Genomic DNA, 56,197 nt, shown 5'->3' with positions numbered 1-56,197 from the left:
TCGGGCCCCCGCACCCACTCCACGGTCAGCTCGCCCGGCAACTGCGCCGGAGGCACCAGCACATACGACCCCCGGCAGTGCCACCGCAGTCCCGGGTGCTCGTCCATCGTCTCGGGGTGGCAGTCCAGTTCGCACGGCCACCACTCGTCCTCGTCCTCGGGCGTGCCGCGGGTCAGCGTGAAGAACAGCGTGCGGCCGTCCCCGGTCGCGGCGACCGGACCCACCTCGACGCCGGAGGCGAGCAGCCGGCCCAGGGCCTCCTCGCCGGCCTCGCGCGGGACGTCGAGCACGTCGTGCACCATACCGGTGGCGGTGATGAAGTTGGCCTGCGGCTGGTGCCGGGCCCATCGCTCGATCTGTGCGCGGTCCGTGGTGGACTGCGTCTGCCAGGCGAAGGAGACCGGGTGCCGGGCGGGCGTGGGACAGCCGACGCGGTCGCAGGAACAGCGGTAGCCGGCGGGGTGGGCGGCGGGCGCGAGCGGCAGCCCCGCGGCGGCGGCAGCCAGCAGCATCGCCTCACGGCCGCCGTCGCCGGCGTCCTCCTTGAGACGGGCGGGACGTCGTCCGCGCAGCCACTGGGAGATCCTGCCCTGCACGCTCGTGCGGCGGCCGAAGTCCGCGCTCATCTATCCCCTCGCCTCGCTGCTGTGTCTTGACAGCATGCCCTATGGTCCCACCATCCTGCGCGCCGGGTGACCGGAGTTGCCTACCGGGACGGACAGGGCGATGGGCAGGGCGATGCCAACTGCAGTGCGCACTCAGGGGACATCGCGGCATTTCATCCGGTCTGTCCGTGTGCATCGTCGCGGGACACGGGCCAGGCGTCGCCCCAATCCGCGTCGCGGGCGGCCCTGTAGAGGGGGCCGTGGCGCTTGGTGACCGTGTCGCGGTGCAGGGACTCGTCCGGGCCGCACAGGTCGAGGAGCACCTGGCCCTTGCGGATCTGGGGACGCCGGACCACTCGGGAGGCGGCGGGGCGCACCGGGAAACGGGCCGCGGCGACATAGCTGAACTTCTCGTCCTCGTACGCCAGCGAGCCGCCCTTGACCTGGCGGTGCAGTGAGGAACGGCTGACCCGGGTCGAGAAGTGGCACCAGTCCTCGCCGGGGACGATGGGGCAGGCGGCGCTGTGCGGGCAGGGGGCGGCAACGTGGAAGCCGGCGCGGATCAGGCGGTCGCGCGCCTCGATCACGCGGGCGTAGCCGTCGGGGGTGCCGGGTTCGACGATCACGACGGCCTGGGCGGCGGTGGCCGCGGCGTCGACGACGGCGGCGCGGTCGGCTTCGGTCAGCTCCCCGAGGACGTACGAGACCGTGACGAGATCAGTGCTCTCTATGCTGAGCGCCGATCCGATGCGAGAGCGGCGCCACTCGGCGGCCTTGAGCGCGGGATGGGCGGCGGCGATCTCCCGGCCGAGCGCCAGCGCGGGCTCGGCCCAGTCGAGCACGGTGACCGGACGCTCCCCGCCCCAGGTGGCGCTCACGGCCCAGGTCGCGGCACCGGTCCCGCCGCCGACGTCCACGTGGCTCGCGGGCACCCAGCCGGGGGCGGCGTCCGCGAAGGCGCCGAGCGCCGCGGACACCGCCTCGAAGGTCGCGGGCATGCGGTAGGCGGCGTAGGCGACGACGTCGGAGCGGTCCCGCAGCACGGGCGCGTCGGTCGGGGTCCGCCCCCGGTAGTTCGCGATCAGCCGGTCCACGGCCTGCGCGGCCTGCCGGGACGGAAGCCCGTCGAGCAGCCGGGAGAGGGCGGCACGGAGGGCATCGGCTGGGGAGTCGGGGGCGTTCACGTGCCGATTCTAGGGCGGTGAGCGGTGCTCACTTCTGAGAGCGCTGATCCCGACGCCGGGCCGTGTGCCGGCACGGACGAGGCGAGGCCCGGCTCGATGGAAGGGGCGGATCAGAATATCCTGGCTTGCAGGAGAGCGATGGTGATCAAGATGGCCCACCAACGCAAAGCCCCCGGCTCACGCCTTCGTGACGCCACCCGGCTCGCACTGGCCGGTGTCCTGGCGACCATCCTGTCGCTGGGCGCAGGTCCCGCCCGCGCCTCCGCGGACCACGTTTCGACGCTCGACGCGGCGACCCATCGGATGACCGTCACGGATCACGGCCGGACGGTGATGACCTTCACCGTGAGCTTCGGAAAGCCCGGCTTCCGTACGCCGTCCGGGACCTACCATGTGCTGGGCAAGGACGCGGTCACCAAGATGACCTCGTGCAGCGCGAAGATCACGTGCGATCCGCGCAGTCCCAACTACTACGCCCTCACGGTCCACTGGGCGGTGCGCCTGACCAGCGGCGGTGTGTTCGTCCATGCGGCACCCTGGAACCATGCCATCGGCCGGGCCGACATCTCCCACGGCTGCATCCACCTGAGCACGGCGGACGCCCACCGCTTCTACGACTTCAGCCGGATCGGCGACACGGTGATCGTCAAGAACACCGGCGGCCACGCGGGCAGCCCGAGCGGCCCGTAGATCAACACAGAGCTGCCACAGGAGACGGAGCCGGCCGACACCGGCGCTCACCTGCGAGAGCACCCCTCTCTCCCGAGAGCGCCGCTCACCCCCGCACCGCCCGAGCCAGCCGATCCCCCGCCCGCGCCCGGGGCCCGTTGTCCGGCCCCCGGCGGCGCGGATGCACGGTGTTCGCCAGCAGGACCAGGAACGTGTCCGTCGCCGGGTCCAGCACCAGTGACGTGCCCGTGAAGCCGGTGTGGCCCGCCGCACCCTGGCCCGCCAGCTCCCCCATGAACCACGGCTGGTCCACCGCGAAGCCCAGCCCCGGCGGGGTCAGCATCAGTTCGACGAAGTCGGGACCCAGGATGCGCGCCGTCCCGTACGAGCCGCCGGCCAGCAGTGTGCGGCAGAAGACCGCCAGGTCCCGCCCCGTCGAGAAGAGGCCCGCGTGCCCGGCCACCCCGCCGAGCGCCCACGCGTTCTCGTCGTGGACACGGCCCCGCACCATCCCCCGGTCCGCCTTGGCCCACGGCCGCCGCTGGTCCTCCGTCGCCGCCGCGTGAGGGCACGGGCCGAAGCCCGTCGCGGCCATGCCCAGCGGCCGGGTGATCCCGTCGCGGAAGAGCACGTCGAGGCTCCTGCCGGTGACGCGCTCCAGGACGTACTGCAGGAGCAGCGGGTTCAGGTCCGAGTAGCAGTACGACGTGCCGGGCTCGCCCACCGGCGCCTCCGCCCGCAGCAGCGCGAGCCGCTCCGCGCGTGACGCGCAGTCGTACAGCGGGAGTTCGGGCCGCAGCCCGGAGGTGTGGGTGAGCAACTGCCGTACGGTGATCCCCGCGTGCGCCACCGCCCGGAACTCCGGAAGACAAGCCCCGACGCGCGCGTCGATGCCGAGCGTGCCCCGCTCCAGCTGCTGCACCGCGGCGACCGCCGTGAACAGCTTGGTCAGCGAGGCCAGGTCGAAGGGCGTGTCCACGGTCATCGGCACCCGCTCCTGCGGCGGCAGCTCCACACCCCGGTCGGCCTGCGCGTCGTAGGCGGCGTAGCGGACCGCCCAGCCCACCGCCGCCTCCACGGCGATCACCGGTCCGCGCCCGGCGACCACCACGGCACCGGCCGCCCAGGGGCGCTCCCCCTCGACGGCGGCGTGGACCTCGCGTACGAGAAGACGCAGTCGCTCCGCGTCGAGTCCGGCCCTCTCCGGGGTGTCGACGCGCAGTCTCGGTGCGCTCAGCTCTCCTCCCCCAAGCTCTCGGCTGCGCTCGAGCGGGGGGTACCCCCGCCCTCCGCGCCCGCGCGTGCGGTCCAGGGACGGCACAGTGCCACGAAGCAGGCGACCGCCACCAGTGCGGCCGCCAGTTGGACGACGGCCATCGGGACGGCGGTGTCCTCGCCGGCGACCCCGACGAGCGGCGAGGCGACCGCGCCGATGAGGAACGAGGTGGTGCCGAGGAGCGCGGACGCGGAACCGGCGTGGTGGCGGGTGCGCATCAGGGCGAGCGCCTGCGTGTTGGGCAGGGTGATGCCCATCGCGGACATCAGCACGAAAAGGGCGGCGGCGACCGGTGCGAGGCCGACCTCGCCGAGGGCGCCCGTCGCCATCAGCAGCAGCGCGGTCGCGGCGAGGGTGACGACCGTGAGGCCGACCGCCAGGACCTTGTCGAGGCTGACCCGGCCGACCAGGATCTTGCCGTTGACCTGCCCGGCGACGACCAGGCCGACCGAGTTGAGGCCGAACAGCAGGCTGAAGGTCTGGGGGGAGGCGCCGTAGATCTCCTGGATCACGAACGGGGACGCGGAGACGTACGCGAACAGCGCCGCGAAGGCGAAACCGCCCGCGAGGGTATAGCCGGTGAAGACGCGGTCGGCGAGCAGGGCCCGCATGGAGCGCAGGGCGGCGCCCACTCCCCCGCCGTGCCTCCCCCAAGCTCTCGGCTCCGCTCGAGCAGGGGGGACCCCCATGGCCGGCTCGAGCGTCTCGGGCAGCCGCACCCACACGAGCGCGGTGAGCGCGATCCCGACGAGCGTGAGGACCACGAACACGCCCCGCCAGTCCGTGACGCGCAGGATCTGGCCGCCGATCAGCGGCGCGACGATCGGCGCCACCCCGGAGATCAGCATGAGCGTGGAGAAGAACCGGGCCATGGCGACGCCGTCGTACAGGTCGCGGACGACGGCCCGGGCGATCACGATCCCGGCCGCGCCCGCGAGCCCCTGCACCAGGCGGAACGCGACCAGGGCCTCCACCGAGGGGGCGAGGGCGCACAGCGCGGTGGCGAGGACGTAGACGACGAGGCCCGTGAGCAGCGGGCGACGGCGTCCCCACTTGTCGCTCATCGGGCCGACCAGCAGTTGGCCGAGCGCCATGCCGGCGAGACAGCCGGTGAGGGTGAGCTGCACGGTCGCGGCGGGCGCGTGCAGGGACCTGGTGACCTCCGGCAGGGACGGGAGGTACATGTCGATGGCGAGCGGGGGCGTGGCGGTGAGGGCGCCGAGGAGAAAGGTGACCAGCAGGCCGGTACGGCGCTGGACGGCACCCCGGATGTGCGGTGTGGCGCTGGAAGGCGCCGTCTCCGGCTGGGTTATGTGGCTTTCCGGCTGCTTCCCGTCGTGCGTGGTACGGCCACGCTCGAGCATGTGCTCCTCCTCGTCATACGGTCCGCCCCTCATGTTCTCAGCTCCCACCGGTGGGACGGGATGGTGTACCGAGGGGCGGACACCCCTACGCTGCGGGCCCATGACGAACAGGGAGACGAGGATCGCCGTGGTGACCGGCGCCGGGTCGGGGATCGGGCGCGCGGTCGCCGTGGAGTTGCTGGGCGCGGGCTGGTCGGTGGCGCTCGCGGGGCGGCGCGTGGAGACGCTCGAGGAGACGGCCGCGCTCGTGCCCGGGGGCGACACGCTCCCCGTAGGGACCGACGTGTCGCGGCCGGAGGAGGTCGAGGCCCTGTTCGCTGCCGTGCGTGACCGGTTCGGGCGGCTCGACCTGCTGTTCAACAACGCGGGCACGTTCGGCCCCGGTGGTGTCCCGGTCGAGGAGCTGTCGTACGACGCCTGGCGGCATGTCGTGGACACCAATCTCAACGGGGCGTTCCTGTGCGCACAGGCGGCGTACCGGCAGATGAAGGAGCAGGATCCGCAGGGCGGCCGGATCATCAACAACGGCTCCGTCTCCGCGCACACGCCCCGCCCGCACTCGGTGGCCTACACGGCGACCAAGCACGCCCTGACCGGACTGACCAAGTCGCTGTCCCTGGACGGGCGTCCGTACCGGATCGCGGTGGGACAGATCGACATCGGCAACGCGGCGACCGACATGACCGCCCGCATGCGGCGCGGAGTCCTCCAGGCGAACGGGGAGGTGGCCGTCGAGCCCGTGATGGACGTGGCGGATGTGGCGCGCACCGTGCGGCACATGGCGGAGCTGCCGTTGGAGGCGAACGTGCAGTTCGCGACGGTGCTGGCGACGACGATGCCGTACGTGGGCCGCGGCTGACGGGTCCGGCGTCCGGGAGGGCATTTTGTCGACAACTCAACTTCCACAAGCGGAATTGAAGACTCCGCACTATCTGGGCCTGTGACTGGCCTACGCTGGGCACATCTACACCAGAGCTTCACACTTGGAGCACTGGGATTCCATAGGCCACACCGAGGGGGGTGGCAGCCGTTCCGTGGTCCGGCAGGGGGACCTCGCGCGGGACCGCGAGGTACGCGCCGGACCGCGGAACGGCTGCCCAGGCTCCGCCCCGGATCAACGCCGGTGGCGGCCGTCCTCCGCGGCTCTGCGCCGTCCGCGCCCGCGCAGCGCGTAGACGCCGCCGGCCAGCAGCGCCGCCACTCCCCCGGCCCCGCCGATCAGCCCCCACGAAGAGCCACCGTGCCCCGCGGCGCCCGCCCCGTGAGCCGACGCCTGCCGCCCCGGCGCGGGCGTCCCCCTCGCCCCGCCCTCGCTGAGCGGCTCCGCCAGGGCGCCCACGGGCTCGACCTTCCCGGCGTGCGCGAAGCCCCAGTCGAGCAGGGAGGCGGTTTCCTGGTAGACCCCGTTGCCACCGGACTCCGGGTGCATGACGGTCACGATGAGGGTGCGCCCGCCGCGCGTGGCGGCGCCGGTGAAGGTGTTGCCCGCGTTGCTGGTGTACCCGTTCTTGACGCCGATGAGGCCCTTGTAGGTGCCAAGACCCCAGGCACCGGTCAGCAGGCGGTCGGTGTTCTGGATCTGGAAGGTCTTCTTCCCGCCCGCCGGGAAGTTCGCGACGCGGGTCGAGCAGTAACCGCGGAAGTCGCCGTTCCTCAGGCCGTGGCGGGCGAACAGGGTCAGGTCGTACGCGGAGGAGAGCTGGCCGGGGTGGTCGAAGCCGTCGGGACTCACCACATGGGTGTCGAGGGCCTGCATGTCCTCGGCCTGGGCCTGCATCTCGGCGACGGTCTTCGCGATCCCGCCGTTCATATGACTGAGGACATGGACCGCGTCGTTGCCGGAGCGCAGGAAGACACCGAGCCACAACTGCTCGACGGTGTACGTGATTCCGGGCTTGATGCCGACGAGGCTGGACCCGGCGGGGATGTCCGCGAGGTCGGCGTCGGTCACCGTGTGGGCCTGGTTCCGCTCGAACTTCCTCAGCACGGTGTCCGCGAACAGCATCTTCAGCGTGGAGGCGGGGGCGAGCCGCCGGTGCGCGTCGCACGCGGCGAGCACCTCACCGCTGTCGTGGTCGGCGACGAGCCAGGCACGGGCGGTGAGCTTCTCCGGCAGCGGCGTGTCCCCCTGCACCTGGACGCCGGCCAGGCCCAGCCGTTCGCCACCGATGGCCGGGGCCCCGGACGCGGAGGCGGGCGCGGGCGCGGCCAGGGCCAGTGGTGCGGCGGCGGCGAGCCCGAGCACGGCGCGCCGGGACAGCCGCGCGTCACACGGGGAAAGCGAAGAGGAAAAACGCACCCCGGGACCGTACAAAGCGAATCCCCGGCGACACGCACCGGGGCGTTAAAGGCACGGCAAAGTCCGGGTCATGACCGGGGAACACCCGTGGTGCAGAACACACCACTCACCAGGAGTTTCCCGGCAGCACACCGTCAACGGCCGAAGAATTCGCTGTCTTGCGACATCCGGTCCCGGGCGTCTTTCCAAGCCCTCACGCATTTCTTACTCAGGACCGGTCCCTCGGCCTGACGGCGGCGAGCCTGGCGGTCACGGGACCGGGCCGGCTCTCCCTGGACGCACTGTCCGGTCACGCCTTCAACCGCGACTGGATGCTCCCGGCGGCGTTCGCGGCGACGGCGGCGGGGACGGCGCTGGTGGTCGGGATACGGGCCAAGCGGCTGCGGCAGAAGTCGGAGGGGGAGCAGGAGGCGCTCTTCGAGGAGTGACCGTTTCCATGGCAGTCTGCGGGGATGACCGAACAGGTGACGTCCGCGGACCTCTTGGAGTCGGACTTGAAATCGGACCTCTGGGAGTCGATCGACCGGCTGCACGCGTGGCTCGACGCGAACCGTGCGCACGACGGCGCCGACGAACTGCTGCTGCGCGTGCTGAAGCTGTCGGAGGAGGTCGGCGAGGTCGCGCAGGCGGTGATCGGCGCGACGGGCCAGAACCCGCGCAAGGGCACGTCGCACAACTGGGAGGACGTGCAGGCGGAACTGTGCGACGTGGTGATCACCGCGCTGGTGGCGCTGCGCACCCTGACGCCTGAGGCGCGCGAGGTGTTCACGGCGCACCTGGAGGGGGTCGGGGCACGCTCGCCGGGCTCCTCGTCCTGAGTTGCTCAACGAGCACCCGAACACCCAAAGGACTGAAGGTGTGTCAGGAATGACACGGCCTCGTACTGTATCCGCGTGACCACCCCGGCCCTGCGCCCCCAGTCCCTGCTGCTCAGCTTCCTCGGTGACGAGGTGCTGGGCCGGGGGGTGTGCGTGTACACGGGGAGCGTCATCGAGGTGTTCCGGCGCGCCGGGGTCGGCGAACAGGCCACCCGGTCCACCCTCACCCGCATGGTCTCCCGCGGCCTGCTGTCCCGCCGCCGCGAGGGCCGCCGCACGTACGTCGGCCTCACCGACCGCTCGGAGGCGATCCTGCGCGACGGGGAGCGGCGCATCTGGAAGACGGGCGCCGTCAACCGGGACTGGGACGGCACCTGGACCCTCCTCGGCTTCTCGCTCCCGGAGTCCTGGCAGCGCCAGCGGCACGATCTGCGGTCGCAGCTGACCTGGGCGGGCTTCGGGGCGCTGTTCAGCGGGCTGTGGATCGCGCCGGGCGAGGTCGATGTCTCCGGGATCGTGGCCGAGCTCGGGCTCGCGGCGCATGTGAAGGTCTTCCGGGCCCGGGCGGACACCGGCACGGACATCGCCGGAATGATCGACGAGACCTGGGACCTGGAGGAACTGGTCGCCCGCTACCGGGAGTTCGAGGCGGACTGGCGGCCGTTCGCGTCAGGCGGCGCGGACATCACCGCGGAGGACGCCCTCGCGCTGCGGCTGCGGCTCACCTCCGAGTGGCTGCAGGTGATCCGCAGCGACCCCCGGCTGCCCGTACGGCACCTGCCGGCCGACTGGCCCGCGGTCGGCGCGGAGGAGACGTTCCGGGCGGTCCACGGCCTGCTGGACGCGCCGGCCAGGGACGCGGCGCGGCGGCTGATCGAGACGATTCCGGCGGAGTAGCGGCCCTTCGGGCTCGTGACCCCGGCCGCGGCGTCACGAAATGATGTTGTGCACTCCATTGACGCCCGCAAGAAATCGGCCCTACATTCCCTGACGTTCAGTGCACTGAGCAATCGAGCAATCGAGCAATCGAAGACTCGAGCAATCGCACGGTCCCTGCCCCCGAGCCGCCAGACAGGAGCCGACGCATGCGCGCCGCCCGCACTCGTCCCCGTACCCGACTCCGCATCGCCCTCGTCGCCCTGGCCACGGTGGCGTCCGCGGCCCTGACCACGCTCCCCGCACCGGCCGCCCAGGCGGACTCGGGGGCCGCCCACCTCACCGGCACCCTCACCGACGGCGCCACCTGGATCGCGGACGTCCCCGCCCGCTGGAACGGCACCCTGCTCCTGTTCAGCCACGGCTTCGGCCCCACCGTCGCCCAGGACGCCCCCTCCGACGCCGTACGCACCGAGCTGCTCGCCGGGGGCTATGCGATGGCCGGGTCGTCGTACGACCCCCATGGCTCGATGTGGGCCCTGGACAGCGCCGAACACGACCAGTTCGCCACGCTCGACGCCGTCACCACGAAGATCGGCACACCACGGCGCACCCTGTCCGTCGGCCAGTCCATGGGCGGGCTCGTCAACGCGCAGATCGCCCGTGACGGCGCCGACCGCATCGACGGCGCGCTCGGACTGTGCGGCCTGGTCGCGGGCGGTACCGACCTGGACAACTACCAGCTCGACGCCGAGTACACGATCGCCCGGCTGCTCCTGCCCCGGCAGGACGTCGGCCTGGTCCGCTTCGGGTCAGCCGCCGACGCGGCCACCACCGCCAAGAAGCTCACCGACGCCGTCACCGCCGCCCAGGTCACCCCACAGGGCCGCGCCCGGATCGCACTGGCCGCGGCCTTCCTGAACCTGCCCGCGTGGGCGCCCGGCGAGACGGCCCCCGCGCCGACCGACTGGGCGGGGCAGGAGAAGCAGCAGTACGCGTGGTTCGCGCAAGGCATCCTCTCCTTCGTCGAGGGCGGCCGGTACGCGATCGAGCAGTCCGCCGGCGGCAACAACTCCTGGAACAAGGGCGTCGACTACTCCCGCCTGCTCGCCGGCTCCGTGCACGCCCCGCAGGTCCGGGCGCTGTACCAGGCGGCGGGCCTGGACCTGCGCGCCGACCTGACGTCCCTGACTGCCGGCGCCGCGATCACCGCCGACCCCGCCGCCGTACGCACCGCGCAGCACACCTCCTCTGCCGGTCAGGGCCTCGGCGTGCCGCTGCTGGACGTGCACACCGTCGCCGACAACCTGGTCCCGGTCGAACAGGAGCGGCAGTTCGGCGACCGGGTGCGCGCAGCCGGTGACGGGGCACTGCTGCGGCAGGCCTACGTCGAGCGGCAAGGCCACTGCGCGTTCACCACCGCCGAGACGGTGGCCGCCCTGCGCGCACTGGAACACCGCGTCACCACCGGCCACTGGGACGACGCGGCGACGCCGGGCGCGCTCCAGCGGTCGGCGACCGGGCTGGGGCTGGACGGGGCGGCGTACGTCCCGTACCGGCCGGCACGCCTGACGGTCGGCCGGGACCGCCCCTCAAACCCCACGCAGCCCTGACGTACGGCACCCGCCGCTCAGCCCTCGCGCCCCCGCACCACACCCACCACTGACGTTGGGACCCGCTCATGTCCGACACCTCCGCTCCTCCGACCTCCGCATCGGCTCCCCCGCGTGCGTCGCTCCCGATCGGCACGCTCGTCGCCGGCTGTCTCGCCGTCTGCCTGGCCCAGATCGGCCTCGCCATGCCGGCCACGCTCAACGGCCTGTTCCAGGAACACCTCCACCCCGTCGGCTCCCAGCTGACCTGGATCTCGGACGCGTTCCTGCTGCCCGTCGCCGTCCTCGAACTGTCCTTCGGCGTCCTCGGCGACCTCTTCGGCCGCAAACGGCTGCTGGTCGGCGGCGCCGCGCTGCTGTGCTCGGGCGAGATCGTCGCCGCGAGCGCCTCCGGCATCCACCAGCTGTGGGTGGGACAGGCACTGGCCGGTCTGGGCGCCGCCGCGCTCTTCCCGACCTCGCTCGCCATGATCGCGGCCGGCACACACACCGGCCCCCAGCGGGCCCGCGCCATCGCCGTATGGGCCTCCAGCCTGTCCGCGGGCGGCTTCCTCGCCCCGCTGCTCGGCGGCATCACGGGGACGTACGGCTCGTGGCGCTCGGCGTTCGTGGTGGTCGCGGCACTGGCCGCGATCAGCGCGCTGGTGAGCCTGTGGCTGGCCACGGACTCCCGCGCACCGGAGGGCCGTTCACTCGACGTCGGCGGCCAGATCACCATCGGCGTCGGCCTGTTCGCGCTGCTGTACGCGGTCATCCAGGGGCCGACGGACGGCTGGGGTTCGACCCCGGTGGTCGTGGCGTTCGTGATCGCGGCGGTGTTCATCGGCCTGTTCGTCTACGCCGAGAGCCGCGCCCGGTCGCCTTTGCTGCGCCTGGACCTGTTCCGCAACCGCTCCTTCGCGATCGCCTCGGTCGTCGCGGTCGTGGGCATGTTCAGCTTCCTGGGCACGGCGTACGCGGCGAGCATCCGGCTCGGCCCGATCCAGCACCAGAGCCCGATGCGAACGGCCTTCGCGTTCCTGCTGCTCAACGCCATCACGCCGGTCCTCACCCCGCTGACCTCGCGGCTGCTGCACCGGCTGCCTGCCCGGGCGCTGCTCACCGCCGGCCTGGCGCTGATCGCGGCGGGCGACTTCCTGGCGGCGGGGCTGGACGTCGCCGACGAGAACCTGACCTCCCTGATCCTGCCGCTGGGGCTGGTCGGCATCGGCTTCGCCTTCACGGTGTCGTCGATCACCGCGACCGCCGTCAACACCGTCCCGGTGCCGCTCGCGGGCATGGCGAGCGCGGCCACCAACCTGCTGCGCGACTTCGGCTTCACGCTGGGCCCGGCCGTCATCGGCGCGGTGGCGCTGAGCCAGGCCGCGACCCGGGTGACCTCCTCGCTGGCGACCTCGTCCTCGCTGAACGCGGAGTCGAAGGCGGCGGCGCACGAGGTACTGAAGGAGGGCGGCCCGCTCGCCCTCAACTCGGTACCCCCGGCCTCCCCGCCGGGCGCGGCCCGCTCCTACGCCTTGGACGCGCTCGGCCACGGCTACTCGATCGGATTCGTGGTGTGCGGTGCGGCCGCCCTGTTCTCGGCACTGCTGGTGGTGACGGCACTGCGGGTGCGTACGGCGGAGGAGAGCGCGGCGGAGCCGGAGGGGGACGGGAAGGAGCGTGCGGTGCTCGCCACGGGGTGAGGTGGACGACGACGCACCTTGCCGCGGGCCCCGGGGCTGCTTGGCGCCGCGGGGCTCGCGCTGTCGGCGGAGCGACGCGGCGAAAGCCGATTGACTGCGTCCCAAGCGGGCACATGATGGACATGGTCGGCGACACGGACGACGACAGGTCGATGCGTCGGCAGGGTTCGAGCGGCCACCGGACGGTGCCGCACACCGCCGATGTACGGATCGAGGCGTGGGGAGTGAGCCGGGAGAGCTGCCTGGCGGAGGCGGCGACCGGCCTCGTGGACTGCTTCGCGGACCTGTCCACGGCACGTCCCACCGCCGTGGAGCGCGTAAGACTCGCCGAGAACGACGACGACGATCTGCTGGCCGCGCTCTTGGAGGAGGTCGTCTACCGGCTGGAGGTCCACGGCCAGGTGCCGGTGGACGTGGAGGCCGAGTCCGACGACGAGGGGCTCGAGGTGCGGCTGACGGTCACCGGACTGTCGGACGTGGAGATCACCGGCGCCGTACCGAAGGGCGTTTCGTGGCACGGCCTGCACATGGGCCCGGACCCGTACGGCTGGTCGTGCACGGCGATCGTGGACGTGTGAGCAGCCGTCGACCTGTGGGTTCACGGGCTGGGATCAGCCCTTGACCACACCGAGCGGCACCAGGCGGGCGACGACGCGGCACAGCCCGGCACTCTCGCTCGCCGCCACGACCTCACCGACGTCCTTGTACGCCTCCGGGGCTTCCTCGGTCAGGCCGCGCCAGGAGAGCGGACGCGCGGCGATGCCGTCCCGCTCCAGCCTTGCCCGCAGCTCCCTGCCTGTGATCGAGTGGGCGGCCTGGTGACGGCTCATCCGGCGCCCCGCACCGTGGCAGGTGGAGAAGAAGGCACCTCCCCCGGCCACCCCTGCCAGGACGTACGAGGCCGTGCCCATGGTCCCGGGAATCAACACGGGCTGCCCCTGCTCCCGCAGGTTCTCGGGAAGCTCGGGATGCCCGGGCGGAAACGCCCGAGTGGCGCCCTTGCGGTGCACGCACAGCCGACGCAGCCGCCCGGCCACGTCATGGGTCTCGAGCTTGGCGAGGTTGTGCGACACGTCGTACACCAGGGACAGCCGGACGTTCGCGGCGCGACGGAAGACCCGACGGGCGGCTTCGGTGAGCAGCTGGCGGTTGGCGCGTCCGTAGTTCGCGGCGGCGGCCATCGCCCCGAGGTACGCCTGCCCCTCCGGTGAGGTGACCGGGGTGCAGGCCAGCTGCCGATCGGGCACGGCGATGCCGTACCGGGCCATGGCCCGATCCATTGCCCGCACATGGTCGGTACAGATCTGGTGACCCAGCCCGCGCGACCCGCAGTGGATCATCACGGTCACCTGACCACACGCGATCCCGAAGGCGTCGGCGGCCGCCTGGTCGTACACCTCGGCGACCTGCTGCACCTCAAGGAAGTGGTTGGCCGACCCCAGGCTGCCCACCTGCCCGAGCCCACGCTCCCGGGCCCGCCCGCCCACCTGCCGGACATCGGCGTCACCCACCGCTCCACGGTCCTCACACCGGGCAAGATCCCGTTCCTCGCCATGCCCCTGCTCCACGGCATAACGGGCTCCACCCTCCAGGACGCGCTCCAGCTCCCCGAGCCCACTCGGCCGCCACACGCCACCGGGTCCCGCGCCACGAGGGATGGCCCGGTCAAGCCCGTCCATGACCGCGTCCAGGGCGGGTCGGAGCACGTCACGATCACAGTCCGCGGCCAGCAACCGCACCCCACAGGAGATGTCGAACCCCACCCCTCCCGGCGACACCACCCCGCCCTCGTCGATGTCGGTCGCCGCGACACCTCCGATGGGAAAGCCATAGCCCCAGTGGATGTCGGGCATGGCGTACGAGGCATCGACGATGCCGGGCAGCGTGGCCACGTTGACGACCTGCCCCAGCGCCTGCTGCGCGTCGCTGAGCAGGGCCCGGGAGGCGAAGACGACGCCCGGGACGCGCATGTCACCGTGTCGTTCGATGCGGAAGCGGTGGGGCGCTTCTTCGAGGAGTTCCATGGTGGTCTCCGGCGAGGTGGGAGTACGGAGGCCCGTTTCTCACACTGCCGGGTACCCTCGCGCGGCCGGGTGCCGCCGGCCGCTACGTCCTCGGACAGGCGGATGGAGGGCCGAAAAACGAGGGTCACCCGGTCCAGCTTGGGGGGCTGAGGGGCGACATGGCACGCAGGTGGGCAATGAACGCCTCGTGATCACGGCCGTTGCGGAAGGGGTCGGTGAAGCCTGCCGGCGCGGTGTAGCCGTCGGCTCCGATCAGGATGTAGCCGAGTCCGGCGACGCGGTAGGTCGGTCGGACCGGTCTTCCCGGAGCTGAGGATCGGCGTATCGCTGTCGACGCTGATCACGTCGGTGCCCGCCTGTGCTTGAGCGTCGCTCGCACGGCCCGGCACCGCTTCCGCATGCGGCTCTCCCCCGTAGAGGGGCATGCCTTTTTCATGCTTCGGGCACCGGGGATTCACAATGGTTCGGTGATCATGCACTGCCGCCCGGCTCCTGCCCCGGCGGGCCATTGTGGAACGATGGGGTTCCTGCCACATGAACGCAAGCACAACCTGCACAGCGGATCGTGTGTCTCACACTGAGACGCATGCCCGGCCTTTCCCCTGGTCGTGCCCAGGAACAGGCTGAGATCCCGAAAGCCATACGAGAGGTGGCCGTGTCGCTAGTTACCCCGCAGTCAGGCGTCGAATCGGATGACGTGCCCGACATCAGTGTCGTGGTGATCGTCTACAACGATGCCCAGCGCCTGCCTACCGCCGTGCGGTCGGCTCTCGACCAGACGCTGGGGAACGTGGAGGTTGTCATTGCCGACGACTGCTCCACCGACGACTCCTACGAGGTCGCGTGCTCGCTTGCCGCCGCTCATCCCGGCCGTGTCCGGGCCATCCGGCTGGAGGAGAACAGCGGCGGCTGCGGTGAGCCCCGCAACCGAGGCATCGCCGTCGCCCGCGGGCGCTACGTGATGTTCCTCGACAGCGACGACACTCTGGATCCCAACGCCTGCCGCAACATGCTGGAGGCCGCCGACCGCACCGACGCCGACCTGGTCTCCGGCCTGTGCGTCCGCGTCCACACCGACAGCCGGCACGACAAGCGCGTCCCCTGGTACCCGTGGCTGTACCGGGAGACCCGCACCCTTGAGTCGGTGGCGGAGCTGCCGGATCTGATGGTTTTCGACACCCTTTCGACCAACAAGTGCTACCGGCGCTCCTTCCTTCTCGAGGGCGGCCTGGCTTTCCCCCGCGGCATCCACTACGAGGACCTGCTGTTCTCCGCGCAGGCCTACCTGGCGGCGCGGCGCATCACGCTGATCCCGCAGACCATCTATCACTGGAACGTCGTAGAGAAGACGCAGGCGAAGTCGATCAGCAACCGGCGTCACGAGATAAACAACTTCGCCGACCGGGTCGAGATCCACCGCCGGATCGACGCGATCCTGGACCGGCTCGGACACGACGAGCTGAAACTGCGCAAGGACATCAAGTTCCTCAAGCACGACCTGGTGCTGTACCTGCGCGACCTGCCGTTCCTCGACGACGACTACCGCCACCGCTTCGCCGAGCTGGCGCGCGGCTACGTCCAGGACTTCCCGCAGGCGGCCTACGACGAGTTGGACCGGGTCCACGCCATCTGCGCCTACCTGCTGCTGCGGGAGGACTGGCCCAACCTCATGCCGGCGATCGACACGCTGATCAACCGGAACAAGATCTCCACCCCGCTCGTCGTGCGCGACGGCCGGGTCTACTGGTGCGACGAGCACCTCGACGATCCGCAGGGCCGGGCCGTGATGGACGTCACCTCGCTGGGTCTGCACGCCAAGCCGCTGGACGCCATGGTCCTGCGCAATCTGCTGACCGGATACGAAGTACACGGCGGCGACGTCACACTGTCGGGCGGCATCGTCAACCCGTTGCACACCATCGCCCCCGAGGCACGGCTCACCGCCCAGCTGGAGTTCCGGGCCCGTCGCCGCAGCCTCCAGACCTTCCACTTCCCCGTGCAGGACGTACGGCACGAGGATGACGTCATCACCTGGCGCGCGGACGTCCCGCTGGAGCGCCGGCTGCGCCCGCTGGGCATCGTGGACGAGGTCTGGGACGTCCGGCTGCACCTCACCGTGGACGGCACGCGCACGACCAGCCGACTCACCGTCGGCACCGTCGGCCTGGAGAACGCCGGCCTGGTACCGGTCCGTCCGCGGCTGACCCGCTTCACGGCCGACCGCATGCAGGCGCACGCCTCCGCCAAGGGCCACCTCGCCCTGAAGCTCACCCAGGAGAGCAAGGCCGCCCGCGACGGACGTGCCCTGGTCGACCGCCACATGCACGGCCGACCCGCCCGCGCCGCGAAGGGCGCCTACCGCTCCCTGCGGGCCGTGCACCGCGATCTCAACTCCGGCGAGCGCAAGATTCAGGTCTACCGCCGGATGCTGCGCCTCCTGCCGGTCCGCAAGGGCACGGTCGTCTTCGAGAGCCACCTGGGCCGGCAGTACAGCGACAGCCCGCGCGCGATCTACGAGGAGCTGCGCCGGCGCGGCGCACCCATCACGCCGATCTGGTCGCACGCCGGTGAGAAGCCCAAGGGCTTCCCCGACGACGTCCAGCTGGTGCGCCGGTGGTCGTGGCCGTATCTCAGGGCGCTCGCCCAGGCGGAGTTCTGGATCGACAACCAGGGCTTCCCGCTGCGGCTGCCCAAGCGACCGGAGACGACGTACATCCAGACCTGGCACGGCTCGGCACTGAAGCGGATGGGCTTCGACGAGCCCTCCCTGCGCGTGACGTCCGAGCAGGAACAGCGCGTCTACCAGGAGGCGCTGAACCGCTTCGACCACTTCGTGGTGCGCGGCGAGCATGACGTGCGCACCCTGGCCCGCGCCTACCGCATCCCGGACGAGAAGCTGCTGCGCACCGGCTACCCGCGCAACGACGCCCTGGTGCGGGCGGCTCAGACCCCGGAGACCCGGGATCCCGCCGTACGAGAGCTGGCCCAGCGGCTCGGCATCGCACCGGGCAAGCGGGTGGTCCTGTACGCGCCCACGTTCCGCGCCAACCGGGAAGGCCGCCTACGGGAGTTCGAGTTCCCGTTCGACGTGGAGCGCTTCGCCGACCGCTTCGGCGAGGACTGCGTCCTGCTGGTGCGGGCCCACTACCTGAACCGGCTCGCCCTGCCACCATCGGTGGCCGGACGGGTGATCGACGTCACCGACGAGCCGGACGTCACCCCGCTGATGCTGCTCGCCGACGCGCTGATCACCGACTACTCGTCCGTCATGTTCGACTACGCTCTGCTGCAACGCCCGATTCTCTTCTATGCCTACGACTGGGACGAGTACGCGGGCGACGTCCGCGGCACGTACTTCAACCTGCTCGACGAGGCACCGGGTCCGGTGGCCCGAACCGAGGAGGAGCTGTTCACGGCCGTGGCAGAGCTGGACGAGGCCGCGTCCCGGTACGGGGCGCAGCTGAAGGAATTCGTGGACAAGTACGGTGAGTACGACCGAGGCGACGCGGCGGCACAGATCGTGGACCGCTTCTTCGGTGACGCGAGGGAGGCCCGATGACCCGGCGTGACATCTTCTTCGTCGGCAACGAGGTCAACGAGCTCGGCGGCGTGGGCCGGTGGCAGATACAGATGGCCCGCCTGCTGGCCGAGCGCGGCCACCGGGTGACGGTCGTCGGCATAGCGCCGCCGCACGCGCCCATGGAGTTGAACGACCCGCCGTTCGAGACGGCGACCCTGTACGCCCGCCGACCGCCGGGCCGCCCCAAGCCGCGGCTCAAGCTCGGTCGGCTGGATCCGGCCGTCCGCCGCGCCGAGGGACACATGCAGGCGGCCACCGACAAGCTCACCCGGATGTTCCGGGCCGCCGGGCCGGGCGCGGTGATCATCGTCACCCAGGTGTGGGCGATGGAGTGGGTGGCCCTCGCCGACACCGCCGGGCACACCGTCATCGGCATGAGCCACGAGGCCTTCGAGACGTCCAAGAAGTCCTCCCGGTTCGAGCGGGTCAAGACGTACTACAAGGACGTCGACCGGCTGCTGGTGCTCACCCAGGAAGACGCCGACCGCTGGGCCGTCGAGGGCATGAACAACGTGGGATTCATGCCGAACCCGCTGCCGCTGGCCCCGACGGAGGAGACGTCCGAGCGCACCGAGAAGGTGGTCCTGAGCGTCGGCCGGCTCTCCCACGAGAAGGGCGTCGACATGCTGCTCGACGCCTGGGCCGAGGCCTCGCGACAACAGCCGGGGTGGGTGCTGCGCCTGTACGGCAGCGGCGACCAGGAGGCCGCCCTGAAGCAGCGGTGCGCCGAGCTCGGCCTGGACGACTCGGTGGACTTCGCCGGACAGACCGACGACGTGCCCGCGGCGCTCAGGCAGGCCTCGGTGTTCGCGCTCTCCTCCCGCGGTGAGGGCTTCCCGCTCGCCCTGCTCGAGGCGATGGCCTTCGGCCTGCCGTGTGCCGCGTTCGACTGCGCGCCCGGCGTCCACGAGATCATCACCGACGGCGAGGACGGACTGCTGGCCCGGCCCGGCAACACCACCGAACTCGCCGAGCGGTTGGTGCGGTTGATGTCCGACGAGGAGCTGCGGGAGACGATGGGCGAAAAGGCCCGCCGATCCGTGCAGCGCTACTCCCCCGAGCACATCACCGACCGCTGGGAAGAGCTCTTCGCCTTCCTGGAGAGGTAGGCCTGCTGGGCCGCCTCAGGCCGCGCCGTCACGCGGCGAGCCCCTGAAACACGGAAAGGGGCCTCCGACAGGGTCGGAGGCCCCTTTCCCGAACAAAGAGCCGCAGAAGCGGCAGACGAGTCGGGCTGTACGCCGGGTTCTGTCCCGAAAGGCCCTCGCGAGCCTCTCGGTGACGGCCATCCATCTAGGACCGGCGTTGCCGCCGGCCTCGTGCGGTCTACCCGCGGACTCGGGCGGGCCGCCCTCGATCGTCCGCGCAGGAGCACCTTCCCTAGTCGAAGGCGCTCCCTTTTGACCTTGCTCCGGGTGGGGTTTACCTAGCTGCCCAGGTCACCCTGGGCACTGGTGGTCTCTTACACCACCGTTTCACCCTTACCCAACGCCTGAGCGCCGGGCGGTTTGCTTTCTGTGGCACTGTCCCGCGGGTCACCCCGGGTGGCCGTTAGCCACCACCCTGCCCTGTGGAGCCCGGACGTTCCTCGGGGAGCTCCCCGTCAGGGGGACTCCACGCGGCCGTCCGCCCGGCTCGTCTGCCGTGTGGACCATGGTACCGGGCGTGGCGCCCGCTTCGGTGCCGTGGCCACGGCCGGGCCCGCCGTCGCCAGCACCGAGCCTGCAAGGATCAACGCGAAGGCGACCATGATGCCTGCCGTCAGGGGCTCGTCCAGCAGGGCCGCGCCCGCCGCGACCGCGACCGCCGGGTTGACGTACGTGATCACCGTCGCACGGGTCGGGCCCGCCTCCTTGATCAGTTCCAGGAAGGCGACGAAGGCCACAGCCGTGCAGAGCACTCCCAGGCCGGCCATGGCGGCCAGGACCTGGGCGGAGGGGACGGTGGTCGGCCAGGTGGCCGCGGCCGCGGGGGCGTAGACCAGCGTCGCCAGCGTCAGGCAGGGGGCGATGAGCTGGAGCGTGGGGACGTCCTTGAGGTGGCGGGCGGCTATCAGTGGTGCGGTTGCGGAGCCGAGGACCGTCAGCAGCACCTCCGCCAGGGAGCGGGCGTCTCCGCCGGTCGGGTGGGGGGCCGTGAGGACGCCGACGCCGGCCAGGCCCAGCGCCAGGCCCGTCAGCCGTCGTATGCCCAGGCGCTCCGTGTCACCGAAGAGCCGGGCCGCGACCACGCCCACTATCGGGACGCCCGCGATCAGCAGGCCCGCCGTGGAGCTGGACAGGTGCCGTTCGGCGTCGGTGAGCGTCAGCCACGGGCCGATGATCTCGATGCACGCGAAGGCCAGCATGGGGCGCCAGTGGGTCCGTACGGCCCGCGGGAGGTTCCCTTGGCGTATCGCGAACGGGAGCAGGAGCGCGGCGCCCAGTGCGCAGCGCGTGAACACCACCATGGTGGGGGACACGGCGTCCACCGCCACCTTGATCATCAGATAGGGGACGCCCCAGATCACTCCCATCAGGAAGAACAGGAACCAGCCGCGTGCAGTCATGCGGCGAGTTTCGGGCCCCTCACCGCGCCGTGTCTTGAACGCTGTTGGTGACCCTGGAACTGAAACACGCCCGTCACCCACGTCTCACTGCTGGGGCGGCGCAGGGACGTCCACCCGATCCGGTTCCACGCCCAGAAGCCGGATCGGCTGGTGGCGGCGCTCCGCCGACAGCACCCCGCACCGCGTGACCCCGCACCCCCTGACCCTGTGATCCCGTAACCCTGCAACCCCGTAACCTGGCGCAGGCCGCCACCACCCGGTTCAAGGAGAAGACCTGTGCTCGTCCTGTTGCCGCCCTCCGAAGGCAAGGCGCCCTCCGGACGCGGTGCCCCGCTGAAGCTGGAGTCGCTGTCCCTGCCGGGGCTGACCGCCGCGCGGGAGGCCGTGCTGGCCGAACTGGTCGAACTGTGCTCGGGGGACGAGGAGAAGGCGAGCGAGGTGCTCGGACTCAGTGAGGGGCTGCGCGGGGAGGTCGCGAAGAACGCCGGGCTGCGGACCGCGGGGGCGCGGCCCGCCGGAGAGATCTACACCGGCGTGCTCTACGACGCCCTGGACCTGGCCTCCCTGGACAGCGCGGCCAAGCGGCGCGCGGCCAGGTCGTTGCTCGTCTTCTCCGGGCTGTGGGGCGCCGTCCGCGTCACGGACCGCATCCCCTCGTACCGCTGCTCGATGGGCGTGAAGCTGCCCGGGCTCGGGGCGCTCGGCGCGTACTGGCGCACGCCGATGGCCTCCGTCCTGCCCGAGGCGGCCGGCGGCGGTCTGGCGCTGGACCTGCGGTCCTCCGCGTACGCGGCCGCGTGGAAGCCGAAGGGCGAGGTCGCCGGGCGTACGGCGACCGTGCGGGTGCTGCACTCCCAGGTCGTGGACGGGGTGGAGAAGCGGTCGGTCGTGAGCCACTTCAACAAGGCGACCAAGGGGCGGATCGTCCGCGCCCTGCTGACGGCCGGGGTCGCGCCGAAGGATCCGGCGGAGCTGGTCGAGGCGCTGCGGGACCTGGGGTACGTGGTGGAGGCCGAGGCGCCGGGGCGTGCGGGGAAGCCGTGGTCGTTGGATGTGGTGGTGACCGAGGTCCACTGATCGGCCACCCGCTGATGGCGTGGTGTTGTACCCGTAGCGCTTGCCGCCGCGTTGCAGCATGTGCAATGACCTTTGCGCATGTTGTCGTTCGTGGGCAGGATGACGGCCATGACCGCGCCGCTGTCCTCGTCCTCCACCACGCCGTCCGCCTCGCCCTCCGCGCCGTCCGCCGGGCCCTCCGCCCACCCGGTGCTCGATCTCGCGCCCGTCATCCCCGTGGTCGTGGTCAAGGACGTCGCCGACGCCGTGCCGCTCGCTCGGGCGCTGGTGGCCGGTGGGCTGCCCGCGATCGAGGTGACGCTGCGCACGCCGGCCGGTCTGGAGGCGATCCGGGCGGTGTCGGGTGAGGTCGCGGGCGCGGTGGTGGGGGCCGGGACCGTCATCACGCCGGAGCAGGTGGCGGACTGCGTCGCGGCGGGTGCGCGTTTCCTGGTCAGCCCCGGGTGGACGGATGGGCTGCTGGCGGCGATGCAGGGCTCCGGGGTGCCGTTCCTGCCGGGGGTGTCGACGGCTTCGGAGGTCGTGGCGCTCCTCGAACACGGCGTACGGGAGATGAAGTTCTTCCCGGCGCAGGCGGCGGGCGGCACGGCGTTCCTGAAGTCGCTCGCCGGACCACTCCCCCAGGCCCGCTTCTGCCCGACGGGCGGCATCGGACCGGCGAACGCCCCGGAGTACCTCGCCCTGCCCAACGTCGGCTGCGTCGGCGGTACGTGGATGGTCCCCGAGGACGCGATCGCCGGGCGGGACTGGGCGCGGATCGAGGGCCTTGCCCGGGAGGCCGCCGGGCTGCGGCGCCCGGTCAGCGCAGGTGCGACGTGTCGTTGAGGAGGCGGAGGCTGGCGTTGCCGTCGGCGTAGTACGCCACCGCGGACAGGGACGCAGCCGACAACTCCATGCGGAACAGGGCCTCGGGCGGTGCGCCGAGCGCGAGCCGTACCAGGGTCTTGACGGGCGTCACGTGGGAGACGACCAGGACGGTGCGGCCCGCGTGGGAGGCGAGCAGCTTGTCCCGCGCTACGGCGACCCGGCGGGCGACGGCCGCGAAGCTCTCGCCGCCGCCGGTGGGCGCGGCCTCGGGGTCGGTCAGCCAGGCGTTCATGTCGTCCGGGTACCGCTCGCGGACTTCGCCGAAGGTGAGGCCCTCCCAGGCACCGAAGTCTGTCTCGCGCAGTCCGTCCTCGATGCCGACCTCCAGCCCGAGGCGGGCCGCGACGACACCGGCCGTCTCGCGACAGCGGGCGAGGGGTGAGGAGACGACGGTCTGCACGGTCCCGCGCGCGGCCAGCACGCCGGCGACCAGTTCGGCCTGCCGTCGGCCGACCTCGGAGAGACCCGGGTCGCTGCCCCCGCTCCCGGAGAACCGCTTCTGCGGGGTCAGCGTGGTCTCGCCGTGCCGCAGCAGTACGAAGGTGGTGGGGGCCCCGAGATCGGGCGGCGGCGCGGAGGCGACGTTGCGCGCGGCCCGGATGTCGGCCGCCTCCCGCTCCGTCGGGCCCACGGAAGCCTTCGCCGACCCCGCGGGGGCCTCTCGCCCAGGGCCCGTGGCGCCACCGGCAGCCGGCTCCGCCGTCGAACCGGACGGTTCCCAGCGCTCGCCTCGCGCCCCCGCGTCCATCGCCTCGTTGGCGAGACGGTCCGCGTGCTTGTTCTGCTCGCGCGGGATCCACTCGTAGGTGACCTGCCCGGGCGGGAGGACCGCGGCCGCCTCCATCGCCAGGGGTCTCATCGCCGGGTGCTTGATCTTCCAGCGGCCCGACATCTGCTCGACGACCAGCTTGGAGTCCATCCGCACCCGTACCCGCGCGCCCGGGTCCAGGTCGTGGGCCGCACGCAGCCCGGCCAGCAGGCCGCGGTACTCGGCGACGTTGTTCGTGGCCGTGCCGATGTACTCGGCCCGCTCCACGAGCGTCTCGCCGCTCGCCGCGTCGCGCACCACGGAGCCGTAGCCCGCGGGCCCCGGGTTGCCCCGGGAACCGCCGTCCGCCTCGACCATGAACTCCCGCACGCCCTACGCCTCTTGTCGAACCCCTATGGCCTCTGGTCGCCTCTTACAGGCCGGACTCCGCCGTGCGCACCAGGATCCGGCGGCAGTTCTCGCAGCGCACCACCGTGTCGGGCGCCGCCTTGCGGATCTCGTTCAGCTCGGTGATCGCCAGCTCCTGCCGGCAGCCCTGGCAGGTGCGCTGGTACAGCTTGGCCGCGCCGATGCCGCCCTGCTGCTCGCGCAGCTTGTCGTAGAGCTTGAGCAGGTCCGCGGGGACGGACGCCGCGACGACCTCGCGCTCCTTGGTCACCGATGCGGCCTCGCCGTCGATCTCCTCGAAGGCGGCGTCCCGGCGCGCGGTGGCGTCGTCGATCTTCGACTGGACGGAGGCGACGCGCTCGGTCAGCTCCGCCACCCGCTCCTGCGCGGCCTCGCGGCGCTCCATCACCTCGAGGACGATGTCCTCCAGGTCGCCCTGCCGCTTGGCGAGCGAGGCGATCTCGTGCTGGAGGTTCTCCAGGTCCTTGGGCGAGGTGACCGCGCCGGAGTCGAGGCGCTGCTGGTCGCGGGCGGCGCGCTGGCGCACCTGGTCCACGTCCTGCTCCGCCTTGGTCTGCTCGCGGGCGCAGTCGCTCTCCTCCGTCTGCGCGGCCACCAGCAGGTCGCGGAGCTGGACGTGGTCCTTGGTCAGGGACTCGATCTCGGCGTGCTCGGGCAGGGACCTCCGCCTGTGCGAGAGCTGCTGCAGGCGGACGTCGAGGTCCTGGACGTCGAGGAGGCGGATCTGGTCGGCGGACGCGGCGTTCAGTTTGGGGCTCCCGTTGAGCTAGAGGTGGTGGTGGACGCCGCGTGGGCGGTCCAGGGGTCGGTGACCGTCCTGGAGACGTGGACGCGAAGGTCCCATCCGTGCCGGTCGGAGATCTCGTCGAGCTGGGCTGCGGCCAGCTCGCACCAGGGCCACTCGGTGGCCCAGTGCGCCGCGTCGAGCAGCGCGAGAGGACTGTGGGCGCGGGCCTCGGAGGCCGGGTGGTGGCGCAGGTCCGCGGTGAGGAAAGCGTCGACACCCGCCGCGCGGACGGCGTCGAAGAGGCTGTCGCCCGAGCCGCCGCTGACGGCGACCGTGTGGACCACCGCCTCGGGGTCGCCGGCGACGCGGATGCCCTGCGCGGTGGCGGGCAGCCGCTCGGCGGCACGGGCGGCCAGCTCGCGGACGGTGAGCGGGTGGTCCAGCTCGCAGACGCGGCCGAGGCCCCGGCGGCCCTCCGGGTCGGTGGCGTCCGGCACCAGGGGGCGTACGACCCTGAGGTCCAGCGCGCCGGCCAGCGCTTCGCTGACGCCGGGGTCGGCGGTGTCGGCGTTGGTGTGGGCGACGTGCAGCGCGATGTCGTTCTTGATCAGGGTGTGCACGACACGGCCCTTGAAGGTGGAGGCCGCCACCGTCGTCGTACCGCGCAGATAGAGCGGGTGATGCGTGATCAGCAGGTCGGCGCCCAGCTTCACGGCCTCGTCGACGATCTCCTGGACGGGGTCGACGGCGAAGAGAACCCGGGAGACCTCCTGGTCGGGGTCGCCGACGACCGTGCCGACCGCGTCCCAGGACTCGGCCCGCTCGGCGGGCCACAGGTTCTCCAGCGCGGCGATGACTTCAGACAGACGGGGCACGGGGAAAAGGCTACCTGGCCCGGGGCGGTGACCCATCGGCCACGGGTCGTTCCGGCGGGCGGCGGGAGCGGCTCGTACGCGCCGGCTCGCCGGACCGTACGAGCCGGCTCCCCGTCCAGACGTCGTCCAGCCGCCGTCCAGTCGTCCACCCAGGCGTCGTCCAGCCGCCGTCCAGTCGTCCACCCAGGCGTCGTCCAGTCGCCGTCCAGTCGCCGTCCAGTCGTCCACCCAGGCGTCGTCCAGGCGCCGTCCAGTCGCCGTCCAGCCGCCGTCCAGACGTCCACCCAGGCGCCGTCCAGCCGCCGTCCAGTCGTCCACCCAGGCGCCGTCCAGCCGCCGTCCAGTCGGCCGTCCGGTCGTCGTCCGGTCCTGCCGACGTGGTGAGTTGGCCGCACGCGCGCCCCCTTGTGCAGCACAGCCGCCCCCGTTTATTCACAGGAATCCCCGCACCGACACCCTTACGTGTGAAGCGACGGCCCGGGGATGTCACGCCTGTGCGTACGAAAACTAGCTTCGTCGCCGGAGGTGACCGAATGATGACGGCCTGTGCCTTCACATCCGCCACGGCGAACGGCCCCGAAGGGGCGCCCGCGCCCGGATGCGTGATCACCGCGGACGGTTCCTACGCGGCGCGTCTCGCTCTGGACGGCGCGTCCTGGTACCCGGAGCGCTGGACCCTGGACGGCCCGGAACCGTACGCCGTACCGCTGCCCGTCAACCAGCCCGAGGAGCCCGGCACCGAAGTGCAGCCGTTGGCCGACGGGCGGGTGCTCATCCACCGCGTCGCGGCCGGGCGGCGGCACACGTTCTCGCTGCTGTACCCGACCGGGCCGGGGACCGGGGAGCGGCCGCTGGGCACGGTGGAGTGCCACACGGAGGAGACCCGGCTGCGGCTGCTGCCGCCGGCCCCGACAGGGGACCGCGCGTTCGCGCTGGAGGTGGGTGAGGGGGCGAGCGCGGTGTGGCTGGTGGCGGGCGGCGCGAGGGGGCCCGAGCGAGTGGCTCAGGTGCCCGGCCGGTGCTCGGGCGGGGTGTGGCTGGACCGCACGGGCCGGCTGCTGGCCGTGGACCGCACGCCGTCGGACGGGGGTCCCACCAAGACGGTGGTGGTCGATCTGGAGCGGGACGGCGAGGTGTCGCCGCTGCTGCAGATCGCGGACGGCAGCAACGACCGACTGCTGCTCGCCGACCCGGACAGCGGCCTGCTGCTGATCCGCTCGGACGCACCCTCACCGGGCCGGGAGCGGCTCGGCTGGGGGGTGTTGGGGAGCACGCTGCCGGTGCGTTTCCCCGAGTGCCTGCGGCTTGACCGCCCGGCGACGCCGTTCGCCATTCAGCCGGGGCAGGCGCTGACACCGGAGAGCTGCGCGGTGGCGCTGCGCATCGACGGGCCGGCCGGCAGTTGGGTCGGGGTGTGGCGCCCCGCGGACCGCAGGGTGCACCAACTCGCCGCGCCGACGGGCTGGTTGGCGGGGGCCGGGAGGTGGACGCGGGACGGCGTGCTGCGGCTGCCGTACGCGACGGGTGCCGTGCGGTGCGGGGTGGCGCGGCTGGAGGTGCCCGGGCCGGCGGTCGCCGCGCCGGCCCTGGAGACGGGGGAACAGCCGGTTCCGCGGCCGCCGGAGCCGCCGGAGCCGTCCGTGACGAGACCGGTCACGTTGCAGCAGGCGCTGTCGCCGCGGCGCGCCGAAGCGGCCCCGACCCCCCTCGTGTGGATCCGTAAGAGACAGGCACCGGTGGGGAGTAAGGACGGGTTTCCCGGGCACGCGCAGCGCCAGGGCGGCAGCCGCAGCACGACGCCCCCGGCCCCCGGAACGGCTGTCGTTGCCGCCCGTTAGACTCGCTCGGCTGTACGAACGATCATGTTTTGACGGGGTGGACACTTCCGATGAACGACACCAGCACCACACAGCCTCTGTCTGCCGAGGCCCAGGAGATCCCGGGGCACGGCAAGCACCGCGGTCCGGTCTCCGCCGAGGACCACGAGGCGGCGCCGCACGGCCGGCACCGCAAGCCGTCCGGTCAGCAGCAACAGACCGGCACAGCGGCCTGAACCGCGTCCGCTGCGTGAGGTGAGGTTCGTCAGCCGTCGTACCCGTCGGCTGCCGGGTCTCTTCGGCCCCGCCTGTCCCCGCGACGGGCGGGGCCGTCGCATGACGGGTCGGTGACTCGGGAGTGCTGGGACGGCTCGGTCGCTCGGGAGCGCTTGGACGACTCGGTCGCTCAGGATGTTCGACGGCTCGTCGAGTCGGCCGACTCGGCGACTCGGCGGCTCGGCGGCTCGGCCGACTCGGCGACTCGGCGGCTCGGCGGCTCGGCCGACTCGGCGACTCGGCGGCTCGGCGGCTCGGCCGACTCGGCCGACTCGGCGACTCGGCGACTCGGCGACTCGGCGACTCGGCGACTCGGCGACTCGGCGACTCGGCGACTCGGCGGCTCAGGAATGCTCGACGATCGTGTCGGCGAGGACCGGCGCATCGCCCCGCTCGACCGCGCCCACGATCACCCGCACCACGCCCTGCGCCTCTTGCGCCCCCTCGGTCCCCTTCGCCCCCTGGCGCCACATGCGGATGCGCAGGGTCTCCCCCGGGTACACCACCCCGGCGAACCGCGTGGCATAGGAGCGCACCCGGGTCACGTCGCCGCCGAGCAGCGTGTCGACGACCGTCTTGAGCGTCATCCCGTAGGTGCACAGACCGTGCAGGATGGGCCGTTCGAATCCGGCGAGCTCGGCGAACTCCGGGTCGGCGTGCAGGGGGTTCCAGTCGCCGGAGAGGCGGTAGAGCAGGGCCTGGTCCTCACGGACGGTCCGTTCGACGACCTTGTCGGGCTCGCCTGTGGGCGCATCCAGCCGGGCCGACGGCCCGCGGTCACCGCCCCAGCCGCCCTCTCCCCGTACGAAGATCTGGGCGTCGTTGGTCCACAGCGGGCCGTCGGCGTCGGCCACCTCGGTGCGCATGACGAGGACAGCAGCCTTGCCCTTGTCGTACACGGCGGCGATGCGGGAGGTCGCCGAGGCGCTGCCCTCGGCCGGGATCGGGCGGTGGATCGTCAGCGACTGGCCGCCGTGCAGGACGCGGGCGAGGTCGACGTCCACGCCGGGCATGGACAGACCGCTGATCACGCCCGGGGAGCCGGCGCCGGCGACGGTGGCGAAGCTGGGCAGGACGTGCAACCGGGACTCGAGGGTGTAGCGCAGTTCGTCGGGGTCGGTGGCGGGGACGCCGGCGCCGATGCCGAGGTGGTAGAGCTGCACGTCCTTGGAGGTCCAGGTGATCTCGCCGGTCCGGGGTTCGGCCGCGAGGGCCAGGGCTTCGTCGATGGGCATGGGGCTCCTGACGGTCGAGACCTCGGTGCGGCCGTCCGCACCGTCGGCCGCACCGAGGTCGTCACGGGCAGAACAGGAACGCGTTCCAGTCCGGCGGACCCTGTATAGCCCAGTGGTCCCCCGTTGTGAAGGCTCCTGACGTCGCGTCAGCTCCAGCGGCCCGGGAAGGGAGCGGGACATTTGTCCTGACGGATCGCTGACAAACGCCTCTGCCGGCAGCACCGCGCCCCGCATAGCCTCGTACGCATGAAGAAGACGACTGGGACACCACCGGCGGTGTCCTTCACGGGGGCGGTCAAGACCTACGGTGCCGTGCGCGCCGTGGACGGCATCGACCTGCGGCTGGAGCCCGGCGAGACGGTCGCACTGCTCGGCCGCAACGGCGCCGGGAAGTCGACGACGATCTCACTGCTGCTCGGCCTGAACGAGCCGGACGAGGGGGCGGTCGAGCTCTTCGGCGGGCCCCCGGAGCACGCCGTGCGCGCGGGCCGGGTGGGCGCCATGCTCCAGGAGGCGCGGGCGGTCCCCCGGGTCACCGTTCGCGAGCTGGTCTCCTTCGTGGCCGGCCGCTACCCCGACCCGATGCCCGTCGCCCGGGTCCTGGAGCTGGCCGGGATCGCGGACCTGGCCGGGCGGCGCGTGGACCGGCTCTCCGGCGGCCAGACCCAGCGGGTGCGGTTCGCGGTGGCGCTCGCCGGGAATCCCTCGCTGCTCGTGCTGGACGAGCCGACCGCCGCGCTGGACGTGGAGGCGCGGCATGCCTTCTGGGACTCGATGCGGGCCTACGCCCGGCGCGGCCACACCGTCCTGTTCTCCACGCACTACCTTCAGGAGGCGGACGCGCACGCCGACCGGATCGTCGTCATCGACCGGGGCCGGGTCGTCGCGGACGGCACGGGCGAGCAGCTGAGGCGGGCCGCGGGCGGCAATCTGGTCTCCTTCGACCTGGCGGGGCGCGGCACGGCGGGCCTGGAACTGCTGCCCGGCGTGCGGTCGGTGGAGGTACGCGGGGACCGGGCGCTGCTGCGCACGGACGACTCCGACGCGACCGTGATCGCCCTGGCCGGACTGGACGCGATACGGGGCCTGGAGGTCGTCCCGGCGTCGCTGGACGACGCGTTCCTCGCCCTGACCTCAGGTGAGAAGGAGACGGTGTGATGTGGGACTACCTGCGGCTCGAGGTGCGCCGGACCCTGCGCGACGTGGGCTTTGTGATCGGCGGGGTCGCGATGCCGGTGATGATGTACCTGCTGTTCACCAACATCGGTGAGAACGACGGCAGTTGGAGGACCGCCTCCATGGTGGGCATGGCCGCGTACGGCGCGGTCGGCTCGGCGTTGAACACCGGTGGCGGGGTGGCCGAGGACCGGGCGATCGGCTGGCTGCGGCAACTGAGGGTGACCCCGATGACCCCGCGCCAGGTCGTCGCCGGCCGGGCGCTGACCGGATCGGTGACCGTGCTGCCCGCGATCGTCGCGGTGCTCGTGGCGGGCGGGCTGGTCAACGGCGTACGCCTGGCGGCCTGGCAGTGGGCGGCGATCGCACTGCTGCTGTGGCTCGGCTCGATCCCCTTCACCCTGCTCGGCCTCGGCAACGGCTACCGGCTGACCGCCCAGACCACGGGCGTGACGAACATGATCTGCAACCTGGGTCTGGCGGTGCTCGGCGGCCTGTGGTTCCCGCTGTCCCTGTTCCCGGGCTGGCTGCGCTCGGTGTCCGCGTACACCCCGACCCACCGCTTCGCCGAGCTCGGCACATCGGTCGCGGACGGTCATGCCCCCGCCCTGGGCACGATCGTCGTCCTCGCGGCCTGGCTGCTGGCGTTCGGTTCCTACGCTGTGCTGTCCTACCGCAGGACCGCGGGGAACATCTGATCGGGGGAACGGGGGAAACAGGGACATGTCCTGGGTGCGAAACGTCTCGTGCCGTCTCAGTGCCTGGCAGCAGGCGCGGCAGACGTGGAAAGAGGACACGGAGCGGTTCAAGGCCGAGCAGAAGGCCGCCCGGAAGGCCGGGAAGGTGCCCGAGAACCCGGGGCCGCCGCCCACCGGGTTCTCCCTGCTGCCCTGGCTGCTGATGGGGATGGGCGCCTTTTCCAACCTCTTCCAGGGCAAGACCCTCAACCCGTGGATCGGCGGTCTGGGCCTGCTCGCCTTCAACTCCTGCTACATCTACGTGGTGTTCCGGGCCTTCCACAAGCAGACCCGGGAGGCCAGGTCCACGCGGGCGGCGCTGGTCGTGATGGGCGTGGTGACCTTCGGCCTGGCCATCGGGTACGGCGGCAGTTGGCTGCTGTTCTTCCCCCTGCTGGGCCTTGCGACGGGAGCGGTCGTGCGAGGCTGTTGGCTGGGCAGGACGGGCGTCGTCCTCACCGCGGTCGCGGGCGTCGTCTCCTGCCTGCGCGACGGCTGGGACGGGCTGAACGTCGCCTACGGCACGTTCCTGTCGACGATGGTGACCGCGGCGATCCTGTCCCTCTCCGAGGCCGTACGGGAACTGCGCGCCGCCCGCGAGGAGCTGGCCCACCGCGCGGTGGAGCAGGAACGCCTGCGCTTCTCCCGCGACCTGCACGACCTGCTCGGCCACACCCTCTCGGTGATCGTGGTGAAGTCGGAGGCGGCCCGCCGGCTCGCCCCGCGTGACATGGAGGCGGCGCTGGCGCAGGTGACGGACATCGAGTCGGTCGGACGGCAGGCGCTCACCGAGATACGCGAAGCGGTGACCGGCTACCGCGAGGGCAGTCTCGGCACGGAAATGGACCGGGCCCGCTCGGCCCTGACCGCCGCCGGCATCGAGCCCGTGGTGCGCCGCTCCGGTCCTCCTCTGGTCTCGCAGACCGAGGCCCTGCTGGGCTGGGTGGTGCGCGAGGCGGTCACCAACGCCGTACGGCACAGCGGCGCGAATCTGTGTGAGATCACCGTCGACGGGACCTTGGAGCGCGTCCGGCTGACAGTGGCGGACAACGGGAGCGGCGCGCCCGCCGTGCCGGCCCCGGCGGGTGTCGGCGGGACCGGTCTGAAGGGCCTGACCGAACGGCTCGCGGCGGCGGGCGGCTCCCTGCGGGCCGGCCCGTCGCCGCGGGGTGGCTTCACGGTCACCGCCGAACTCCCGGTGGAGTCCGCATCGCCCGTTCAGCCGCCCCCTCAGTCGCTGTCCCCGGCGGCTACGGCGCCCAGGGCTGACTGACCACCCAGCTCACGTCGTTCGTCCATGACGTGGAGCTGTCCCAGGTGTTCGAGCCGCCGTTGCTCGCGATGTAGACGTTGTGGTCGTAGTGGCGGATGTATTTGCTCGGGTAGTTGTACGAGGCGAACGACGTCCCGGTGCCGCTCTTGCCGGTCCCCGGGCAGAACGTGGCGTCGGCTCTGAACTGCGCGGTGCCGTCCATGGGCTGCCGCAGGAGCTGGAAGTTGTAGTGCCGCAGGAAGTCGCCCGGATAGTTCCTGGACTCGAAGGAGACGCAGGAGCTGCTCGCGAGGCCCCGGCGGACGATCCAGGTGGCGTCGTTCTTGTCGAGGGTCGAACTGCTCGATGTGATCGAGGAGATGACCGCCGTGTCGTTCTGGTGGCGGATGTAGTCACCGGTGCAGCAGGAGGTGGTGGCGCGCAGCGAGATCTCCGAACCGGGAGTGAGGGAGCCGGCGGAGCCGGTCGCGCCGCCGTAGCCGACGGAGACGATGTTCGCCTGCACGGAGTCGTCGGCGGCGTCGGTCGGGATGCCGGAGGTCATCACGCCTTCGAAGAAGGACCCGATGGAGCCGTTGCTGTTGTCGCCGCCGGTGCCGAGGACGATCGCGCCCTCCTGGTGCATCGGCGAGTAGCCGCCGCCCACGGTGGGTTCGCCGCCGGAATAGGTGGTGGTGAGACCGCCGGACTGGGCATTGCCGTATTTCAGCGCGAAACGGTGCTGGCCGTTGTTCTTCAGCAGCGCGGTGACGAAGGGAAGCGGTCCCGTGCCGGTGTTGGAGGTGTTCTTGCTGTAGCCGAAATCCGACTGGAACAGGCCGTTCTCCGGGTCGGCCTGGACCCAGGGGCCCTGCCCGTAGCACGGTGAGAACCAGCACTCGGTGCCGAAGTTGATGGCGTCCATGTGGCCGTTGCCGGTGTCCATGTTGTTGGTCTCGGCGTTGCCGTAGTCGAAGCAGCAGCGGCCGTTGACGTGCGTGCCGGAGGTGACCATGTACATCCCCTCGGCCTGCCCGTTGACCGCGACACCCGAGGTCGAGTTGTCCCGGTAGCCCATGCCGGCCGAGATCTCCAGGCCGTAGACCTGGTGTCCGCCGACGGTCACCGGCAGCGCGTCCGCGGGCGCGCCGACATCGGCCGCTCCGGCCCGGCCGGCGCCCTCGATGGTGAGGTCGTTGTGGCGGGAGGACTGGTCGTAGATCTTGGTGATGATGCAGGTGGTGCCGGAGCAGAAGGAGTCCTGGGCGGCCGCGTTGGCGTACCCGCCGGCCGCTGGCAGGCCGATGTTCGTCGTCGCGCTGTCCGAGGCGCGTTTCACCTGGTAGAGCGGGCCGTTGTACGAGGAGTAGAGCGCCCTGACGAGGCTGTGGGCGGCGACGCAGGGGGTGCCGGCGGCGGCGTAGATGTCGCACGGGAGCGAGCCCGCGGCGGCGGCCTGGGGCGCGCCCGCGCCGACCGTGAGGCCGACGGCGAGCGCGACCACGGTCACGAACGCGGCCAGCGCGGACAGGACCGTGCTTCTGAGGCGTTGTGGTCGTGGGGGCGGGGGTGTGGGGGACACGGTGTACCTCTTCCGATTCTTCCGATTCCGGTAGGGCCGAGCAGGCGTCTTTCGAAATACCGAACGCCGTTCGGTCGAAATGCCGAACCTGTTCCCTGTCGAAATTCCGAACAACTGCGGGAGTTGGCATGGCACAGGAATTACCAGGAGTTCTCCGAATGCCGAGCCGATTGTTTGACCACGGTCAGAATCCGTCAAGACTCGCGGTACGGAACAATGGAGAGTCTTTGATTGCCGGACGGCGCGGGCGAGTTGGCCGTGCGGTCCCGGCCCCGGTCCGCTGCCCGTACTCTTGGCTCGTGGACGAGACGCCCCGAAGTCACCGGCCGACGCGATGCATCCGGGTACTGCTCGCCGAGGACCAGGGCATGATGCGCGGCGCCCTCGCCCTGCTGCTCGGCATGGAGGAGGACATCGAGGTGGTCGCGCAGGTCGCGGCGGGTGACGCGATCGTGGACGCCGTGCTCACCCATCGCCCGGACGTGGCACTGCTGGACATCGAGCTGCCCGGGAAGAGCGGCCTGGACGCGGCGGCCGAGCTGCGGGAGGAGGCTCCGGGCTGCCGGGTGCTGATCCTCACCACCTTCGGGCGCCCCGGCTATCTGCGCCGCGCCCTGGAGGCCGGCGCCGCCGGCTTCCTGGTCAAGGACGGGCCGGTGGAGGAGCTGGCCGCGGCGATCCGGCGGGTGCTCACTGGCGAGACGGTCGTCGACCCGGCCCTGGCCGCGGCGGCCCTGAGCGCCGGCCCCAATCCGCTGACCGCCCGCGAGTGCGACGTGCTGAAGGCCTCCGTGGACGGGGCGACGGTCGCCGACATCGCCGCCAGGCTCCACCTCTCGGAGTCGACGGTCCGCAACTACCTCTCCTCCGCCATCGGCAAGACGGGCACCCGCAACCGCATGGAGGCGATGCGGGAGGCCCGGCGGCAGGGGTGGCTGTAGGGCCTGTTGCGAAGGCGGGTCAGCCCTGGCCGGTCCGCGTCCGCGGCAGCCACGCCGGCATCAGCACGGCCCCCACCAGCAGCACGTATCCGCTCGTCCGGAACGCCTCCGCGTACCCCTCCGTCAGGGCGTCGGCCGAGCCCCGCCCCCCGGTGCGCGTCGCCGCGATGGTGGACATCACCGCGAGGCCGAGCGAACCGCCCATGGTGCGCGAGGTGTTGACGAGCCCCGACACCAGTCCGGCATCCCCCGGCGCGGCCCCCATCGTCCCCCACCGCCTCGGCCCTGGGACGTACGACATCCCTTGACGCACCCCCGAACGCATCCCCGGACGCATCCCGGACGCACCGTCAGCAGACCGTCTTCCTGACGCGAGATCAGAAACCCATGAATCGGTCAAGGATTCGTTAGTACGCCAAAGCATCGGAATAGTTGCCTGTGCATACGTGGTTCACCCAGCACGTGTCCGCTCGGCCCCCTGTCCCGAGCGACCCGTTCCGCACGACACCGACCAGGCCCGGAGGCCCCGATCCATGACGCATCCAAGGACCGACCAGCCCGCACCAAGGCCGTCCGGCGCCATCGTGCCGGTGCTCGCCTTCGCGGGCATCGTGGTCGCGGTGATGCAGACGCTGCTCGTCCCGGTCATCAAGGATCTGCCCCAGCTGCTGCACACCACGCCCAGCAACGCCACCTGGGTCCTGACCTCCACCCTCCTCTCGGGCGCCGTCGCCACCCCGATCATGGGCCGTCTCGGCGATCTGTACGGCAAGCGGCGCATGCTGCTCACCAGCCTGGCCGTCATGGTGGTCGGCGCCCTGATCAGCGCCGTCACCAGCACCCTGATGCCCATGATCGTCGGCCGTACGCTCCAGGGCTTCGCGATGGGCGCGATCCCGCTCGGCATCGGCCTGATGCGTGACATGCTGCCTCGCGAGCGGCTCGGCTCGGCGATGGCACTGATGAGCTCCTCGATCGGCGTCGGAGGCGGCCTGGCGCTGCCCGCCGCCGCCCTGGTCGCCCAGCACACGAACTGGCACGCCCTGTTCTACGGCTCCGCCGGACTCGGCGTCCTCTCCATCGTGCTCACCCTCCTCGCCGTACCGGAGTCCCCGATGCGCGCGAAGGGCTCCTTCGACCTGCTGGGCGCGCTCGGCCTGTCCGCCGGTCTGGTACTGCTCCTGCTTCCCATCACCAAGGGCAGCGACTGGGGCTGGTCCTCCGGCACGACGCTCGGCCTGTTCGGCGCGTCCGTCGCGGTCCTGCTCCTGTGGGGCGTCCTGGAACTGCGGATCAGCGCCCCGCTGGTGGACCTGCGCACCACCGCCCGCCGCGAGGTGCTGCTCACCAACCTCGCCTCGATCATGGTCGGCGTCAGCTTCTACGTCGTCTCGCTCGTCCTGCCGCAGCTGCTCCAGCTGCCCACCGCCACCGGCTACGGCCTCGGCCGGTCGATGGCCGTCGCGGGTCTGTGCGTGGCACCGCTGGGCCTGACGATGATGTTCACCGCCCCGGTCTACGCCCGTCTGTCCGCCCGCTACGGCCCCAAGGTCACCCTGATCATCGGCCTGCTGGTCATCGCCCTCGGCTACGGCGGCGGCCTCGGCCTGATGGACGCCGCCTGGCAGACCGTGATCACCTCGGTGGTCCTGGGCGCCGGCATCGGCCTCGCCTACTCCTCGCTGCCCGCCCTGATCGTCGGCGCTGTCCCGGCCTCGGAGACGGGCGCGGCCAACGGCCTGAACACCCTGATGCGGTCCATCGGCACGTCGGTGTCGAGTGCCGTGATCGGCATGGTGCTGGCGAACACGGCGAACCACGTGAACGGTCTGGCCGTCCCGACCATGCACGGCTTCCGGGTCTCCTTCCTGATCGCGACGGCCGCGGTCGCCTTCGGTCTGCTGCTCGCCCTCTTCCTGCCCGGCCGCCGCCCCGCGGCCCGGCCCCAGCTGCGCGCGAGCAGCGAGGAGGACGCGAACCTGGAGCGCGCCGAGGAGGTGCTGCGGGGCTTCCGCGGCCGGGTCCTGGACGCCGAGGGCGCCCCGGTCGCCCGCGCCAAGGTCACGCTGATCGACCGCCGGGGCCGCCAGGCGGGCGCCACACTGTCCGCGGAGGACGGCAGCTACACGCTGACGGTGCCGGCGGAGGGCCCGTACGTCCTGGCCGCGAGGGCCGCGGGCCACGCCCCGGTCGCCTCGTCGGCCACCCACTCGGGCGACGACCGCCCGGTGGGCCTGGACCTTTCCCTTCCGGGCGAGCCGGTCCCGGTGGCAGAGGCCTGAGCAGCCCGCTGTCCAGGCCACCCGCACCCCCCGTCGCCGCGCCGCCGGGGGGTGCGGCAGCATGGGGCGTCCATACGCTCGTACGACCGAGAGGACGCCCCATGCCCGCGGCGCCCAAGCCCGAGATCCTGGCCGCGTTCGAGGCCGCGAAGGGGTTCATGCCACGGCACGAGGGGCTCGCGCTGTACGAGGCCGCCGTCGAGGCCGGGCGGCTCGGGCTGCCGCTGCTGGAGGTCGGCACGTACTGCGGCCGGTCCACGGTCCTGCTCGCCGACGCGGCCCGCGCCGCCGGGGTCCCCGCGCTCACCGTCGACCACCACCGCGGCAGCGAGGAGCAGCAGCCGGGCTGGGACTACCACGACCCGGAGACGGTCGACCCCGAGGTCGGCCTCATGGACACCCTGCCCACCTTCCGGCGCACCCTGCACAGGGCGGGCCTTGAGGACCACGTGATCGCACTCGTGGGCCGTTCGCCACAGGTGGCCAGGGTGTGGAACACCCCGCTCGGCCTGGTGTTCATCGACGGCGGCCACACCGACGAACACGCGAACGCCGACTACGAGGGCTGGGCCCCCCATGTGGCCCAAGACGGCCTCCTCGTCATCCACGACGTGTTCCCCGAGCCGGAGGACGAGTTCACCGGCCAGGCCCCGTACCGCGTCTACCTGAGGGCCCTTCAGTCCGGAGAGTTCACGGAGGTCTCGGCGACCGACTCGCTGCGCGTCCTGCGGCGAACGCGGGCGAGGAGCGAATCGTCCCGTTAGGGTCGCAGGCATGCCGTACGTTGGACCGGACTTCGATGCCCCCGAACCCCGCCGCCGTCGGCGCGGGCCACTGACGGTGGCGGTCGCCGCGCTGGTGCCGGCGGCGCTGCTCGGCTGGCTGGTCTACGAGGCGGTGGCCGACAGCGGCGGTGGATCGGCGGGTGGGGCGCCCACGACCAGGTCCGCGGGGACCGCGCCGTCCGCCGCCGCCCCGGGGTCTCCGGCCTCCCCGGCCGGTGGCGCGGAGAGCGGCGAGCAGCCGGACGCGTCGTCCACCGCACGGTCCGGTTCCAAGCCGCTCGCGGGCAAGGTCGTCGTCGTCGACCCCGGACACAACCCCGGCAACGTCGACCACACGGCCGAGATCAACCGCAAGGTCGACATCGGCACCAACACCAAGGAGTGCGACACCACCGGCACGTCCACCAACTCGGGTTACACGGAGGCCCAGTTCACCCTGGACGTGGCGCGCCGGCTGCGCACGCTCCTGGAGGAGCAGGGTGCCACGGTGAAGTTCACGCAGGACGGCGACCGGTCGTGGGGGCCGTGCGTGGACGAGCGGGCGCGGATCGGCGACCAGGCACACGCGGACGCGGCGATCTCCATCCACGCGGACGGCGCGGCCCAGGGCGACCGCGGCTTCCACGTCATCCTGCCGGCCTCGGTGCACAAGGGTGCCGCGGACACCCGTCGCATCGTCGGCCCCTCCCGCGACCTCGGTGAGCGCGTCGCGGGCGACTTCGTCCGCGTCACCGGCAGCACGCCCTCCAACTACGTGGGCGACGGCACCGGTCTCGTCGTACGGAGCGACCTCGGCGGTCTCAATCTGTCAACGGTTCCCAAGGTCTTCATCGAGTGCGGCAACATGCGCGACACCAAGGACGCGGCACTGCTGACCAGCGGCTCGTGGCGGCAGAAGGCGGCGCAGGGAATCTCTGAGGGAATCGTGAGTTTCCTGCGCGGGTAGCGATCATCGTCTCCGAGCCGGCGGACACCCCGGCCGGGCTGACGATAGGGTCATCCCTACGATGAGGGGCCACCCCCGCGCTTCGCACCGCGGCCCGAGGTCGACATGGCGACAGCGACGCCTCCACCGACGACGAGACGACAGACGAAGGACCCGAAGTGAATATCCGCTCCCTCACGAGAGGCGACGGCGTGGTGATCGGAGCAGCGGTATTGCTGTTCATCGCGTCGTTCCTCGACATCTACTCGATCGACGGGGCGCCCAGCAGCGCGGACATCCCCAGCGCCTGGGCCAGCGGACCGCTCCTGCTGAGCGTCTTCCTGGCCGGCATCATCGGCGCAGCGCTGGTCGTCGTCGCCCACGGCCTGCCGCAGGTGCCGAAGGTCGCCGGGCTCGACCTCGGGCAGTTCGGCGCCGCCTTCACGGTCTTCGCCGCCTGGAGCGCGCTCGGCAATGTCTTCGACCCGATCGGTGGTGTCGACAACCTCGGTGGCGGCGGGAGCGTCAGCGCCGGCACCGGCCTGATCCTCGGCCTCGTCGCCACTGTTGTCATGGCCGCTGCGGCGATCGCCGCGCCGCTGGTCCCGGCCCTGCAGGCCGCTCTCGTGCCGGCCCCCAAGCCCGCCGCCCCGCAGCCCTACGGCGGGCAGCCGCAGGGCGGGTACGGCTACCCGGGTGCGCAGCAGTCGCCGTACGGTCAGTCGCAGCAGGGGCAGCCGTTCGGCGGGCAGCAGCCGCAGCAGACGGTTCCCGCCGCGGACTTCTCGCCGTTCTGGTTCGCGGTGCCGGTGCCGCGCCCGCTGTTCCCGGAGGACGGCTCCCCCACGCCGATCGCCGAACTGGCGCCCGGCACCTGGTACCTGGCCGTCGAGCAGCGCGGCCCCGCCCTGGTGGCGCAGACGCAGGACGGCCGCCGCGGTGTGCTGCAGGACACGAGCGGCATCCAGCGCGGCTGAGCCCCACCGCCCGCACGCACGGCCCCTCGCCCTTCCGGGCGGGGGGCCGTTGTCGTAGAGTCGCTGCCACTCCTTGAATCTGATGATCCGTCAGAGAAGCGGAGGCGGCATGCGGCTCGGACTCGCGCTCGGCTACTGGGGCCGCGGCCCCGCGACGGACCATGTCACGCTGGCGCGGGAGGCGGAAGGGCTCGGCTACGACTCGGTGTGGACCGCCGAGTCCTGGGGGTCGGACGCGTTCACGCCGCTCACCTGGATCGCCGCGCGGACGTCAAGGACCAAGCTGAGTACGGCGGTTGCCCAGATGGCGGCCCGCTCCCCCACCACCACCGCGATGCACGCGCTCACCCTGGACCACCTCTCGGGCGGGCGCATGATGCTGGGCCTCGGCCTGTCGGGGCCGCGGGTGGTGGAGGGCTGGTACGGGCGCCCGTTCCCGAGTTCACCGCTCACCGCGACCCGGGAGTACGTCGAGGCCGTACGGCAAGTGCTGCGCCGCGAGGCGCCGGTGGAGCTGGACGGCCGCTTCCACCCCCTGCCCTACCCGGGCCCGAAGGGCACCGGCCTCGGCAAGCCCCTGAAGTCGATCACGCACCCCCTTCGCGCCGATCTGCCCGTCCTGCTGGGCGCGGAGGGCCCGAAGAACGTGGCGCAGACGGTGCGGATCGCGGACGCCTGGCTGCCGCTGTACTGGTCGCCGACCCGCCCGGAGGTGTACGGGGCGGCGCTGACCGACCTGCGTGAGGGGTTCGTCGTGGCCCCGATGGCGCGGGTGAAGGTATGCGACGACGTCGCCGAAGGGCTGCTGCCGGTGAAGGCGATGCTCGGCTTCTACATCGGCGGGATGGGGCACGCGGCGCGGAACTTCCATGCCGACCTGATGGCGCGCATGGGGTACGAGGAGGAGGCGCGGCGTATCCAGCGGCTGTTCCTTCAGGGGTGGCGCGAGGAGGCGGTGCCGGCCGTGCCGGACGCCTTCGCGGACGAGATCTCGCTGGTCGGGCCGCGTGAACGCATCGCGGAGCGGCTGGAGTTGTGGCGCGAGGGCCCGGTGACGCACCTGCTGGCGCCGGCACCGCACCCGCACATGCTGCGGGTGCTGGCCGAGCTGAACTGACCACAGGTGGGTAGGGCACCGCCGCGGAGCGCTGCACGGCGGTGCCCCGTTGGCCCCGTCAGCCGCGTGCGAGCTGCGCGGCGGACGGGAGCTGGTTGCGGACGGGGACGCCCGCTTTCTTGGCCGCGGCCTTCACCTTGTCGACGAGGCCGGCGTAGGACGCCGCGGCCGACTCGTCGCCCTTGCTCAGGCGGGACGGCAGGTCCTTGAGCCCGTCGATGCCCGGCGCGAGCGGGGCGAGGCCCTTGGCCAGCGCGGGGTCGCCCTGGGCGTTGCGTGCGGCGGCTCCGAGCCGGTTGTAGGCGAAGGTGCCGGCGAGTCCGGCCTTGGCCAGGGCGGTCCTGCGTCCCTTGGCGCCCTTCTTGAACGTACCGGCCTTCCATGGCTTCACGATCCACTCGTGGACCGCCCCGGCCGCGAGCCCCGCGTTCACCGCGAACCGGGCCCTGGCGAACTTCTGACGTTCCGCCGGGGTGGTCGGGGTGGGCGTGGGGACCGCGATGTACGCGGCGGCCCGCTGCGCGGCGCCCCCGTCACCGCAGGCGGTGGCACCGACGAACAGCGCGGAGCAGAGGACGAACGCCACGGCGAGAGGGGGTACCCCCTGCTCGAAGAGCTTGGGGGAGCGTATGGGTGCGGGCACGGGAGCCTCCGGGACCGGGAAGCCAACTGATCCACCGACAGCTTCACCCACACCGCCCGGCCTTGCCGCCCGGGCGTGGCGATCGGGTGACCCGGGCTGCGCACGGTCGTCCCCGGACCTCCAGGAGTTTGACGGGCCATCGCCGGGCAACCCGGAGGGCATGTCCCCTCGATATCGCAACAGTGCGAATCAGGCCGGTACGGTCATCGCCGTGATCGCGGACATCATGGCCGTCATCCTGGGCCTGTGGATCCTGATGTACCTGCTGAACGCGAACCCAGGCAACGATCTGGTGCAGTTCATCCACAACGCGGCGGCGTGGCTGGCCGGCTGGTCCCATGACCTGTTCACGTTCCAGGAGGCGTGGGCACGGGTGGTCGCGGGCTACGGTCTCGCCGCGGTGGTCTACCTCTTCGTGGGCCACGCCATCGCCAACCGCATCCATCATCACTGAACGCCGCCACTGAGCGCTGCCGCTGCACGCGACAGCTCCGGGGCACCCCACCGGCGCCGGGCACCCCACCGGCGCCGAGCAGTCCGCGGAGCTATGCGCAGCAGTCGGTGTCCAGGCCCCGGGGCAGCTGCTCGCCGCTGAAGACCGTGCAGGTCGGTTCGTCGCCGCCCAGGGCGGCCACGGCGAGCAGCAGTGAGCCGGCCGTCCAGGTCGTGAGTTCCTCGGGCCAGATCACGCCGTCCTCGAAGACGTAGCCCGTCCAGTACAGGCCCGTCTTCGGATCCCGCAGGTGCTGGATCGACTGGAGGATCTCCAGGGCGCGGTCGGACTCGCCCATCGCCCAAAGCGTCAGGGCGAGTTCGGCCGACTCGCCGCCGGTCACCCACGGGTTGGGGACGACGCAGCGCACACCGAGGCCGGGGACGACGAAACGGTCCCAGTCCGCCTCGATGCGCTCCTTGGCCTCGGCGCCCGTCAGCGCGCCGCCGAGCACCGGGTAGTACCAGTCCATCGAGTAGCGGTCCTTGTCCAGGAACCGCTCCGGGTGCCGGCGTATGGCGTGCCTGAGCGCGCCCACCGCCAATTCCCAGTCCGGCTGCGGCTCCTCGCGCTGCTCGGCGATCGCGAGCGCGCAGCGCAGCGCGTGGTGGATGGAGGAGCACCCGGTCAGCAGCGCGTCCGTGACGTCCGTGCCGTCGTCCTCCCGCTTCCAGCCGATCTGCCCGCCCGGCTGCTGCAGCCGCAGCACGAACTCGACCGCCGCGTACACAGTCGGCCACATGCGGTCCAGGAACGTGTCGTCGCCGGTGGCGAGGTAGTGGTGCCAGACGCCGACGGCCACGTACGCGACGAAGTTCGTCTCGCGGCCGCGGTCGGTGATCTGCTCCGGGTCGCCGTCGGCGTAGGCCGCGTACCAGGACCCGTCCTCGTTCTGGTGGCGTGCCAGCCAGTCGTAGGCCCGCTCGGCCGCCGTGTGCTCGCCCGCCGCGTCCAGCGCCATCGCCGCCTCGACGTGGTCCCACGGGTCCAGGTGGTGCCCGCGGAACCACGGTATGGCGCCGTCCTCCCGCTGCGCGGCGAGGATCCCGGCGACGGTCGCGGTGGCCTGCTCGGCGGTGAGGACCCCGGGCAGGACGAGGTGTTCTGTCCGGGGGGTGGTCACTTGGCGGCCGCCTCGGAGGTCTCGGCGGTCCTGGCGCCCTCCGCGAGAGGCGGCAGGTGCGGCTTGGTCGCGTACGCCACGAAGCTCTTGCCGATCAGCGGGTTCAGCGCCTGTTCGGCGACCCGGGTGGCGAGCGGCTTCTTCATGATGTCCCAGACGAGCAGCTTGTGGTACACGCGCACCGGCAGCGCCTTGTCGTTGTCGACGCCGAACGCGCACTTCAGCCACCAGTACGGCGAGTGCAGCGCGTGCGCGTGCTGCGTGCCGTACGGCTTCAGGCCCGCCTCCCGCATCTTCGCCAGCAGTTCGTCGGCCTTGTAGATGCGGATGTGGCCGCCCTCGACCTCGTGGTAGGCGTCGGACAGCGCCCAGCAGACCTTCTCGGGGCCGTAGCGCGGCACGGTGACGGCGATACGGCCGCCCGGCTTGAGCACCCGGACCATCTCGGCGAGGACGCCCTTGTCGTCCGGGATGTGCTCCATGACCTCGGAGATGATGACGACGTCGAAGGACTCGTCGGGGAAGGGCAGGGCGAGCGCGTCGCCCTCCATCGCCGTCGCGGTGGCCCCGGCGGGAGCCTCGCCCGCCTCCTTCATCGCCGCGAACCACTTGGCGACCTCGCGGATCTCCTCGCCGTTCCGGTCCAGCGCCACGACCTGCGCGCCGCGCCGGTAGCACTCGAACGCGTGCCGTCCGGCACCGCAGCCGAGGTCCAGGACGCGGTCGCCCGGGGCGAGCGGGAACCGGGAGAAGTCGACGGTCAGCACGTGGCCCTGCTTTCGCGGTTGGGTACGACGATGTCTTCGGCGGCGGCTGCCGGGGCGGCGACTGTTTCGGCGGGGGCGCCCCCGAGCGAGCCGAGCCGGGCCTGGGTGTGGGCGATGGCCTCGCGGTACCGCGCCACCGTCCCCTCCGCCGCCTTCGCCCAGGTGAAGTGCCGCAGCACCCGTTCGCGGCCCGCCGCGCCGAGCCGTGCCCGCAGCTCCGGGTCGGCCAGCAGCCGGCTCAGCCCGGCGGCCAGCGCCCCGGCGTCACCGGGCGGGACCGCCAGGCACGTCTCCCCGTCGCGGCCCGTGACCTCCGGTATGGCACCGCCCGTGGTGGCCACCAGCGGCGTACCGGTCGCCATCGCCTCCGCCGCCGGCAGCGAGAACCCCTCGTACAGCGACGGCACGCACGCCACCTCGGCCGACCGCACCAGGTCGACCAGCTCCGCGTCGGAGATGCCCTTCACGAACTCGACGGCGCCCTCGAGCCCGTACCGCTCGATGGCCTGCGCGACGGGCCCGTCCTCGGCTCGCTTGCCGACCACGACGAGATGCGCCCCGGGGTGCTCGGTCCGGACCTTGGCGAGCGCCTCGACGAGGAAGACGAGGCCCTTGAGCGGCACGTCCGCGCTGGAGGTGGTGACGATCCGGCCCGGCACCTGCGGCACCGACGCATCCGGCGAGAACAGGTCGGTGTCGGCGCCGATGTGCACGACGTGGACGCGGTCCCGGTCGACGCCCAGGTGGTCCACGATCTCCTGGCGGGAGGTGCCGGAGACGGTGAGCACCGACGGCAGCCGGCGCGCGACCCGCTTCTGCATGCGCGTGAACGCGTACCAGCGTCGTACGGACAGCCGCCGCTGCCAGCCCTCGGCCGCGTCCAGCTCCAACTGCCGGTCCACGGTGATGGGGTGGTGGATGGTGGTCACCAGCGGCGCACCCACATCGCCCAGCAGGCCGTAGCCGAGCGTCTGGTTGTCGTGCACGACGTCGAAGTCGCCGCGCCGGGCCCGCAGATGGCGGCGGGCACGCAGGGAGAACGTCAGGGGCTCGGGGAAGCCGCCGGTCCACATCGTGGCGACCTCGAGGGCGTCGATCCAGTCCCGGTACTCGTCGCGCTTGGGAGTGCGGAAGGGGTCGGGCTGGCGGTACAGGTCGAGGCTGGGCAGTTCGGTGAGGGACAGGCCCTGAAGGCCCTCGCCCTCGAGCACCGGGTAGGGCTGCGCGCCGATGACCTCGACCCGGTGGCCGAGCCGGACCAGCTCACGGGAGAGGTGCCGTACGTACACGCCCTGACCGCCGCAGAACGGGTTCCCTTTGTACGTCAGGAGCGCGATGCGCAGCGGGCGGTCGCCATCGGCGGCGGAACCCCCCTCGGGACCCGCCTCCCTGCCCTCAGCGGTCACTCTCGGCCCCTTCTTCCCTGCAGTTTCCGGCGACACTACGCCGGGACGGTAATCTAGAACAAGTTACAGACTTGATCGTTCAAGAGCCTCTGAATCTACCGGCAGGTAGCGCCGCTGCGCGCGGCGGATCGGGTGATTCGCGCCACGGCCGACGCCCTGCCATGCTGTCCGACCGCCACCCCTCACCGACCTGATCATCAGCCTCAGCGACTGTCACGGAACGGGACCCATGCCTGCGGAAGCCAAGGTGCCAGCCAGTACCGCGCGACCGGCGGCGCAGCCGGCCTCACCTCCGCTCACCGAGCGGCAGGAGGCACGCCGCCTCAGGATCCTGCGCACGAGCGCGCAGCTGGCGAGCCGGGGCGGTTTCGACGCGGTGCAGATGCGGGAGGTGGCGGAGTCCTCGCAGGTGGCGCTGGGCACGCTGTACCGCTACTTCCCCTCGAAGGTGCACCTGCTGGTCGCGACCATGCAGGACCAGCTGGAGCGCATGCACGGCACGCTGCGGAAGAAGCCGCCGGCCGGCCGGACCGCGGCCGAGCGGGTGGCGGAGACCCTGATGCGCGCCTTTCGCGCCCTGCAGCGCGAGCCGCACCTGGCCGACGCCATGGTCCGCGCCCTCACCTTCGCGGACCGCAGCGTCTCCCCCGAGGTGGACCAGGTCTCCCGGCAGACGACGGCGATCATCCTGGACGCGATGGGCCTGGACGGCGACCCGACCCCGGAACAGCTCTCGGCGGTCCGGGTCATCGAGCACACCTGGCACTCGGCGCTGATCACCTGGCTCTCCGGCCGCGCCTCCATCGCGCAGGTGAGGATCGACATCGAGACGGTGTGCCGGCTGATCGACCTCACGGATGCCCGAGCGCGGGACTAGCGCACGAATAGACCAGGGGACAGGGCACAACGGCCACGGAACCAGGGCACAAAAAGACCTACGAGACGGGTTCCGGTCGACCTTCCGGTCTTTCGACCTTCCGGTCTGTCGACCGTCGATGTCGGCCACAGCGGAAGCCTAAGCTTCACGCCCCAGTCGGCATCTCCGGTCGAGTTCCTTCACTCGCCTCGTAGGCAATTTCTAGATTAGGCCTTCTGCGGCCAGATGGAAGACCCCAAACCATGATTTTTATATTTTTTTCGGTCATATCGCCCAGGCTCGTGGCTCCGCCTACTCCTCCGGCGGGAACACCGGCTCCCCACGTCCCGCCGGCGTGATCGCGATGGCCTCCACCGGGAAGTTCTCCGCCGCCTGAAGGATCCGCTCCCCCGCGTCGGCGTCCGGTGCGACGGGATGGGACTGGCGGGCGGAGTCGAGGCGGAAGGTGGCGGACGCCTGGTGCACGCACTGCGCCGAGCCGATGCAGACCGAGCGGTCGACCTCGATGTGCCAGCGGTCTCCCAAGGCGCCGGAGCAGCGCGGACCGTCTTCCGGGCTTCAGCTGTGCGACGCCGGTCACATCTCCACCCCCGTTCGTGCGGCGCGGGTCACACCGCCCGATTCCGGACCGTATACCCGCTATTGGCGCGGCGTGACCTAAACCGTGACGAGCCCCACGTGACCACCGTCACCTACGACGCGCGGCCGTAGATCCATCCTCGTGGCATGGATGCGCCAATTGCCCGCGCGACCTGCGGTTTGAGAGCCAGGTCACACGCGAGACGTTTCCGGCGAGTGCGACCACAACTAGTAAAAGGGGTCATTGCGGACACTCCGTCGGCCTGCTTCTCTGGATGACGTCGCCAGGCGCCGACGAGCCCACCCGGGTCGCGGCGCCGACGCATGCCCCCACCGCGTTCCCCGTGGTTCCGGCATGTTCGCGGCCACCCATGTACCCGACGAAAAGGTTTCCTGTGACCGTCTCCTTCATCCGCCGCATCGCTTCCCCGAAGAAGGCCATCGCCGCCACCGCCGTCGCCGCGGCCGCCGCCGGCGCGCTGCTCACCTCGGCGCCCGCCCAGGCCGCCACCCCGACCTCGGCGCCCGGCTCGGCCCCTTCCGCCCAGGCGGTCGCGCACCAGATGATCCCGGACCCGGCGCAGTACGAAGCGTTCAACAAGATCGTCTCGCATGAGAGCGGCTGGAACCCCCACGCCACCAACGCCTCCTCCGGCGCCTACGGCCTGGTCCAGGCGCTGCCCGCCTCGAAGATGGCGTCCGCCGGCTCCGACTGGAAGACCAACCCGGCGACCCAGATCAAGTGGGGCCTGGACTACATGAACTCCCGCTACGGCAGCCCGGCCGCGGCGTGGAACTTCTGGTCCACCCATCACTGGTACTGATCGAGCCGGTCCACGCGACCACAGCGGTCCCGAGCGACCACCCGGTCCCACGCGACCACGAAGGCGGCGGCCCCGATTCCGGGGCCGCCGCCTTCGGCGTCTCCGGTCAGCGGCGCACCGTGTCGAAGTCGGCGGGCAGTGCGAGCAGACCGGTGGCAGTGGTGGGTTTCCCGTACGGGTCGACGGTCCGGTACGTCAGCCGGTAGCCCGTCACGCCGTACCGCACGGTGTCCGTGGCGATGTCCCGGCCGGCCGGGAAGGTCCGTACGCCGGTGGCGTCCCGGGACAGGACCGGGGTAAGCGAGACGAGGGTGCCGCGCCGGGGCGCTGTAGTGTCCGGCGTGTGCGTCGCCGCGACCGCGGGGGCCGCGGCGAGGCCCGCGAGCAGAGGGCCGCGGCGGCGGCGAGCCCGCGTCCGACCGTCCAACTCGTGTGGTTCTCTTGGTGTTTGTGCGTGTTCTCACTCATGATCCGAGGCTATGGGCCGCCCCGTTGGCCCGGACATCCGAAGATCCCCCGCGTCCGGGGTGTCCCTGAGTACACCGCGCCCGTCCACACTGCCCGGAGGCCCGTATGAGCACTGACACACCGGTGGAGGAACCCGGAACGCGCGGACTGCGCCTGGTCCCCGCGCTCCTGGTGATGACCGTGATCAGCGGGATCGTCGACGCGGTGAGCTACCTCGGGCTCGGGCACGTCTTCACGGCGAACATGACCGGCAACGTGGTGGTGCTCGGCTTCGCCGCCGCCGGGGCGCCCGGCTTCTCCACCTCGAACGCGGTGATCTCGCTGGGGTCGTTCCTGGTGGGTGCGGTGGCGGGCGGACGCGCGGGCCGGCGGTACGGCGGCGGGTCGCGGCGCGCCTGGGCCCGGCTGGCGCTCGCGGTCGAGGCGGTGCTGCTCGGGGCGTCGGCGGCGGTCGCCTTCATCGCGCCGGGCACCACCACGACCAGGTACACGCTGATCGCGGTGACGGCCTTCGCGATGGGGGTGCGCAACGCGACGGTGCGGAAGCTGGCCGTGCCCGACCTGACGACGACCACCGTCCTCACCTCGACCCTGACCGGGCTCGCCTCGGACTCCCGGCTCGGCGGGGGCACGGGCAGGCGCTCCCGGCGCCGCGCGGCCTCGGCGATCTCCCTGCTGGCGGGCGCGGCCCTGGGCGGCTGGCTGGTCATCCACCACGGCCTGGGCTGGCCCCTGCTGCTCACGGCGGTGACGACGGCCGTGCTGGCGGTGGTCGCGTCCGGGCGGGAGTGACGGCGCCCCCGGCCGCAGCCCGCGGGTTCAGCAGCGCCCCGCGGGTGCCGATCCGATAGGTGCCGGGCGCGGTGACCGTGAGCCGCGTGAAGCCGCCCTTCCGGCTCAGGCACGCCCCCTCGGCGCGGCGGGTTGGCCGCCGGGACGATCATCCAGCGGTTGTAGCCGCCCAGGAGACGAACGCCGAGAAGGTGGCCGGCGCGAGGGTGAGCACCGGCCCGGCGGGGGTCTTGGAGTCGCGTACGGCTATGGTGGCGCCGAGGATTTCGGCGAATTCTACGCATTCGCCGCCCTGGTCACTGCTGTAGCTGGACTTACGCCACTGGATCCCCGTCGGCATCGCCTTGCTCTCCATAGCGTTCCTCCGTCACGCGCCGGATCAGCTCCGCCGAGTCCCTGAGGGAGAGAGCGGCGGCCCGGAGATGATCGTAACGGAGCGAGCAGTCCTTGACGGTGGTCGGGTTGGCGGTCGGATGCCCGCTTCCGTAGCTCTCCGTATAGACAATGTCCGGGTCGTTGGCGAAATGGTAGAGGGTGAATGAGCCTGTCAGTCCCGCGTGCGCTCCGGCTGAGAACGGCAACACCTGGATGTTGATCAGAGGGTTGTCCTCAAAGGACAACAGGTGGGCCAGTTGGCCGCGCATGATCTCGGGGCCGCCGATCTTCTGGTACAAAGCAGCCTCGTTGACGATCAGCCAGAAGACCGGCGGCTCCTCTTTCTGGAAGATGCGCTGACGGGCCAGACGTACAGCGGTCCGATCGTCGAGGTCGGTCCGGTCCAGTGCGCCCAGTGTGGCGCGCGCATACGCCTCGGTCTGGAGAAGACCGTGGACCATGCCCATCTGGAAGGTGCAGATCTCTGCGGCCCGCGCTTCGAGCGCCGCCACCTGCTGGAACCATGCGGGAAGTTGGCTACGTAGCACCAACTCGACCAGCCGGGACAGCAGCCCGTCCGTCCCTAGGGCGGCATCCACCCGCTCACTGAACTCCGGTGTCGGGACCTTCCGCGCCGTCTCGATCTGCCCCACCAGCGACTCGGTGTAGTTGACGATGTCCCCGAACTGCTTCTGTGTCAGCCCGGCGGCCTCCCGGTGCCTGCGCAGCTCGAAGCCGTAGTAGTCGAGCGGTGAGGCGCCCGGGTCGAGGATGTTGATGTGGGTCACGCACGGCCCCCTTTCACGCAACGCGGCCCACAGCGGGACCCGTTGTATCCAATGCGTAGCCGAGCGTAGTCGGGCGAGGTCAGGCTCGTCGTGTGAACGACTACATTCCCGTCGCCCTGCTGAGCCCCCTCCCCACCCAGTACCGCATGCACCTCACCGTCGGCGAGCACTCGGCGCGGCACATCCGGCGTATCGTCCGCTCGTTCCTCCAGGAGTGGGAGATGGCGCAGCTGGCCGACTCCGCCGAGCTCGCCGTGACCGAGCTGGTCGCCAACGTCGTGCGCCACGTTCCCGACCGGCGCTGCACACTGCGTGTGGTGCGGCAGACGGCGAGCGTCCGGGTCGAGGTGACCGACAGCTCGCCCGAACTCCCCTCCACGCCCAGTGACTTGTCACTGGAGGCGGAGTGCGGTCGGTGCCTCCTCCCGCTCGACGCGGTGGTCGACAAGTGGGGCGTGGAACCGCACTGCACGGGCGGCAAGACCGTGTGGTTCGAGTGCGAGGCCGACACCGTCGCTTGACGCGCGTGAGCAGCCCCGCCGGAAGGCCGGCGGGGCTGCTCTTGGACGGCGGGCGTGTATGGCGGGCGGAAAAGCCGGCGGTGGGGCTCTTCCGCGGCTCGTGAGCCGCAGGCGTCCCCGATGTCCGGCCGATCAGTGCGGCGGCGCACAAGGCCGCGACCGCGGCTGTCGTCACCACGAGCGGCAGCACATACGCGACGCGGTTTCGGACGGGCCGAACCGGGCGTACGGCGCCGTCCCAGCGTGCAACCCCCATGGAAGACCAATGAATGAAGCGATGAGCCCGACGATCTTACTCGACGTTCACAATGGTCACACCGGCTCACAGCCAACGGCACGAGCCCGGCGCGGACGGTTCGGTTCCGGCTCCGGTTACGCGAGATGGATCACAGAATGACCGGTGGCCGACCGGGCACAGCGGATCCGTCACGCCTGGACATGGCGCTTTTCACGCTCTACGCGATGGGCCGGTCACCGTCCGTTATGGCGGCAAGTTCCCTTATGGTCGTTTTTTGGCCCGGTCCCCACGGCCGGCCCCCGGCCCGTCCGTCGTGCGGCAGGCCCCGGATCGGCCCCGTGTGCGGCCGTCGGCCCGCCGTACGAGACGCAGCAGACGTACGACGACGTACGAGGCGCACGAACAGACACGAAGACGTGCGAAGAGGTATCAGGCGTACACCCCCGTACGCCCTGACGACGGCGGGCCCCGTCCTTGTCCCCGTCGAAAGGCAGGCGAGCGGAATCTTGCCGACCGTCGCCCCACCCTCAGTACCCGACGCACCCCCGTCCCCCGACCGCCCGAAGGCCACCGTCACCGACCCGGCGCTGGTCAAGCGCGCCGTACAGGCCGCCGCGCTCGGCAACGCCATGGAGTGGTTCGACTTCGGCGTCTACAGCTACATCGCGGTCACGCTGGGCAAGGTGTTCTTCCCCTCCGGCAACTCCACCGCGCAGTTGCTGTCCACCTTCGGCGCGTTCGCCGCGGCCTTCCTGGTCCGCCCGCTCGGCGGCATGGTCTTCGGGCCGCTCGGCGACCGCGTCGGGCGCCAGAAGGTGCTCGCCGTCACCATGATCATGATGGCGATCGGCACGTTCTCGATCGGCCTGATCCCGTCCTACGCGGCGATCGGCGTCGGCGCGCCGATCCTGCTGCTCGTGGCCCGGCTGGTGCAGGGCTTCTCGACCGGTGGCGAGTACGCGGGCGCTTCCACGTTCATCGCCGAGTACGCGCCGGACAAGAGGCGTGGCTTCCTCGGGAGCTGGCTCGAGTTCGGCACGCTCGCCGGATACATCGGCGGCGCGGGCCTGGTCACCCTGATGACGGCTCTGCTGTCCTCCCACGACCTGGTGTCCTGGGGCTGGCGGATCCCGTTCCTGATCGCCGGTCCGATGGGCGTCATCGGGCTCTACCTGCGACTGCGCCTGGAGGAGACCCCGGCGTTCGCGGCCGAGGTGGAGAAGGCCGAGGCCGCCCGGCCCAAGGTGCCGCTGCGCGAGATGATCACCGGCCAGTGGAAGGCGCTGCTGCTGTGCATGGGGCTGGTGCTCGTCTTCAACGTCACCGACTACATGCTGCTGTCGTACATGCCGAGCTATCTGACCAGTGAGCTGAAGTACGACGAGACGCACGGGCTGCTGGTCGTGCTCGCCGTGATGGCGCTGATGATGATCGTGCAGCCCTTCGCGGGCACGCTGACCGACCGGGTCGGCCGCCGCCCGGTGATCGCGGCGGGCTGCGCGGGCTTCCTGTTCCTGCCCGTCCCGGCGATCCTGCTGATCCGCCAGGGCAGCCTGCTCGCGGTCGCGCTCGGCATGGGAGCGCTGGGTCTGCTGCTGGTCTGCTTCACGGCGGCCATGCCGTCCGCCCTGCCGGCCCTCTTCCCGACGCGGGTCCGCTACGGCTCGCTGTCGATCGGCTTCAACGTCTCGGTGTCGCTGTTCGGAGGCACGACCCCGCTGGTGGTCACGGCGCTGATCGGCGCGACAGGGAACATGATGATGCCCGCCTGCTACATGATGGCGGCGGCCGTGATCGGCGGTGCCGCGGTGTGGTTCATGACGGAGTCGGCGGGCCGCCCGCTGCCGGGTTCGGCACCGTCGCTGGAGCGGGGCGCGAAGCGCTGATCCGGCCCCCCTGAGCCGACTCCTGGGTGACGTGCCGCGCGATCGGGCGGCACGTCACCCGACCGGTGGAAATCGGCTGACACGGCACCCTGCCCTGGCTATATTCGTTAGCGAGCCTAGTTAGGTGATCTAACCAGCCATATGAAAGGCATGGTGCATGAGCACAGCGCAACAGCTCTGGGACGACGTCGACGCCTACTTCACGGACCTGCTCGCCCCCGAGGACGAGGCGCTCATCGCGGCCCTGCGGGACAGCGACGCGGCGGGACTGCCGCACATCAACGTGGCGCCGAACCAGGGCAAGCTGCTCCACCTCCTGGCCCGGATCCAGGGCGCGCGCCGCATCCTGGAGATCGGCACCCTCGGCGGGTACAGCACGATCTGGCTGGGCCGCGCCCTGCCCGCGGACGGCCGGCTGATCACACTCGAGTACCAGGCCAAGCACGCGGAGGTCGCCCGCCGGAACCTCGAACGGGCGGGCCTCGCCGGGATCACGGAGGTGCGCGTCGGCCCGGCGCTGGAGTCGCTGCCCAAGCTGGCCGAGGAGCAGCCCGAGCCGTTCGACCTGGTGTTCATCGACGCGGACAAGGTCAACAACGCGCACTACGTCGAGTGGGCGCTGAAGCTGACCCGCCCCGGCAGCCTGATCCTCCTCGACAACGTGGTGCGCGGCGGCCAGGTCACCGACGCGGGCAGCGAGGACCCGAGCGTGCGGGGGACCCGGGCCGCGCTCGAACTGATGGCCTCGAACCCGAAGTTGAGCGCGACGGCGGTGCAGACGGTGGGCAGCAAGGGGCACGACGGGTTCGCGCTGGCCCGGGTGGTGGGCTGACCACCCGGGCGGTCCTCAGGCCTCCTGGTAGAAGCCCACGTTGACGCTGCGCGGGGCGGTGCGCTCCTGGATGACCAGCTCACCGGAGGCACCCTGCGGGAGCTGGACCGCCCCACCGTAGGGCAGGGGCTGCGCGGGGTGTCCGGCGAGGGTGAGCAGGACCTCGGAGGAGGGGTCGGGCTGGGAGCCGCGCAACCAGGTGACCTGCCAGACACCGTCCGGGCTGCACTGGAACTCCAGATGGACGCGGGAGACGAACAGCCAGTCGTCGGGGGTCGCCAGCCGGCACACGGACCTGTCCCGGCCCACCCGCAGCACGGCGCCCGGGTCGCTGGGCGCGTCGGCCATCTGCATGCCGGCCGTCGCCCCGGCGTCCGCCGCGGAGACCGAGGCCATGGTGAGTTCAAGCACGAGCGCTCCTTCGGGTGCGGCGGTTCAAGTGTGCTACGGTCCGGCCCGATTGGCGTGCCGCGCCGGAATGATAATTCGCCCGATCGCCCCGTCGGGTGACGTCGCGCACAATGAACCCATGACCGAGCGCAAGCCACCCGGTGTCAGCTTCGAGTCGTTCGCCGACAAGCAGATCCGTGACGCCCAGGCACGAGGAGAGTTCGCGAACCTCCCCGGCGCGGGCGAGCCGTCACCGGCCGTCAGCGACACGGCGTACGACGAGCTGTGGTGGATCAAGCGCAAGATGGCCCGCGAGGGGATCTCGGTCCTGCCGCCGACACTGGCCCTGCGCAAGGAGGCGGAGGACACGCTGGCGGCGGCCGCTCAGGCACCGTCGGAGCGGGTGGCACGGCGACTGGTCGAGCAGCTGAATGTGAAGATCCGGGACATGATGTTCAAGCCGCCGCCGGGCCCGCCGCTGGGCCTGAAGCCGTACGACGTGGAGGCGGTCGTCGACGAGTGGCGCGAACGCCACGGGGGGCGCTCAGGGGCGGGCTGAGCGCCGGGGAGCGGGGCCGGGGAGCGGGGCCGGGAAGGCGGCACGTCTCACGACATCGGGGCCGTCGTGCACTTCCTGCGCAGGGTCATCTGGATGGTGCAGGCCGACCACAGCGGCCGTCGAGCCGAGCGGCCGCCGGGCCGACGCGGTGACACAGCGAGCGGGGCCGGCCCGGAGGTGTCATCCGGGCCGGCCCCGCTCGCCGGGGGCCGCTCACATCCGGCGGCCCCGCTCGCCGGGGGCCGCTCACATGTTCAGCAGCCGCTCCGCCGTCGCCCGGTAGTCCCGGAGCGCCAGTCGCAGCTGTTCCGTGTCGCCCGTCGGGTGGGCGGCGTCGCCCGTTTCCTGCCAGGACGCCTTCAGGGTCCGGCGCCGGGAGGACACGGCCTCCGCGAGGCGCGAGGCGACCTCCTGGACCACCTGGTCCGCCTCCTCCACGGCCTCCTTGGGCCGGTCGACGAACCTGCCGACCGCGTGCTGCAACCGCAGCTCGAACTTGTCGCACTCGTCCCGCGGTAGCAGCCGGGGCTCCGGGGAGGAGCCCGCCGCGGCCGGCCGGGACTCGCCGGCATCGGGCCGGAACTCCGTGGCCGGCCGGGGCTCACCCGTCCCGGGCCGGTACTCGCCCGCGGCCCGGGTCTCCCCTGCCTCCGGCGGGAACTCCACGCCCGACCGGCCCTCACCCGTATCGGGCCGGAACTCCGCCGCCGACCGGGGCTCTCCGGTGTCGGGCCGGCGCCCCGACGCTTCCGGGCGTTCGGAGGCGCCGCCCGGTGTCCATTCCGTCATCGCCCTCAACTCCCCTTCACATGCTGCCTGTGGAAAGCCCACGGCAGACGGGACTGCCCGGCGCCGCCGGCGGCGTGCCGGGGCGTCTTCTCCGTGGGGCCGGCCGACTGCCGGCGCGAGGGTGCCACCAGGTCCTCGAAGAGCGCACGCGCCTCCAGCATGGCCTCGCGCATCTCCTCGGTGGCCGAGCCGTCCGCGGAGATGCCGGTGTCCGGTGCGTGGGCGGCCCGGTGCAGCCGGCGGTAGCCGTGGACGTGGTGGGCGTGGTGCACGGACAGCGCGTCGAGCTGCTCCTCGTAGCGCGCGCCGTCCGGGAAGCCCCGCACGCCCGCCAGCTCGGCGAGCAGGCGGTCCGCCTCGGCCACCGCCTCACCCGGTGAGTCGACGAAGCGCTCCTGCGCGGCGGCCCAGCGCGCCGCGTACCGTTCGCGCTCGGCCGGCTCCAGCGGGTGCTCGTTCAACGGGCCGTACTTGTTCAGCCGCTCGGTCAGTTCGCGCTCCGCGGCCTTGGTGTCGCCGTCGTGCCGGGCCACGGTCCGCTCGTACTCCGGTCCGTAGCGGCGCTTCAGGCTCCGACCGCCGACCGCGCCCCGCGCCCGTGGGGACACGGCGGCAGCGCCCGCTAGGGCGGCCGCCACGATCACGATCACGATCAGAGCGATGATCCAGCCTGTGGACATGGGTGCCTTCCGGGGTCGCCTTCAGGTCTTACGGCCCGGCGGGCCGTCTCCCGCCCGGGTTGCCCGGACGGCCGCCCCCAAACGAGCCGCCCGCCCCGTGCCGCCGGACGGCCGGGAGGGACGCACGTAATTCGTTTGCGCGCCCCTCCCGGGCCTTCCGGAGAATGTCCCGCATGAGCTGGACGATCGCCCCGGAACCCTTCGACTCCCCGGTCGCCGCCGCGCTGTGGCGGGCGTACTACACGGAGGTCAGCGACCGCTGGTACCTGCTGCACGAGGGGCGTCGCACGGACCCTGACGAGCTGGAACGCGAGATCGCCGCCGACAGGGGCGACTACCTGGCGCCGCCCGGCGGGGTGCTGCTGGTGGCCCGCCACGACGGCCGCCCGGCGGGCACGGCCGGCGTCCGCCTGATGGATCCGGCGACTGCCGAGCTCAAGCGGGTCTTCGTGCACCAGGACGTGCGCGGCAAGGGCGGCGCCCCGCTCCTCGTGACCGCCGCCGAGGACGCGGCCCGCGCGCTGGGCGCCGGGCGTATGGTGCTCGACACCCGGGGCGACCTGGTCGAGGCCCGGACCCTGTACGCCCGCCTCGGCTACGTCGAGACGGCGCCGTACAACGACAACCCGTACGCGGAGCACTGGTTCGGCAAGCCACTGATCTGAGCGTTCGCATCCGGGGGCCGGCCGGCGACTGCTCAGGAGAGCCGCTAGAAGGCTGCTGAAAATCTCGCGTTTTGGCCCCGGCTGAGTGGAGCCGGGGCCAGTCTTGTAGGCATGCAGGGGGAATGGGCCGGGGAGATGG

Annotated in this window: 53 protein-coding genes, 1 other RNA gene and 3 pseudogenes (1 of these 57 cut by a window edge); 32 read left to right on the top strand and 25 right to left on the bottom strand. The window is 71.7% G+C overall.

Annotated elements, in window-relative coordinates:
* A protein-coding gene (locus AB0N14_RS32090) for a bifunctional DNA primase/polymerase (protein ID WP_366029205.1) crosses the window boundary here: on the bottom strand, positions 1–626 show its 5' portion. The gene continues 106 nt to the left of window position 1, outside the view; 626 of the gene's 732 nt are visible here — the first part of the coding sequence; its start codon is at positions 624–626; the stop codon falls past the left edge of the window.
* 152 nt (positions 627–778) lie between these two features.
* A complete protein-coding gene (locus tag AB0N14_RS32085; RefSeq protein ID WP_366029204.1) occupies positions 779–1,789 on the bottom strand; it encodes a small ribosomal subunit Rsm22 family protein in 1,011 nt (336 codons plus the stop codon).
* Between the two features lie 138 nt (positions 1,790–1,927).
* On the opposite strand from AB0N14_RS32085, the gene AB0N14_RS32080 reads away from it, so the two are divergent.
* Complete coding sequence (locus tag AB0N14_RS32080; RefSeq protein WP_366029203.1) at positions 1,928–2,479, top strand: L,D-transpeptidase; 552 nt, start codon at positions 1,928–1,930, stop codon at positions 2,477–2,479.
* Between the two features lie 85 nt (positions 2,480–2,564).
* Here the strand turns inward: AB0N14_RS32080 and AB0N14_RS32075 are convergent, their stop codons facing one another.
* A complete protein-coding gene (locus tag AB0N14_RS32075; protein WP_366029216.1) occupies positions 2,565–3,680 on the bottom strand; it encodes a serine hydrolase domain-containing protein in 1,116 nt (371 codons plus the stop codon).
* Positions 3,681–3,691: 11 nt separating this feature from the next.
* Positions 3,692–5,098 (bottom strand): multidrug effflux MFS transporter, encoded by a 1,407-nt coding sequence (locus tag AB0N14_RS32070; RefSeq protein WP_366029202.1) that lies wholly within the window; start codon positions 5,096–5,098, stop codon positions 3,692–3,694.
* 100 nt (positions 5,099–5,198) lie between these two features.
* Here AB0N14_RS32070 and AB0N14_RS32065 point away from each other — a divergent pair, with 100 nt between their 5' ends.
* Positions 5,199–5,957 carry an SDR family oxidoreductase gene (locus tag AB0N14_RS32065; RefSeq protein WP_366029201.1) on the top strand — a complete coding sequence of 253 codons (759 nt, stop codon included), beginning with the start codon at positions 5,199–5,201 and terminating at the stop codon, positions 5,955–5,957.
* A 255-nt stretch (positions 5,958–6,212) separates the two neighbouring features.
* Here AB0N14_RS32065 and AB0N14_RS32060 read toward each other — a convergent pair whose 3' ends face one another.
* On the bottom strand, positions 6,213–7,397 hold the full coding sequence (locus tag AB0N14_RS32060) for a D-alanyl-D-alanine carboxypeptidase (RefSeq protein ID WP_366029200.1): 1,185 nt from the start codon (positions 7,395–7,397) through the stop codon (positions 6,213–6,215).
* Between the two features lie 218 nt (positions 7,398–7,615).
* Here AB0N14_RS32060 and AB0N14_RS32055 point away from each other — a divergent pair.
* The 6 genes and pseudogenes from AB0N14_RS32055 to AB0N14_RS32030 form a co-directional block, all read left to right on the top strand.
* Positions 7,616–7,825 (top strand): annotated as a pseudogene (locus AB0N14_RS32055) (RpiR family transcriptional regulator); the annotation flags it as partial.
* A 24-nt stretch (positions 7,826–7,849) separates the two neighbouring features.
* Entirely contained in the window at positions 7,850–8,215 is a 366-nt protein-coding gene (locus AB0N14_RS32050; protein ID WP_366029199.1) for a MazG-like family protein, read from the top strand.
* A gap of 69 nt (positions 8,216–8,284) precedes the next feature.
* Positions 8,285–9,112 (top strand): PaaX family transcriptional regulator C-terminal domain-containing protein, encoded by an 828-nt coding sequence (locus AB0N14_RS32045; RefSeq protein WP_366029215.1) that lies wholly within the window; start codon positions 8,285–8,287, stop codon positions 9,110–9,112.
* A 188-nt stretch (positions 9,113–9,300) separates the two neighbouring features.
* The gene (locus AB0N14_RS32040) at positions 9,301–10,704 is read left to right on the top strand and encodes an alpha/beta hydrolase (protein WP_366029198.1); all 1,404 of its coding nucleotides are present in this window, start codon (positions 9,301–9,303) and stop codon (positions 10,702–10,704) included.
* 68 nt (positions 10,705–10,772) lie between these two features.
* Positions 10,773–12,386 carry an MFS transporter gene (locus tag AB0N14_RS32035; protein ID WP_366029197.1) on the top strand — a complete coding sequence of 538 codons (1,614 nt, stop codon included), beginning with the start codon at positions 10,773–10,775 and terminating at the stop codon, positions 12,384–12,386.
* 122 nt (positions 12,387–12,508) lie between these two features.
* Positions 12,509–12,964, top strand: a complete 456-nt coding sequence (locus AB0N14_RS32030) for an archease (protein WP_366029214.1) — start codon at positions 12,509–12,511, stop codon at positions 12,962–12,964.
* A gap of 33 nt (positions 12,965–12,997) precedes the next feature.
* Here the strand turns inward: AB0N14_RS32030 and AB0N14_RS32025 are convergent, their stop codons facing one another.
* Positions 12,998–14,410: an RtcB family protein gene (locus AB0N14_RS32025; RefSeq protein WP_366029196.1), complete on the bottom strand. Its 1,413-nt coding sequence runs from the start codon at positions 14,408–14,410 to the stop codon at positions 12,998–13,000.
* Between the two features lie 697 nt (positions 14,411–15,107).
* Between AB0N14_RS32025 and AB0N14_RS32020 the strand changes: the two genes are divergently transcribed.
* Complete coding sequence (locus AB0N14_RS32020) at positions 15,108–17,969, top strand: bifunctional glycosyltransferase family 2 protein/CDP-glycerol:glycerophosphate glycerophosphotransferase (protein ID WP_366029195.1); 2,862 nt, start codon at positions 15,108–15,110, stop codon at positions 17,967–17,969.
* A complete protein-coding gene (locus tag AB0N14_RS32015) occupies positions 17,966–19,099 on the top strand; it encodes a glycosyltransferase family 4 protein (RefSeq protein ID WP_366029194.1) in 1,134 nt (377 codons plus the stop codon). The genes AB0N14_RS32020 and AB0N14_RS32015 overlap by 4 nt, the downstream gene beginning before the upstream one ends.
* A 112-nt stretch (positions 19,100–19,211) precedes the next feature.
* Here AB0N14_RS32015 and rnpB read toward each other — a convergent pair.
* Both rnpB and AB0N14_RS32005 read right to left on the bottom strand, forming a co-directional pair.
* Positions 19,212–19,628, bottom strand: an RNA gene (gene rnpB / locus AB0N14_RS32010) — RNase P RNA component class A.
* 130 nt (positions 19,629–19,758) lie between these two features.
* Positions 19,759–20,475: pseudogene (locus tag AB0N14_RS32005) on the bottom strand (DMT family transporter); the annotation flags it as partial.
* A 339-nt stretch (positions 20,476–20,814) separates the two neighbouring features.
* Here AB0N14_RS32005 and yaaA point away from each other — a divergent pair.
* Entirely contained in the window at positions 20,815–21,615 is an 801-nt protein-coding gene (gene yaaA, locus AB0N14_RS32000) for a peroxide stress protein YaaA (RefSeq protein WP_366029193.1), read from the top strand.
* Between the two features lie 108 nt (positions 21,616–21,723).
* Complete coding sequence (eda, locus tag AB0N14_RS31995) at positions 21,724–22,440, top strand: bifunctional 4-hydroxy-2-oxoglutarate aldolase/2-dehydro-3-deoxy-phosphogluconate aldolase (RefSeq protein ID WP_366029192.1); 717 nt, start codon at positions 21,724–21,726, stop codon at positions 22,438–22,440.
* On the opposite strand, the gene AB0N14_RS31990 is transcribed toward eda, so the two are convergent.
* Genes AB0N14_RS31990 through AB0N14_RS31980 form a run of 3 tightly spaced genes read right to left on the bottom strand, consistent with a single transcriptional unit; the run spans position 22,415 to position 25,261 of the window.
* The gene (locus tag AB0N14_RS31990) at positions 22,415–23,620 is read right to left on the bottom strand and encodes a bifunctional RNase H/acid phosphatase (RefSeq protein WP_366029191.1); all 1,206 of its coding nucleotides are present in this window, start codon (positions 23,618–23,620) and stop codon (positions 22,415–22,417) included. The genes eda and AB0N14_RS31990 overlap by 26 nt on opposite strands.
* 43 nt (positions 23,621–23,663) lie before the next feature.
* Entirely contained in the window at positions 23,664–24,407 is a 744-nt protein-coding gene (locus AB0N14_RS31985; RefSeq protein WP_366029213.1) for a C4-type zinc ribbon domain-containing protein, read from the bottom strand.
* Positions 24,404–25,261, bottom strand: a complete 858-nt coding sequence (locus AB0N14_RS31980; protein ID WP_366029190.1) for a Nif3-like dinuclear metal center hexameric protein — start codon at positions 25,259–25,261, stop codon at positions 24,404–24,406. The genes AB0N14_RS31985 and AB0N14_RS31980 overlap by 4 nt, the downstream gene beginning before the upstream one ends.
* A 536-nt stretch (positions 25,262–25,797) precedes the next feature.
* Between AB0N14_RS31980 and AB0N14_RS31975 the strand changes: the two genes are divergently transcribed.
* The gene (locus AB0N14_RS31975; RefSeq protein WP_366029212.1) at positions 25,798–27,099 is read left to right on the top strand and encodes a hypothetical protein; all 1,302 of its coding nucleotides are present in this window, start codon (positions 25,798–25,800) and stop codon (positions 27,097–27,099) included.
* 50 nt (positions 27,100–27,149) lie between these two features.
* Complete coding sequence (locus AB0N14_RS31970; protein WP_366029189.1) at positions 27,150–27,314, top strand: hypothetical protein; 165 nt, start codon at positions 27,150–27,152, stop codon at positions 27,312–27,314.
* Positions 27,315–27,698: 384 nt separating this feature from the next.
* Here AB0N14_RS31970 and AB0N14_RS31965 read toward each other — a convergent pair whose 3' ends face one another.
* Positions 27,699–28,589 (bottom strand): MaoC/PaaZ C-terminal domain-containing protein, encoded by an 891-nt coding sequence (locus AB0N14_RS31965; protein WP_366029188.1) that lies wholly within the window; start codon positions 28,587–28,589, stop codon positions 27,699–27,701.
* Between the two features lie 246 nt (positions 28,590–28,835).
* Here AB0N14_RS31965 and AB0N14_RS31960 point away from each other — a divergent pair, with 246 nt between their 5' ends.
* Genes AB0N14_RS31960 through AB0N14_RS31950 form a run of 3 tightly spaced genes read left to right on the top strand, consistent with a single transcriptional unit; the run spans position 28,836 to position 31,775 of the window.
* The gene (locus tag AB0N14_RS31960; RefSeq protein ID WP_366029187.1) at positions 28,836–29,747 is read left to right on the top strand and encodes an ABC transporter ATP-binding protein; all 912 of its coding nucleotides are present in this window, start codon (positions 28,836–28,838) and stop codon (positions 29,745–29,747) included.
* A complete protein-coding gene (locus AB0N14_RS31955; RefSeq protein ID WP_366029211.1) occupies positions 29,747–30,463 on the top strand; it encodes an ABC transporter permease in 717 nt (238 codons plus the stop codon). Before AB0N14_RS31960 ends, AB0N14_RS31955 begins: the two co-directional genes overlap by 1 nt.
* A gap of 25 nt (positions 30,464–30,488) precedes the next feature.
* Positions 30,489–31,775: a sensor histidine kinase gene (locus tag AB0N14_RS31950; protein ID WP_366029186.1), complete on the top strand. Its 1,287-nt coding sequence runs from the start codon at positions 30,489–30,491 to the stop codon at positions 31,773–31,775.
* On the opposite strand, the gene AB0N14_RS31945 is transcribed toward AB0N14_RS31950, so the two are convergent.
* Positions 31,753–33,336 (bottom strand): alpha-L-arabinofuranosidase B, encoded by a 1,584-nt coding sequence (locus tag AB0N14_RS31945; RefSeq protein WP_366029184.1) that lies wholly within the window; start codon positions 33,334–33,336, stop codon positions 31,753–31,755. The genes AB0N14_RS31950 and AB0N14_RS31945 overlap by 23 nt on opposite strands.
* A gap of 299 nt (positions 33,337–33,635) precedes the next feature.
* Between AB0N14_RS31945 and AB0N14_RS31940 the strand changes: the two genes are divergently transcribed.
* Positions 33,636–34,277: a response regulator transcription factor gene (locus AB0N14_RS31940; RefSeq protein WP_366029183.1), complete on the top strand. Its 642-nt coding sequence runs from the start codon at positions 33,636–33,638 to the stop codon at positions 34,275–34,277.
* Positions 34,278–34,296: 19 nt separating this feature from the next.
* On the opposite strand, the pseudogene AB0N14_RS31935 reads toward AB0N14_RS31940, so the two are convergent.
* Positions 34,297–34,539, bottom strand: a pseudogene (locus AB0N14_RS31935) (MFS transporter); the annotation flags it as partial.
* A 271-nt stretch (positions 34,540–34,810) separates the two neighbouring features.
* On the opposite strand from AB0N14_RS31935, the gene AB0N14_RS31930 reads away from it, so the two are divergent.
* The 5 genes from AB0N14_RS31930 (at position 34,811) to AB0N14_RS31910 (ending at position 40,363) form a co-directional block, all read left to right on the top strand.
* Complete coding sequence (locus tag AB0N14_RS31930; protein WP_366029182.1) at positions 34,811–36,559, top strand: MFS transporter; 1,749 nt, start codon at positions 34,811–34,813, stop codon at positions 36,557–36,559.
* 101 nt (positions 36,560–36,660) lie between these two features.
* Positions 36,661–37,323 (top strand): class I SAM-dependent methyltransferase, encoded by a 663-nt coding sequence (locus tag AB0N14_RS31925; protein ID WP_366029181.1) that lies wholly within the window; start codon positions 36,661–36,663, stop codon positions 37,321–37,323.
* A 10-nt stretch (positions 37,324–37,333) separates the two neighbouring features.
* On the top strand, positions 37,334–38,290 hold the full coding sequence (locus AB0N14_RS31920; protein ID WP_366029180.1) for an N-acetylmuramoyl-L-alanine amidase: 957 nt from the start codon (positions 37,334–37,336) through the stop codon (positions 38,288–38,290).
* Between the two features lie 158 nt (positions 38,291–38,448).
* Positions 38,449–39,246: a hypothetical protein gene (locus AB0N14_RS31915; RefSeq protein ID WP_366029179.1), complete on the top strand. Its 798-nt coding sequence runs from the start codon at positions 38,449–38,451 to the stop codon at positions 39,244–39,246.
* 109 nt (positions 39,247–39,355) lie between these two features.
* A complete protein-coding gene (locus tag AB0N14_RS31910) occupies positions 39,356–40,363 on the top strand; it encodes an LLM class F420-dependent oxidoreductase (RefSeq protein ID WP_366029178.1) in 1,008 nt (335 codons plus the stop codon).
* Between the two features lie 58 nt (positions 40,364–40,421).
* Here the strand turns inward: AB0N14_RS31910 and AB0N14_RS31905 are convergent, their stop codons facing one another.
* A complete protein-coding gene (locus AB0N14_RS31905; RefSeq protein ID WP_366029177.1) occupies positions 40,422–41,006 on the bottom strand; it encodes a hypothetical protein in 585 nt (194 codons plus the stop codon).
* A gap of 160 nt (positions 41,007–41,166) precedes the next feature.
* Here AB0N14_RS31905 and AB0N14_RS31900 point away from each other — a divergent pair, with 160 nt between their 5' ends.
* Positions 41,167–41,460 carry a hypothetical protein gene (locus tag AB0N14_RS31900; protein WP_366029176.1) on the top strand — a complete coding sequence of 98 codons (294 nt, stop codon included), beginning with the start codon at positions 41,167–41,169 and terminating at the stop codon, positions 41,458–41,460.
* A gap of 91 nt (positions 41,461–41,551) precedes the next feature.
* Here AB0N14_RS31900 and AB0N14_RS31895 read toward each other — a convergent pair whose 3' ends face one another.
* From AB0N14_RS31895 to AB0N14_RS31885, 3 genes are read right to left on the bottom strand one after another with little or no spacing between them, the layout of a single operon-like run.
* The gene (locus AB0N14_RS31895; RefSeq protein WP_366029175.1) at positions 41,552–42,622 is read right to left on the bottom strand and encodes a prenyltransferase/squalene oxidase repeat-containing protein; all 1,071 of its coding nucleotides are present in this window, start codon (positions 42,620–42,622) and stop codon (positions 41,552–41,554) included.
* Positions 42,619–43,389, bottom strand: a complete 771-nt coding sequence (locus tag AB0N14_RS31890; protein WP_366029174.1) for a class I SAM-dependent methyltransferase — start codon at positions 43,387–43,389, stop codon at positions 42,619–42,621. Before AB0N14_RS31890 ends, AB0N14_RS31895 begins: the two co-directional genes overlap by 4 nt.
* Entirely contained in the window at positions 43,383–44,795 is a 1,413-nt protein-coding gene (locus AB0N14_RS31885; RefSeq protein WP_366029173.1) for a glycosyltransferase family 4 protein, read from the bottom strand. The genes AB0N14_RS31890 and AB0N14_RS31885 overlap by 7 nt, the downstream gene beginning before the upstream one ends.
* Positions 44,796–45,024: 229 nt before the next feature.
* Here AB0N14_RS31885 and AB0N14_RS31880 point away from each other — a divergent pair, with 229 nt between their 5' ends.
* Complete coding sequence (locus AB0N14_RS31880; protein WP_366029172.1) at positions 45,025–45,672, top strand: TetR family transcriptional regulator; 648 nt, start codon at positions 45,025–45,027, stop codon at positions 45,670–45,672.
* A 291-nt stretch (positions 45,673–45,963) separates the two neighbouring features.
* On the opposite strand, the gene AB0N14_RS31875 is transcribed toward AB0N14_RS31880, so the two are convergent.
* Positions 45,964–46,197, bottom strand: coding sequence for a ferredoxin (locus AB0N14_RS31875; protein WP_366029171.1), 234 nt, complete (start codon positions 46,195–46,197; stop codon positions 45,964–45,966).
* 449 nt (positions 46,198–46,646) lie between these two features.
* Between AB0N14_RS31875 and AB0N14_RS31870 the strand changes: the two genes are divergently transcribed.
* Complete coding sequence (locus AB0N14_RS31870; protein WP_366029170.1) at positions 46,647–47,075, top strand: transglycosylase SLT domain-containing protein; 429 nt, start codon at positions 46,647–46,649, stop codon at positions 47,073–47,075.
* A gap of 106 nt (positions 47,076–47,181) precedes the next feature.
* On the opposite strand, the gene AB0N14_RS31865 is transcribed toward AB0N14_RS31870, so the two are convergent.
* A complete protein-coding gene (locus AB0N14_RS31865; protein ID WP_366029169.1) occupies positions 47,182–47,502 on the bottom strand; it encodes a hypothetical protein in 321 nt (106 codons plus the stop codon).
* A gap of 146 nt (positions 47,503–47,648) precedes the next feature.
* Between AB0N14_RS31865 and AB0N14_RS31860 the strand changes: the two genes are divergently transcribed.
* Positions 47,649–48,335 carry a YoaK family protein gene (locus tag AB0N14_RS31860; protein WP_366029168.1) on the top strand — a complete coding sequence of 229 codons (687 nt, stop codon included), beginning with the start codon at positions 47,649–47,651 and terminating at the stop codon, positions 48,333–48,335.
* A gap of 148 nt (positions 48,336–48,483) precedes the next feature.
* Here the strand turns inward: AB0N14_RS31860 and AB0N14_RS31855 are convergent, their stop codons facing one another.
* The gene (locus tag AB0N14_RS31855) at positions 48,484–48,690 is read right to left on the bottom strand and encodes a DUF397 domain-containing protein (RefSeq protein ID WP_366029167.1); all 207 of its coding nucleotides are present in this window, start codon (positions 48,688–48,690) and stop codon (positions 48,484–48,486) included.
* Positions 48,650–49,498, bottom strand: coding sequence for a helix-turn-helix transcriptional regulator (locus AB0N14_RS31850; RefSeq protein WP_366029166.1), 849 nt, complete (start codon positions 49,496–49,498; stop codon positions 48,650–48,652). Before AB0N14_RS31850 ends, AB0N14_RS31855 begins: the two co-directional genes overlap by 41 nt.
* A gap of 92 nt (positions 49,499–49,590) precedes the next feature.
* On the opposite strand from AB0N14_RS31850, the gene AB0N14_RS31845 reads away from it, so the two are divergent.
* The 3 genes from AB0N14_RS31845 to AB0N14_RS31835 all read left to right on the top strand — a co-directional run bounded on the left by AB0N14_RS31845 (position 49,591) and on the right by AB0N14_RS31835 (position 52,975).
* Positions 49,591–50,019, top strand: a complete 429-nt coding sequence (locus AB0N14_RS31845; RefSeq protein ID WP_366029164.1) for an ATP-binding protein — start codon at positions 49,591–49,593, stop codon at positions 50,017–50,019.
* Positions 50,020–50,763: 744 nt separating this feature from the next.
* Positions 50,764–52,143, top strand: coding sequence for a glycine betaine/L-proline transporter ProP (gene proP / locus AB0N14_RS31840; protein ID WP_366029163.1), 1,380 nt, complete (start codon positions 50,764–50,766; stop codon positions 52,141–52,143).
* A gap of 157 nt (positions 52,144–52,300) precedes the next feature.
* Entirely contained in the window at positions 52,301–52,975 is a 675-nt protein-coding gene (locus AB0N14_RS31835) for an O-methyltransferase (RefSeq protein ID WP_366029162.1), read from the top strand.
* Positions 52,976–52,990: 15 nt separating this feature from the next.
* Here AB0N14_RS31835 and AB0N14_RS31830 read toward each other — a convergent pair whose 3' ends face one another.
* The gene (locus tag AB0N14_RS31830; RefSeq protein WP_366029161.1) at positions 52,991–53,386 is read right to left on the bottom strand and encodes a hypothetical protein; all 396 of its coding nucleotides are present in this window, start codon (positions 53,384–53,386) and stop codon (positions 52,991–52,993) included.
* A 118-nt stretch (positions 53,387–53,504) separates the two neighbouring features.
* On the opposite strand from AB0N14_RS31830, the gene AB0N14_RS31825 reads away from it, so the two are divergent.
* Entirely contained in the window at positions 53,505–53,924 is a 420-nt protein-coding gene (locus AB0N14_RS31825) for a DUF1992 domain-containing protein (protein ID WP_366029160.1), read from the top strand.
* A 246-nt stretch (positions 53,925–54,170) separates the two neighbouring features.
* On the opposite strand, the gene AB0N14_RS31820 is transcribed toward AB0N14_RS31825, so the two are convergent.
* Together AB0N14_RS31820 and AB0N14_RS31815 are read right to left on the bottom strand one after the other, a co-directional pair.
* Positions 54,171–54,713, bottom strand: a complete 543-nt coding sequence (locus AB0N14_RS31820) for a hypothetical protein (RefSeq protein WP_366029159.1) — start codon at positions 54,711–54,713, stop codon at positions 54,171–54,173.
* A 5-nt stretch (positions 54,714–54,718) separates the two neighbouring features.
* On the bottom strand, positions 54,719–55,393 hold the full coding sequence (locus AB0N14_RS31815) for a hypothetical protein (RefSeq protein WP_366029158.1): 675 nt from the start codon (positions 55,391–55,393) through the stop codon (positions 54,719–54,721).
* 173 nt (positions 55,394–55,566) lie between these two features.
* Here AB0N14_RS31815 and AB0N14_RS31810 point away from each other — a divergent pair, with 173 nt between their 5' ends.
* The gene (locus AB0N14_RS31810; protein WP_366029157.1) at positions 55,567–56,058 is read left to right on the top strand and encodes a GNAT family N-acetyltransferase; all 492 of its coding nucleotides are present in this window, start codon (positions 55,567–55,569) and stop codon (positions 56,056–56,058) included.
* Positions 56,059–56,197 lie beyond the last annotated feature (139 nt).

Origin of the sequence: Streptomyces sp. NPDC051104, assembly GCF_040682835.1 — a bacterium.
GTDB classification, from domain to species: domain Bacteria; phylum Actinomycetota; class Actinomycetes; order Streptomycetales; family Streptomycetaceae; genus Streptomyces; species Streptomyces cynarae.
This window is presented reverse-complemented; position numbering and strand designations above follow the sequence as displayed.

Bases quoted from the DNA above. Each gene is read 5' to 3' on its own strand.
- AB0N14_RS31930 (WP_366029182.1), top strand. From the start codon at position 34,811: ATGACGCATCCAAGGACCGACCAGCCCGCACCAAGGCCGTCCGGCGCC.
- AB0N14_RS31910 (WP_366029178.1), top strand. From the start codon at position 39,356: ATGCGGCTCGGACTCGCGCTCGGCTACTGGGGCCGCGGCCCCGCGACG.
- eda (WP_366029192.1), top strand. From the start codon at position 21,724: ATGACCGCGCCGCTGTCCTCGTCCTCCACCACGCCGTCCGCCTCGCCC.
- AB0N14_RS32080 (WP_366029203.1), top strand. From the start codon at position 1,928: ATGGTGATCAAGATGGCCCACCAACGCAAAGCCCCCGGCTCACGCCTT.
- AB0N14_RS31960 (WP_366029187.1), top strand. From the start codon at position 28,836: ATGAAGAAGACGACTGGGACACCACCGGCGGTGTCCTTCACGGGGGCG.
- AB0N14_RS32025 (WP_366029196.1), bottom strand. From the start codon at position 14,410: ATGGAACTCCTCGAAGAAGCGCCCCACCGCTTCCGCATCGAACGACAC.
- AB0N14_RS31900 (WP_366029176.1), top strand. From the start codon at position 41,167: ATGTCCCCTCGATATCGCAACAGTGCGAATCAGGCCGGTACGGTCATC.
- AB0N14_RS31950 (WP_366029186.1), top strand. From the start codon at position 30,489: ATGTCCTGGGTGCGAAACGTCTCGTGCCGTCTCAGTGCCTGGCAGCAG.
- AB0N14_RS32030 (WP_366029214.1), top strand. From the start codon at position 12,509: ATGGTCGGCGACACGGACGACGACAGGTCGATGCGTCGGCAGGGTTCG.
- AB0N14_RS31920 (WP_366029180.1), top strand. From the start codon at position 37,334: ATGCCGTACGTTGGACCGGACTTCGATGCCCCCGAACCCCGCCGCCGT.
- AB0N14_RS31880 (WP_366029172.1), top strand. From the start codon at position 45,025: ATGCCTGCGGAAGCCAAGGTGCCAGCCAGTACCGCGCGACCGGCGGCG.
- AB0N14_RS31965 (WP_366029188.1), bottom strand. From the start codon at position 28,589: ATGCCCATCGACGAAGCCCTGGCCCTCGCGGCCGAACCCCGGACCGGC.
- AB0N14_RS31975 (WP_366029212.1), top strand. From the start codon at position 25,798: ATGACGGCCTGTGCCTTCACATCCGCCACGGCGAACGGCCCCGAAGGG.
- AB0N14_RS31970 (WP_366029189.1), top strand. From the start codon at position 27,150: ATGAACGACACCAGCACCACACAGCCTCTGTCTGCCGAGGCCCAGGAG.
- AB0N14_RS31855 (WP_366029167.1), bottom strand. From the start codon at position 48,690: ATGGAGAGCAAGGCGATGCCGACGGGGATCCAGTGGCGTAAGTCCAGC.
- AB0N14_RS32040 (WP_366029198.1), top strand. From the start codon at position 9,301: ATGCGCGCCGCCCGCACTCGTCCCCGTACCCGACTCCGCATCGCCCTC.
- AB0N14_RS32065 (WP_366029201.1), top strand. From the start codon at position 5,199: ATGACGAACAGGGAGACGAGGATCGCCGTGGTGACCGGCGCCGGGTCG.
- AB0N14_RS32015 (WP_366029194.1), top strand. From the start codon at position 17,966: ATGACCCGGCGTGACATCTTCTTCGTCGGCAACGAGGTCAACGAGCTC.
- AB0N14_RS32035 (WP_366029197.1), top strand. From the start codon at position 10,773: ATGTCCGACACCTCCGCTCCTCCGACCTCCGCATCGGCTCCCCCGCGT.
- AB0N14_RS31810 (WP_366029157.1), top strand. From the start codon at position 55,567: ATGAGCTGGACGATCGCCCCGGAACCCTTCGACTCCCCGGTCGCCGCC.
- AB0N14_RS32070 (WP_366029202.1), bottom strand. From the start codon at position 5,098: ATGCTCGAGCGTGGCCGTACCACGCACGACGGGAAGCAGCCGGAAAGC.
- AB0N14_RS31860 (WP_366029168.1), top strand. From the start codon at position 47,649: ATGAGCACTGACACACCGGTGGAGGAACCCGGAACGCGCGGACTGCGC.
- AB0N14_RS32050 (WP_366029199.1), top strand. From the start codon at position 7,850: ATGACCGAACAGGTGACGTCCGCGGACCTCTTGGAGTCGGACTTGAAA.
- AB0N14_RS31815 (WP_366029158.1), bottom strand. From the start codon at position 55,393: ATGTCCACAGGCTGGATCATCGCTCTGATCGTGATCGTGATCGTGGCG.
- AB0N14_RS31925 (WP_366029181.1), top strand. From the start codon at position 36,661: ATGCCCGCGGCGCCCAAGCCCGAGATCCTGGCCGCGTTCGAGGCCGCG.
- AB0N14_RS31825 (WP_366029160.1), top strand. From the start codon at position 53,505: ATGACCGAGCGCAAGCCACCCGGTGTCAGCTTCGAGTCGTTCGCCGAC.
- AB0N14_RS31835 (WP_366029162.1), top strand. From the start codon at position 52,301: ATGAGCACAGCGCAACAGCTCTGGGACGACGTCGACGCCTACTTCACG.
- AB0N14_RS31820 (WP_366029159.1), bottom strand. From the start codon at position 54,713: ATGACGGAATGGACACCGGGCGGCGCCTCCGAACGCCCGGAAGCGTCG.
- AB0N14_RS31955 (WP_366029211.1), top strand. From the start codon at position 29,747: ATGTGGGACTACCTGCGGCTCGAGGTGCGCCGGACCCTGCGCGACGTG.